39 protein-coding genes (1 of these 39 running past the window's edge) are annotated in these 57,671 nt (G+C 74.1%); 13 read left to right on the plus strand and 26 right to left on the minus strand.

Annotated features, from left to right (window positions below; translation table 11 throughout):
- Nucleotides 1-468: 468 nt before the first annotated feature.
- Nucleotides 469-918, plus strand: a complete 450-nt coding sequence (locus ACFYMO_RS18420; protein ID WP_027760402.1) for a PTS glucose transporter subunit IIA — start codon at nucleotides 469-471, stop codon at nucleotides 916-918.
- A 130-nt stretch (nucleotides 919-1,048) separates the two neighbouring features.
- Complete coding sequence (gene ptsP / locus ACFYMO_RS18425; RefSeq protein WP_388547433.1) at nucleotides 1,049-2,719, plus strand: phosphoenolpyruvate--protein phosphotransferase; 1,671 nt, start codon at nucleotides 1,049-1,051, stop codon at nucleotides 2,717-2,719.
- 132 nt (nucleotides 2,720-2,851) lie between these two features.
- Here the strand turns inward: ptsP and ACFYMO_RS18430 are convergent, their stop codons facing one another.
- The gene (locus ACFYMO_RS18430) at nucleotides 2,852-4,873 is read right to left on the minus strand and encodes an acetoacetate--CoA ligase (protein WP_388547436.1); all 2,022 of its coding nucleotides are present in this window, start codon (nucleotides 4,871-4,873) and stop codon (nucleotides 2,852-2,854) included.
- A 206-nt stretch (nucleotides 4,874-5,079) separates the two neighbouring features.
- On the opposite strand from ACFYMO_RS18430, the gene ACFYMO_RS18435 reads away from it, so the two are divergent.
- Nucleotides 5,080-7,470: a glycoside hydrolase family 31 protein gene (locus ACFYMO_RS18435; protein WP_388547439.1), complete on the plus strand. Its 2,391-nt coding sequence runs from the start codon at nucleotides 5,080-5,082 to the stop codon at nucleotides 7,468-7,470.
- Nucleotides 7,471-7,554: 84 nt separating this feature from the next.
- On the opposite strand, the gene ACFYMO_RS18440 is transcribed toward ACFYMO_RS18435, so the two are convergent.
- Nucleotides 7,555-8,367: an SAM-dependent methyltransferase gene (locus tag ACFYMO_RS18440; protein ID WP_388547442.1), complete on the minus strand. Its 813-nt coding sequence runs from the start codon at nucleotides 8,365-8,367 to the stop codon at nucleotides 7,555-7,557.
- Nucleotides 8,368-8,502: 135 nt separating this feature from the next.
- The gene (locus tag ACFYMO_RS18445) at nucleotides 8,503-9,336 is read right to left on the minus strand and encodes a M15 family metallopeptidase (RefSeq protein ID WP_366774149.1); all 834 of its coding nucleotides are present in this window, start codon (nucleotides 9,334-9,336) and stop codon (nucleotides 8,503-8,505) included.
- Nucleotides 9,337-9,744: 408 nt separating this feature from the next.
- Here ACFYMO_RS18445 and glpK point away from each other — a divergent pair, with 408 nt between their 5' ends.
- Nucleotides 9,745-11,250 (plus strand): glycerol kinase GlpK, encoded by a 1,506-nt coding sequence (gene glpK, locus ACFYMO_RS18450; protein ID WP_366774150.1) that lies wholly within the window; start codon nucleotides 9,745-9,747, stop codon nucleotides 11,248-11,250.
- A gap of 155 nt (nucleotides 11,251-11,405) precedes the next feature.
- Here the strand turns inward: glpK and ACFYMO_RS18455 are convergent, their stop codons facing one another.
- From ACFYMO_RS18455 to ACFYMO_RS18505, 11 genes are all read right to left on the minus strand, one after another.
- On the minus strand, nucleotides 11,406-12,011 hold the full coding sequence (locus tag ACFYMO_RS18455; RefSeq protein ID WP_366774151.1) for an ATP/GTP-binding protein: 606 nt from the start codon (nucleotides 12,009-12,011) through the stop codon (nucleotides 11,406-11,408).
- Complete coding sequence (locus tag ACFYMO_RS18460) at nucleotides 11,992-12,405, minus strand: DUF742 domain-containing protein (RefSeq protein WP_366774152.1); 414 nt, start codon at nucleotides 12,403-12,405, stop codon at nucleotides 11,992-11,994. Before ACFYMO_RS18460 ends, ACFYMO_RS18455 begins: the two co-directional genes overlap by 20 nt.
- Before the next feature lie 56 nt (nucleotides 12,406-12,461).
- On the minus strand, nucleotides 12,462-12,908 hold the full coding sequence (locus ACFYMO_RS18465; protein WP_366774153.1) for a roadblock/LC7 domain-containing protein: 447 nt from the start codon (nucleotides 12,906-12,908) through the stop codon (nucleotides 12,462-12,464).
- Nucleotides 12,905-15,793 carry a nitrate- and nitrite sensing domain-containing protein gene (locus ACFYMO_RS18470; RefSeq protein WP_388547448.1) on the minus strand — a complete coding sequence of 963 codons (2,889 nt, stop codon included), beginning with the start codon at nucleotides 15,791-15,793 and terminating at the stop codon, nucleotides 12,905-12,907. The genes ACFYMO_RS18465 and ACFYMO_RS18470 overlap by 4 nt, the downstream gene beginning before the upstream one ends.
- Before the next feature lie 187 nt (nucleotides 15,794-15,980).
- Nucleotides 15,981-16,349, minus strand: coding sequence for a hypothetical protein (locus tag ACFYMO_RS18475; RefSeq protein WP_366774155.1), 369 nt, complete (start codon nucleotides 16,347-16,349; stop codon nucleotides 15,981-15,983).
- 26 nt (nucleotides 16,350-16,375) lie between these two features.
- Entirely contained in the window at nucleotides 16,376-21,343 is a 4,968-nt protein-coding gene (locus ACFYMO_RS18480; RefSeq protein ID WP_388547452.1) for a hypothetical protein, read from the minus strand.
- A 53-nt stretch (nucleotides 21,344-21,396) separates the two neighbouring features.
- Nucleotides 21,397-22,278, minus strand: a complete 882-nt coding sequence (locus ACFYMO_RS18485) for a hypothetical protein (RefSeq protein ID WP_366774157.1) — start codon at nucleotides 22,276-22,278, stop codon at nucleotides 21,397-21,399.
- Nucleotides 22,279-22,329: 51 nt separating this feature from the next.
- Complete coding sequence (locus tag ACFYMO_RS18490; protein WP_366774158.1) at nucleotides 22,330-23,868, minus strand: hypothetical protein; 1,539 nt, start codon at nucleotides 23,866-23,868, stop codon at nucleotides 22,330-22,332.
- 159 nt (nucleotides 23,869-24,027) lie between these two features.
- On the minus strand, nucleotides 24,028-24,726 hold the full coding sequence (locus ACFYMO_RS18495; RefSeq protein WP_366774159.1) for a GntR family transcriptional regulator: 699 nt from the start codon (nucleotides 24,724-24,726) through the stop codon (nucleotides 24,028-24,030).
- A gap of 85 nt (nucleotides 24,727-24,811) precedes the next feature.
- The gene (locus ACFYMO_RS18500) at nucleotides 24,812-28,408 is read right to left on the minus strand and encodes a hydantoinase B/oxoprolinase family protein (RefSeq protein WP_388547457.1); all 3,597 of its coding nucleotides are present in this window, start codon (nucleotides 28,406-28,408) and stop codon (nucleotides 24,812-24,814) included.
- A gap of 91 nt (nucleotides 28,409-28,499) precedes the next feature.
- A complete protein-coding gene (locus ACFYMO_RS18505) occupies nucleotides 28,500-29,987 on the minus strand; it encodes a HEAT repeat domain-containing protein (RefSeq protein ID WP_388547725.1) in 1,488 nt (495 codons plus the stop codon).
- Nucleotides 29,988-30,311: 324 nt separating this feature from the next.
- On the opposite strand from ACFYMO_RS18505, the gene ACFYMO_RS18510 reads away from it, so the two are divergent.
- Nucleotides 30,312-31,856 (plus strand): PP2C family protein-serine/threonine phosphatase, encoded by a 1,545-nt coding sequence (locus tag ACFYMO_RS18510; protein ID WP_388547459.1) that lies wholly within the window; start codon nucleotides 30,312-30,314, stop codon nucleotides 31,854-31,856.
- A gap of 158 nt (nucleotides 31,857-32,014) precedes the next feature.
- Here the strand turns inward: ACFYMO_RS18510 and ACFYMO_RS18515 are convergent, their stop codons facing one another.
- A complete protein-coding gene (locus ACFYMO_RS18515; protein ID WP_366774162.1) occupies nucleotides 32,015-33,571 on the minus strand; it encodes a hypothetical protein in 1,557 nt (518 codons plus the stop codon).
- 249 nt (nucleotides 33,572-33,820) lie between these two features.
- Between ACFYMO_RS18515 and ACFYMO_RS18520 the strand changes: the two genes are divergently transcribed.
- Nucleotides 33,821-35,023 (plus strand): aminoglycoside phosphotransferase family protein, encoded by a 1,203-nt coding sequence (locus ACFYMO_RS18520; protein ID WP_366774163.1) that lies wholly within the window; start codon nucleotides 33,821-33,823, stop codon nucleotides 35,021-35,023.
- 260 nt (nucleotides 35,024-35,283) lie between these two features.
- Nucleotides 35,284-37,320, plus strand: a complete 2,037-nt coding sequence (locus tag ACFYMO_RS18525; protein ID WP_388547463.1) for an N-acetylmuramoyl-L-alanine amidase — start codon at nucleotides 35,284-35,286, stop codon at nucleotides 37,318-37,320.
- Between the two features lie 174 nt (nucleotides 37,321-37,494).
- Here ACFYMO_RS18525 and ACFYMO_RS18530 read toward each other — a convergent pair whose 3' ends face one another.
- From ACFYMO_RS18530 to ACFYMO_RS18555, 6 genes are all read right to left on the minus strand, one after another.
- Entirely contained in the window at nucleotides 37,495-37,992 is a 498-nt protein-coding gene (locus ACFYMO_RS18530) for a hypothetical protein (protein ID WP_366774164.1), read from the minus strand.
- A gap of 491 nt (nucleotides 37,993-38,483) precedes the next feature.
- On the minus strand, nucleotides 38,484-38,702 hold the full coding sequence (locus ACFYMO_RS18535) for a DUF397 domain-containing protein (RefSeq protein ID WP_019356239.1): 219 nt from the start codon (nucleotides 38,700-38,702) through the stop codon (nucleotides 38,484-38,486).
- A 34-nt stretch (nucleotides 38,703-38,736) separates the two neighbouring features.
- Nucleotides 38,737-39,309: an alpha/beta fold hydrolase gene (locus ACFYMO_RS18540; protein WP_388547468.1), complete on the minus strand. Its 573-nt coding sequence runs from the start codon at nucleotides 39,307-39,309 to the stop codon at nucleotides 38,737-38,739.
- 18 nt (nucleotides 39,310-39,327) lie between these two features.
- A complete protein-coding gene (locus ACFYMO_RS18545; RefSeq protein WP_366774166.1) occupies nucleotides 39,328-40,782 on the minus strand; it encodes an amino acid permease in 1,455 nt (484 codons plus the stop codon).
- A 293-nt stretch (nucleotides 40,783-41,075) separates the two neighbouring features.
- Nucleotides 41,076-42,689, minus strand: coding sequence for a protein kinase (locus ACFYMO_RS18550; RefSeq protein WP_388547472.1), 1,614 nt, complete (start codon nucleotides 42,687-42,689; stop codon nucleotides 41,076-41,078).
- Between the two features lie 441 nt (nucleotides 42,690-43,130).
- Nucleotides 43,131-44,417, minus strand: coding sequence for an amidohydrolase (locus tag ACFYMO_RS18555; RefSeq protein WP_388547475.1), 1,287 nt, complete (start codon nucleotides 44,415-44,417; stop codon nucleotides 43,131-43,133).
- 307 nt (nucleotides 44,418-44,724) lie between these two features.
- On the opposite strand from ACFYMO_RS18555, the gene ACFYMO_RS18560 reads away from it, so the two are divergent.
- Entirely contained in the window at nucleotides 44,725-44,919 is a 195-nt protein-coding gene (locus ACFYMO_RS18560) for a hypothetical protein (RefSeq protein ID WP_019356234.1), read from the plus strand.
- A 147-nt stretch (nucleotides 44,920-45,066) separates the two neighbouring features.
- Nucleotides 45,067-46,728, plus strand: coding sequence for a hypothetical protein (locus tag ACFYMO_RS18565; protein WP_366774168.1), 1,662 nt, complete (start codon nucleotides 45,067-45,069; stop codon nucleotides 46,726-46,728).
- Here the strand turns inward: ACFYMO_RS18565 and ACFYMO_RS18570 are convergent.
- Nucleotides 46,716-48,335 (minus strand): PLP-dependent aminotransferase family protein, encoded by a 1,620-nt coding sequence (locus tag ACFYMO_RS18570; RefSeq protein WP_366774169.1) that lies wholly within the window; start codon nucleotides 48,333-48,335, stop codon nucleotides 46,716-46,718. The two genes, ACFYMO_RS18565 and ACFYMO_RS18570, sit on opposite strands and share 13 nt — an antisense overlap.
- A 47-nt stretch (nucleotides 48,336-48,382) precedes the next feature.
- Here ACFYMO_RS18570 and ACFYMO_RS18575 point away from each other — a divergent pair, with 47 nt between their 5' ends.
- The 4 genes from ACFYMO_RS18575 to ACFYMO_RS18590 all read left to right on the plus strand — a co-directional run bounded on the left by ACFYMO_RS18575 (nucleotide 48,383) and on the right by ACFYMO_RS18590 (nucleotide 52,221).
- A complete protein-coding gene (locus tag ACFYMO_RS18575) occupies nucleotides 48,383-49,117 on the plus strand; it encodes a hypothetical protein (RefSeq protein ID WP_366774170.1) in 735 nt (244 codons plus the stop codon).
- A gap of 41 nt (nucleotides 49,118-49,158) precedes the next feature.
- Nucleotides 49,159-49,950, plus strand: coding sequence for a glycerophosphodiester phosphodiesterase family protein (locus tag ACFYMO_RS18580; RefSeq protein WP_366774171.1), 792 nt, complete (start codon nucleotides 49,159-49,161; stop codon nucleotides 49,948-49,950).
- Between the two features lie 178 nt (nucleotides 49,951-50,128).
- Nucleotides 50,129-51,523 carry an MFS transporter gene (locus ACFYMO_RS18585; protein WP_388547479.1) on the plus strand — a complete coding sequence of 465 codons (1,395 nt, stop codon included), beginning with the start codon at nucleotides 50,129-50,131 and terminating at the stop codon, nucleotides 51,521-51,523.
- Between the two features lie 311 nt (nucleotides 51,524-51,834).
- Complete coding sequence (locus tag ACFYMO_RS18590) at nucleotides 51,835-52,221, plus strand: RNA polymerase-binding protein RbpA (RefSeq protein ID WP_075002979.1); 387 nt, start codon at nucleotides 51,835-51,837, stop codon at nucleotides 52,219-52,221.
- A gap of 248 nt (nucleotides 52,222-52,469) precedes the next feature.
- Here the strand turns inward: ACFYMO_RS18590 and fxsA are convergent, their stop codons facing one another.
- The 4 genes from fxsA to ACFYMO_RS18610 all read right to left on the minus strand — a co-directional run.
- Nucleotides 52,470-53,129, minus strand: coding sequence for an FxsA family membrane protein (gene fxsA / locus ACFYMO_RS18595; RefSeq protein WP_366774173.1), 660 nt, complete (start codon nucleotides 53,127-53,129; stop codon nucleotides 52,470-52,472).
- A 35-nt stretch (nucleotides 53,130-53,164) separates the two neighbouring features.
- A complete protein-coding gene (locus tag ACFYMO_RS18600; protein ID WP_366774174.1) occupies nucleotides 53,165-53,968 on the minus strand; it encodes a polyprenol monophosphomannose synthase in 804 nt (267 codons plus the stop codon).
- Nucleotides 53,965-55,794, minus strand: a complete 1,830-nt coding sequence (gene lnt / locus ACFYMO_RS18605) for an apolipoprotein N-acyltransferase (protein ID WP_366774175.1) — start codon at nucleotides 55,792-55,794, stop codon at nucleotides 53,965-53,967. Before lnt ends, ACFYMO_RS18600 begins: the two co-directional genes overlap by 4 nt.
- A gap of 603 nt (nucleotides 55,795-56,397) precedes the next feature.
- Nucleotides 56,398-57,671: the 3' portion of an amidohydrolase family protein gene (locus ACFYMO_RS18610; protein WP_366774176.1), read on the minus strand. Its footprint extends 364 nt past the window's final position; only the last 1,274 of its 1,638 coding nucleotides appear in the window; its start codon lies beyond the right edge, outside the window — the gene reads right to left on this strand; the stop codon is at nucleotides 56,398-56,400.

The following is a 57,671-nucleotide window of genomic DNA, read 5'->3' on the forward strand; positions in this document are numbered from 1 at the left end:
TCTGGCGTTGACTTTTGGCACGCTGTTGAGTTCTCAAGGAACGGACGCTTCCTTCGAAACCATCTCACTGGTTTCTCCGGACGTTTGCCCTTTCGCTTCTTCCCAAGCCTACCACCGTTATTTCGGTGGTCCGAACCGCTCCGCGTCGATGCGCAACAGCCAACGGGCCGAAATCGAGGAGGATTTGGGAGTGCTGCCGACACCTGGGTGCCGGGCAGGGAGACGACAGTACAGCCGGCCTCATGGCAGAGGCAAATCAGTGCTGCCCGGGGACGCGTGCGCAACCGGCCGGGATCAGTGGCGCACCGGTCCACGACAGGCTGCTGACAAGGCACGACAGGGGGTGACGGGGCGGCCGCGCCTCTTGCGGAATCGGTTGTTCCTATGACTTACGCTTCTGAACGGTACGCCGTCCTGAACAGGTAGCGACGGCGACTGATCGAGTCTCCGCCCTTGGGAGGTCCCCCAATGACCACCGTGTCGTCCCCGCTGACCGGACGCGCCATCGGACTGGCCGCCGTGCCGGATCCGGTGTTCTCCGGAGCGATGGTGGGCCCCGGTACCGCTGTCGACCCCGTACGCGAGCGGACGGAGGCCGTGGCGCCGGTCGACGGCATCGTCGTCTCGCTGCATCCGCACGCGTTCGTGGTGGTGGACTCCGAGGGCCACGGGGTGCTGACGCACCTGGGGATCGACACCGTGCAGCTCAACGGGGAGGGCTTCGAGTTGCTGGCAGCCAAGGGGGACACGGTCACCCGCGGTCAGCCGGTGGTGCGCTGGGACCCGGCGGCCGTGGAGGAGAAGGGCAAGTCGCCGGTCTCCCCGGTCATCGCGCTCGAGGCCACCGCGGAGGCCCTCGGGGACGTGCTGGAGGACGGGGACGTCGAGCGCGGGCAGACGCTCTTCGGCTGGAGCTGACGTACGCGCCCGGCCCCTTCTGTCGTGTCGTACCTCCACGCGTCGTCGGAAGTCTCTTCCCCGCGCGCGTGCGGGCCGGGTGGAAACCACTGCGGCGGCCTCGGGCCGCCGCCGAGCGGAGACGGGTGAGATGGACACAACGCTTCGAGGCGTGGGCGTGAGCCACGGGGTGGCGATCGGCGAGGCGCGGCACATGGGCACGGCCGTGCTGGAGCCCCCGGCAAAGCAGATCGCCGCCGATGAGGCGCCGCGTGAACAGCAGCGCGCACGGCAGGCCGTGGAGGCCGTCGCCGCCGATCTGGTCGCCCGGGGTCATCTCGCCGGCGGTGAGGCGCAGGCCGTGCTGGAAGCGCAGGCCATGATGGCGCAGGACCCCGAGCTGATGTCCGACGTGGAGCGGCGGATCACCGTCGGGAGCACGGCCGAGCGGGCGGTGTACGACGCGTTCGCCGCCTATCGCGCCCTGCTGGCGCAGGCGGGCGACTACCTGGCCGGGCGGGTGGCGGACCTGGACGACGTGCGGAATCGTATCGTCGCCAGGCTGCTGGGCGTTCCCATGCCGGGAGTGCCGGACAGCGACCGTCCCTACGTACTGATCGCACGGGACCTGGCGCCCGCCGACACGGCGCTGCTGGACACCTCGCTGGTGCTGGGCTTCGTCACCGAGGAGGGCGGCCCGACCAGCCACAGCGCGATTCTGGCGCGGGCGCTCGGCGTGCCCGCCGTAGTGGCGCTCCCCGGCGCGGGTGAGCTGGCCGAGGGTACGGTCGTCGCGGTGGACGGCAGCACCGGCGAGGTCGCCGTGAATCCGACCGCAGAGGAGCGGGAGGAGTTGGCGCGGGCCGCCGAGGACCGGAGGGCCGCCGTGGAGGCTGCCACGGGCCCGGGGGCCACCTCGGACGGTCACAAGGTGCCGCTGCTGGCGAACGTGGGCGGCCCCGGTGACGTGCCCGCCGCCGTGAAGGCGGGGGCCGAGGGCGTCGGCCTGTTCCGTACGGAGTTCCTGTTCCTGGACGACAGCGAGCAGGCGCCCGGCGAGGACAAGCAGGTCGAGGCGTACCGGCAGGTGCTGGAGGCGTTCCCGGATGGGCGCGTCGTGGTGCGGGTGCTGGACGCGGGTGCCGACAAACCGCTGAGCTTCCTGACGCCGGCCGACGAGCCGAACCCCGCTCTGGGGGTGCGCGGGCTGCGCACGCTGCTCGACCACCCGGAGGTCCTGCGGGGGCAGCTGCGGGCTCTCGCGAAGGCGGCCGAGGGGCTGCCGGTGTACCTGGAGGTCATGGCGCCGATGGTGGCGGACCGGACGGACGCGCGGGCGTTCGCCGACGCCTGCCGGGAGGCGGGGCTGAGCGCGAAGTTCGGCGCCATGGTCGAGATCCCCTCCGCCGCGCTGCGGGCCCGTTCGGTGCTGCAGGAGGTGGAGTTCCTCTCCCTGGGCACCAACGATCTGGCGCAGTACACCTTCGCGGCCGACCGGCAGGTAGGTGCGGTCTCGCGGCTGCAGGATCCGTGGCAGCCCGCGCTGCTGGACCTGGTGGCCGTCTCGGCCGAGGCGGCGAAGGCGGAGGGCAAGAGCTGCGGCGTCTGCGGCGAGGCCGCTTCGGACCCGCTGCTGGCGTGCGTGCTGACCGGACTCGGGGTGACCAGCCTGTCGATGGGCGCGTCGGCGATTCCGTTCGTGCGGGCGCAGCTCGCCAAGCACACGCTGGCGCAGTGCGAGCGTGCGGCCGCTGCGGCCCGGGCCGCGGACAGCGGTCCGGACGCGCGGGCTGCGGCGCAGGCGGTGCTCTCCGGGGAGTGACCCGGGCGGCCGCCGCGGAACGGGCGGCCGCAGGAGTGTGTGAGGGCCGTCGCGCTGCTGCGGGACGGCCCTCACGGGCGTGTGGTCGGCCCTCTCGTGACCGGCCTTCCGCTGCGGTCCGGGCGCGGTCGGTCAGGCGGTGCGCTCGCGACCGAGCTGCTCGTAGAAGCGGAGCAGTTCGGCGTCGTCGACCGAGCCGGGGTTGACGGCCTTCTCCATGGCGGTGCCCTGGAGGAGCCGTTTGACGGGGACTTCCAGGCGCTTGCCCGTCAGGGTGTGCGGGACGGCGGGGATCTCGATGATCTCGTCGGGCACGTGCCGGGGCGAGAGGCTCTGCCGGATGGTCTGCTTGACGCGGTCGCGCAGTGCTTCGTCGAGTGCGGCGCCCTCCGCGAGGTGGACGAAGAGCGGCATCCAGTAGCCACCGTCGGCCTGTTCGACGCCGATGACGAGGGACTCGCGGATCTCGGGGAGCCGTTCGACGGCCTCGTAGATGTCCGCTGAGCCCATCCGGACGCCCTGGCGGTTGAGGGTGGAGTCGGAGCGGCCGTGGATGACGACCGTGTTGCGGCTGGTGAGGGTGATCCAGTCGCCGTGCCGCCAGACTCCGGGGTACATGTCGAAGTAGCTGTCGTGGTAGCGCGCGCCGTCGGGGTCGTTCCAGAACCGGACGGGCATGGAGGGCATGGGCTGGGTGACGACCAGTTCGCCGACCTCGTCCACCAGCGGCCTGCCCTGCGGGTCCCAGGCGGCCAGATCGGTGGCGAGAGAGGGGGCCTGCAACTCTCCGGTGTGGACGGGGAGCGTGGGGACCGCGCCGGCGAAGCAGCTGCACACATCGGTGCCGCCGCTGACCGAGGCGATCCACATGTCGGCGGCGACCTCGTCGTGGATCCAGCGGAAGCCGTCGGGCGGGAGCGGCGAGCCGGTGGTGGCCACGCACTTGACCCGGGAGAGGTCGAAGTCCCGGCCCGGGTGCACGTCCGCCTTGCGACAGGCCATGATGTAGGCGGCCGAGGTGCCGTAGATCGTCGTCCCGGTGCGCTCGGCGACGCGCCACTGGGCCGCCGTGTCGGGGTAACCGGGGCTGCCGTCGTAGGTGACGACCGTGGCGCCGGTGAGGAGCCCGGAGACCAGCAGGTTCCACATCATCCAGCCGGTGGAGGTGAACCAGAAGAAGCGGTCGCCGGGTCCCATGTCGTTGTGCAGGGTGAGCTGTTTGAGGTGTTCGAGCAGGATGCCGCCCTGGGACTGGACGATGGCCTTGGGCAGTCCCGTGGTGCCGGAGGAGTAGAGGACCCACAGCGGGTGGTCGAAGGGCACCTGCTCGTAGCGGGGTTCGGCGTCGAGGGAGGTGAGGTCCGCCCACTCCAGTGCTCCCTCCGGAGCCGGGGTTCCCAGCAGCGGCACGTGGACGACCGCACGCAGAGTGGGCAGCTCGGAGCGGAGTTCGGCGACCGTCGCACGGCGGTCGTGCTCCTTGCCGCCGTAGCGGTAGCCGTCGACGGTGATCAGCACGACGGGCTCGACCTGCTGGAAGCGGTCCAGGACGCTGCGCGCGCCGAAGTCGGGGGCGCAGGAGGTCCAGACGCCGCCGACCGCGGCGGTGGCCAGCAGGGCGACCGCCGCCTCGGGGATGTTGGGCAGATATCCGCTGATCCGGTCGCCGGGGCGGACACCGAGCCGGCGCAGCTCCTGGGCCAGCGAGGCGACCTGGGAGCGCAGTTGTGCCCAGCTGACCGGAGTGGGCTCGTGTGCCTCGTCGACGTGCAGCAGCGCGGGCCCGGCGGCGCTCTCGGAGTCCTCCGCCGGGCGCAGCGCGTGCTCGGCGTAGTTGAGCGTGGCGCCGGGGAACCAGCGGGCTCCGGGCATGGCGGCGTCGGCGAGGACGGTCTCGTACGGGGTGCTGAAGCGGACGCCGGACCAGTCGGCGAAAGCGCCCCAGAAGGTGGCCAGGTGCTCGGTCGACCAGCGGTGCAGCGCGGCGTACGAGGCGACGGGGTCGCTCGGATCGGGCTCCGGGGCGCCGTGGTGCCGGGCAGCCCACTTCTGGAAGCGGGTGAGGCGGGCCGAGGAGAAGGCACCGGGGTCGGGCCGCCAGAGCGCCTCGGGCTGCGAGGTCCGGGCGGTCCTGTCGCTGTGTGCTGCGGTCATGGCGTGGCGGCTCCCTGACGTCCTGTACGCGTCGTCGCGTCCCTTCGCGCGGGACGATGCCATGTGGTCATCCGTTATGCCAGGGCGGGTGTCACACAGTGCGGCTGTGTGCGGTGTGGGGAGCACACGGCGCGCAGGGTGACCACCGGGTGAACGGCCACTGAACAGCCCTGACGTGGGCGGTTGCCGGTGGCAGGCTGAGCAGCATGGACGGGCGGGGCCTGGAGCGGTCGGTGCGGGTGGTCGGTGCGGGGCAGGGGGCGCGGGCGCTGCGTGCGGCGTGGCGCAGGCGGCGGGCCGACGCGGCGGGGCTGCCGCGGCAGCGCGCGGAGCGGGCACGCACCCCGGGCGAGGCAGCGGGGGCGGAGGCGGGGCCGGGCGGCGGCCGGGTGCGCTTCGCCCGGTCGGTGCTGGAGGTGCGGGTGACGGCGGGCGGTGCGGTGTTCCTCGGCTGGGACGGCGCGGAGCCCGAACCGTCGTACGCGCTGGCGGGAACCTGCCCGGAGGCCGACCCGCGGGCGCGCCTGGAGCCGGACAAGGACGGCGGCTGGCGGGTGGTCTCGGAGCGGACGCTGGTGACGGTGTCGCGCCGCGGGGCGGTGGAGGTGCGCACGCCGGGCGGAGCACTGCTGCGCCGGGACCTTCCGCCCCGCTGGTGGGAGTCGGACGAGGCCGCAGCGGGCGGTCCCCGCTGGATGCAGCGCTCGGAGCTGCCCGCCGACGCGCGCTTCTTCGGGCTGGGCGGCAGGAGCGCGGGCCCGCGGCTGCGGGAGGGCGCGTACCGGCTGTGGAACGGCGGCGCCGACACCCGCGACCGGGGCGCGGGTCCGGTGCCGGTCGCCATGCCGGTGCTGGTGAGTGTGGCCGACGCGGGCACCCTGCTCGTCTTCCACGACAACTCCTGGGACGGCTGGGTGGCGGTACGGGAGGGCGCCGAGGGGCGGGGGTCGGGCCACGATCGGCCGGCGCGCTGCGAGGTGCGGATGGGCGGGGGCCCGATGCGGTACTGGGCGGTGGCGGGTGCCCCGTCCCGGGTGCTGCACGGCTGGGCGGCGCTGACCGGGGCGCCCGCCGTGCCGCCCCGCTGGGCACTGGGCCACCAGCATGTGCATGGGGGCCGGGCCGGGGAGCGCGAGCTGCGGCGGCTCGCGGACGGCCACCGCGCGCACGGGCTGCCGCTGAGCGCGCTGCAGCTGGATTCCGGCGCCGGGTGGGGCGGGCGCACCGCGGGCCCGGACCGCTCGGCGGACGGGGACGCGGCGGCGGGCCGGTCGGCGGCGGCGGCGCGGCTTCGGGAGGACGGAGTGGAGCTGGTGTCGGTGGTGCGGCCGGGGGTGGTGGCCGAGCCGGGCTGCCCGGTGTTCGACAGCGGCACCGCGGCAGATGTGTTCGTCCGGGACGCGGCGGGCCGCACGGTGCTGGGCGGGGCGCGCCGGGGGGATGCGGCCTTCCCCGACTTCACGGACCGGCGGGCGCGCAAGTGGTGGGGCGCGCTGTTCGCGGAACGGGTCGAGCAGGGCTTCACCGCGGTCTGGCACACCGGTGACGAGCCCGCGTCGCTGTGCGCCTTCGGCGAGGCGACGCTGCCCCGCTCGGCCCGGCACGCGCTGGAGGGCCGGGGCGGCGACCACCGGGAGGCGCACAATCTGTACGCGCTGGCGATGGCGAAGGCGGGCTGCGCCGGGATGCGGGAGCTGCGTCCCCAGGAGCGTCCGTTCGTGCTCGCGGGCTCGGGGTGGGCGGGGAGCCAGCGCTACGGCGGTATCGGCACCGCCGCGCCGGAGGCCGGGTGGGAGGGGCTGCGGACCACACTGTCGCTGGTGCTGGGTCTGGGGTTGTGCGGGGTGCCTTTCGCGGGGCCGGACGTCGCGTCCCCGGCCGGGCGCCCCTCCCCCGAGCTGTATCTGCGCCGGCTCCAGTTGGCCGCCTGGCTGCCGCTGCTGCGTACCCGGACGACGGGGCGCGCGACCGGCGCGTCCTGGGAGGCCGCGGCGCCCTGGGGGGTCGGTGCGGAGCTGCTGGGGCCGGTGCGCGCGGCGCTGGCGGAGCGGGAGCGGCTGCTGCCGTATCTGATGACGCTGGCTCAGCTGGCGCACCGTACGGGAACCCCCTATGTGCGGCCTGTCTGGTGGCAGCATCCCCGGGATCGGGCGCTGCGCGACTGCGAGGACGCGTTCCTGCTGGGGGACGCGCTGCTGATCGCACCGGTGCTGGAGCCGGGTGCGCGGTCGCGTGCGGTGCGGTTGCCGCCGGGCCGGTGGTACGACACCCGCACCGGGCGCCGGCACCACGGCCCGGCGACGGTGCGGCTGCCGGCGCCGTTGGCGGGGCTTCCGGTGCTGGCACGGGCGGGATCGGCGATTCCGGTGCGGGGTGCCGGTGGGCGCACGGAGCTGGAGGTGTGGCCGCCGGTTCCGGGACGTACCGGCGGCGGGCTGCTGATCCCCGATCCGGGTGCCGGAGGGGAGCGTCCGGCCGCCGAGAAGTTCACGGTGCGCCGCGGGCAGGACGGGGCCGTCCTGGTGGAGGGGGAGGACGGTGCGGCGGTGGGGTACACCGTGCGGCTGGGCCGGCTGCCCGGCTCGCCGGCCGGGTGAGCCCGGGCCGGCGTGCCGGACGGCCGGCGTACCGGCCCCGGCGGTGGGCCCGGCCGGCGGGCGTGCCGGGCCGGGCCCGTGGGCTCACGGCTTGCGTCCGACTCCGCCGTAGCAGGCGATCCGGGGCGGCTCGCCGAACGGAAGTGCCTCGGGACGCCAGTGCGGGAGGGAGACGATGCCCGGTTCCAGTACTTCCAGCCCCTCGAAGAAGCCCGCCATCTGCTCGGGGGTGCGCGGCGTGTAGGGCACGGCTCCGCTGCCCGCGTTGAAGCGGCGGATGGCCTCGACGTAGGCCGGGTCGGTGGTGCTGCCGTCGTTGTAGCCCAGATAGCTGCCGGGCGGCAGCGCGTCCAGCAGTTCGCGGGTGACGGCCCGTGCTTCGGCCTCGTCCTGGACCAGGCCCAGGACGCCCATCAGCATCAGGCCGACGGGCCGGTCGAGGTCGAGGGTCTCGGCGGCGGCGGCGAGGATGCCGGCGGGGTCGCGCACGTCGGCGTGCAGGTAGTTGGTGGCGCCCTCGCGGGTGCTGGTGAGCAGGGCCTGGGCGTGCGCGAGGACGAGGGGGTCGTTGTCGACGTAGACGATCCGGGACTCCGGTGCCACCCGCTGGGCGATCTCGTGGGTGTTGTCGACGGTGGGCAGGCCGGTGCCTATGTCGAGGAACTGGCGGATGCCCGCCTCTCCGGCGAGGTGGCGTACGACGCGGCCGATGAAGGCCCGCGAGTGCCGGGTGATGTCGACCATCCCGGGGAAGACCTCGCAGACCTTGTCGCCTGCGGCACGGTCGACGGCGTAGTGGTCCTTGCCGCCCAGCAGGTAGTTCCAGATGCGCGCGGAGTGCGGCACCGAGGTGTCGATCTGCGTCGCGGGCCGTTGTGCCTGCGTCCGTTCGGTCATGGTGGGCTCCCCTGCTCGGCTGTGCTGCGGCTGCTGCGGGTCCGGTGTCCGGCTGCCGCCTCAACCTAGCGCCAAAGGTACGGCCACCGGAGCCGTCCGGACGCTTTCGGCTGGGCGGCTCCGGTGGCGGCGGCCTCAGTGGTGCGGGTGGTGCGGGGTCAGCGAGCGGCGGGAGACGGGAAAGTCGAAGTAGGTGTCCGGGAAGGTCTCCGGCTCATGGGTGAAGTGCCACCACTCCTCCGGCAGGTTGGTGAAGCCCTCGTGCTCCAGGGTGCGCTTGAGCAGCAGCCGGTTGGCGCGCTGCTTCCCGGTGACGCGGGGGTCGTCGGTGTGCGCGAGGGTGTCGAAGCAGTCGAAGCCGGTGCCGGTGTCGACGGAGTTGTCGGGGAACCGTTCCTCCTGGGGCGCGTAGCACGGCACGAGGGGTTCGCCGGGGCGGTGGGCGCGGGTGGGCCGGGCGGGCAGTTCGGCGACGGTGATGTCGACGGTGCTGCCGCGGCTGTGTCCGGACTTCTCCGCGATGTAGCCGTCCTCGAAGAGCCGGTTCTTGGCCACGCGCGGATAGAACTCGCGCTTCATCCGCTGGTCGTCCAGGTCCTTGGCCCAGCGCACGAAGTGGTCCACGGCCCGCTGCGGGCGGTAGCAGTCGTAGACCTTGAGCGTGTAGCCGCGCCGCAACAGGGAGCGCTGGGCTCGGGCGAGGGCACGGCCGGTGTCCCGGGTGACCAGGCACATCGGCCGGCGGTAGCCGTCGATGCGCTCGCCGACGAAATTGTGCCGGGTGAAGTAGCGGATGTCCTGGCGGACGGTCGGGGCCACGTCGTGCAGGGCGACGAACTCCTCGGGTGCCTTGGGCTCGTGGCGGTGCCCGGATGCGGCCTGAGCTGCGGGTACGGGGGCGGCCGCGAGGAGGAGGAGCGCGGCGGCTGCGGCGAGATGGGCCCGAGGGGCGGTGCGGTTGCTTCTCATGCCCCTCTCCTCTACCAGGGAACGGGGAGATGCGGAACGGTGGCTCGGGATCACCCCCGTCGGTCCCGTGCCACCGTTCCTGATTTGTCTGGACGCCCGGCCCCCGGAAGCGGTTCACGTGACGGGTGGGACGTGCGGGGACGTGAGGATCTGGTGACACCCTGGTGACAGTCGCGACAGGAGCGTCGCAGACAGGGCGCGCCGAGGCGGTCGTGCGCCCGGCCTTGACTGCCCCTCAGCCGCGCTGAAAACTGCCGTCACGCTCATCGCGGGCACCGCCGTAAGCCGGGTGGAGCCGCCGATCGGCGGGGCCTGCGGGCTCCGCTCGGCGGGGCTGCGGCGTACCGCTCCGCAAGGCCGCATTCTGATCGTGACGTCCGAACGCACCTATCGAGGGGTCGTCAAAACATGACGGACAAGTACGTCGCTGCCATCGACCAGGGCACCACCTCCAGCCGCTGCATCGTCTTCGACCAGCGGGGCGGAATCGTCGCCGTCGACCAGCAGGAGCACCGCCAGATCTTCCCGAAGCCCGGCTGGGTGGAGCACGACGCCGACGAGATCTGGACGAAGGTCCAGGCCGTGGTGGGGGGTGCGTTGGAGCGGGCCGGGCTGCGCGCCGACCAGCTCAGCGCCATCGGCATCACCAACCAACGTGAGACGACGGTGCTGTGGGACCGCGCGACGGGCCGGCCGGTGCACAACGCCATCGTCTGGCAGGACACCCGGACCGCCGGGCTCTGCACGGAGCTGGGCGGCGAGGTGGGCCAGGACCGCTTCCGGGACCGCACGGGGCTGCCGCTGGCCAGCTATTTCGCCGGGCCGAAGGTCGCCTGGCTGCTGGACAACGTACCCGGGCTGCGGCAGCGCGCCGTCGACGGGGAGATCGCGTTCGGCACCATGGACTCCTGGCTGATCTGGAATCTGACCGGTGGTGTCGACGGCGGACGGCATGTCACCGATGTCACCAACGCCTCCCGCACCATGCTGATGAACCTGGAGTCCCTGGAGTGGGACGCCTCGGTGCTGGAGGCGATGGATGTACCCGCCGCCGTGCTGCCGGAGATCAGGTCCTCCTCGGAGGTGTACGGCACCTGCGTCGGGCAGCTGGCCGGGGTGCCGGTGGCCTCGGCGCTCGGCGACCAGCAGGCGGCCGTCTTCGGACAGACGTGCTACGGCGTGGGCGAGGCCAAGAACACCTACGGCACCGGTTCCTTCCTGCTGCTGAACACCGGTAACCGACCGGTGCCCAGCAAGCACGGGCTGCTGACCACGATGGGCTACCGGCTGGGTGACGAGGCGCCGGTCTACTGTCTGGAGGGCTCCATCGCGATCACCGGCGCGCTGGTGCAGTGGTTCCGCGACCAGCTCGGCATCATCGACGACGCGGCGGAGATCGAGACGCTGGCCGCCAGCGTCGAGGACAACGGCGGGGCCTACATCGTGCCCGCGTTCTCGGGCCTGTTCGCGCCGTACTGGCGTTCGGACGCACGCGGTGTCATCGCAGGGCTGACCCGGTACGTCACCAAGGCGCACCTGGCACGAGCCGTGCTGGAGGCCACGAGCTGGCAGACCCGCGAGGTGGTCGACGCGATGTACCAGGACAGCGGTGTGGAGATCACCTCGCTGAAGGTGGACGGCGGGATGACCGCCAACAGCCTGCTGATGCAGCACCAGGCGGATGTGCTGGGAGTACCGGTGATCCGGCCGGTGATCGCCGAGACCACCTGTCTGGGCGCGGCGTACGCGGCGGGGCTGGCGACCGGCGTGTGGTCCGGTCTGGAGGAGCTGCGCGCCCACTGGAAGCGGGACGCCGAGTGGACTCCCTCGATGGGCGAGGAGGAGCGCGAGAAGGAGTACGCGAACTGGCACAAGGCCGTGGAGCGGAGCTTCGGCTGGGAGCAGTCCGGCTGAGACCGGTCTCCCGGGGGGCCGCGGCGGCCCCGCCGCGGCCCCCCGGGAGACGCCACGTGCGGCCCGCGGGATCCGAGGCCGGCGCGCGGGGTCCGACGGAGGCCGCCCGGCCGGGAGAGGAGCCGGGCTGCGGCACAGCGGGCGGAGCTGCGCCCTCAGGCGCCGGCTGTCGTCCGGGTGGCGATGTGCCTGGCGTGCTGGACCACCGAGACGAGGACGTCCCGGGCGGACTCGCGCTGCCGCGCGTCGCACAGCAGCACCGGTATTTCGCCGTCCAGGTCGAGGGCCTCGCGGACGTGCTCGACGGGGTACCGCTCGGCGTCGTCGAAGCAGTTGACCGCGACCGTGAAGGGGATGCCGCGGCGCTCGAAGTAGTCGACGGCCGCGAAGCTGTTCTCCAGCCGCCGGGTGTCGGCGAGCACCACGGCACCCAGCGCACCGCTCGCCAGCTCGTCCCACAGGAACCAGAACCGGTCCTGCCCCGGGGTGCCGAACAGGTACAGCACCAGTTCTTCGTTGATGGTGATCCGGCCGAAGTCCATGGCCACGGTCGTGGTGGTCTTCGCCTCCACACCGCGGGTGCTGTCCACGGGACGGCTGGCCTCGGTCAGCAGTTCCTCGGTGCGCAGCGGTTTGATCTCGCTGACCGCCCCCACCAGTGTGGTCTTGCCGACGCCGAACCCGCCGGCCACCAGGATCTTCAGTGTGACCGGTTCTGCCGGGGCCTTGCTGCCGCGCCGCTCAGAGCGCCCGAAGACCATTGATCACCTCTCTGAGGATGCTCTCGTCCGGCAGTTCCGCCGGAGGAACGGGGCGGGTGACGCGTACCAGTGCGGCCTCCAGCAGATCGCCGATCAGCACGCGCACCACCCCCACGGGAAGGTCGAGCTCCGCCGCCACTTCCGCCACCGACAGCGGCGAGCGGCGGCAGAGCACGACGATGTCGTGGTGCTCGGGGACGAAGGAGTGGTCGGAGAGGAGCGTGTCCTCGGCTGCGGACAGCGCACCCGGCTCCGCCCCGTCCGGGTCGTCGACGATGACGAGGGCGATGAGGTCGAGCTGCGTGTCCGTGCCGCCGCTGCGGGTGCGGCCGCGCGTCATCGCGTACGGCCGCACCACGGGTCCCGCCGCGTCATCGAACCAGTGGTCCGCCATGGCCGGCCCGCCTCCTCCCGCTCCTCGTCACGTCGCCTGTCATCCTCGCCGCGCCGTCACCCGGCTCCGGGCGCGCCGCCGTCGCCCGGGGTGCTGCGCGGTGCGGTGCCCAGATGCGCCCCGACGCGCTTGACGAGGAGCGTCATCTCATAGGCGACCTGGCCGACGTCGGCGTCCTGGTCGGCCAGGACGGCGAGGCAGCTCCCGTCCCCGGCGGCCGTCACGAAGAGGAACGCTTCTTCCAGTTCGACCACGGTCTGCCGTACGCCGCCGACGCCGAAGTGGTGACCCACCCCCTTGGCGAGGCTGTGGAACCCGGAGGCGACAGCCGCCAGGTGTTCGCTGTCCTCGCGGGACAGCCCCTCCGAAGCGCCTCTGGCGAGGCCGTCCCCGGAGAGCACGAGCGCCTTGCGGATACTGGCGACGCGCTGGACCAGCTCGTCGAGGAGCCAGTTGAGTTCACCGCTTCCAGCCTGGTGCGATGCGGTGTCTGGTGCGGTCATCGACCGTCCCTTCCCGGTGTTGTTCCTGGTGCTGACTCCCCCGTCTCGTGCGGCGGTTCGCTCTCGCGTCTGCCGCGTTCCCAGCCGCGCTGGAGGGATGCCATCTTGCTGCGCACTTCGTCGGCGTCGCGGTCGGCGACCTCCGGCGGGCTGGATTCCGGGGACTCCGTCCGCGGCTGCGGCATACGGGTGTTGACCGTCGGCGCGTCCCCTTTGAGCTGCGGTGCGAGGCTGGCCTGCCGCACCCGGCGGGGCAGCCCGCCGGGGCGCCCGGGCTCAGCGCCCGCTCCCCCGGACGGCGTACCCGCCGCGCCGGTGCCGTCCTCGCGTCCGGAGGTGCCGCCGGGGCCGGCCGCCTCCTCCGGGCTGTGCGGCCCGAGGGCGGTGCCGTCGGGCCCGGTGGCCGCCCCCGGACGCGCGGCACTCCCCTGCTCGCCCGCGGAGTCCGTGCGGGAGCCGGCGTCGGACGCCTCCGCCGAGGACGCCTGCCCGGAGGCCGTCCGGTCCTCCGCGGTGCGCGAAGGGGTGCGGGGCTTCTTGCGGCGCGGCAGCGGCGCGGGGCCGCTGCCCGCGGGGCGCTCGGCCTGGTTCTGCCGGTCCGGGTCGACGGTGCGGCCGTTGTCGGAGACCAGGACCGGGGCACCCGGCCGGCGCCGGGGCAGGGGTTTGTGGCCGCCGTCCGTGGCGTCGCCCCCGCCGGTGCGGGAGTCCGCGTCCCCACCGAGGGCCGGGGCGCCCCCGGAACCGCCTCGGGAGTCCGCGCGGGAGACGGGCGCCGCCTCGTCCCGCGCCTGCTGGTGCTGGTCTCCCGCCGGGGCGGCCGCGGGGGCTTCCGGACCGCGGGGCAGCTTGCGCGGCCAGCTCTCCCGGCCCGACCGGCTCCCGTCCTCCAGCGGGGCCTCCAGCTCGACGGGGCCGTCCAGCGGCCGGGCGGTTCCCGCACCGGCCCCCGCGGCACCGCGGTCGCCGCGCGACTCGTCGTCCCGGCCGGGGGTCTCGGTGAGGACCGCGCCGGGGATGAGGACGACCGCGGTGGTTCCGCCGTAGGGCGAGGGCTGCAGCGAGACCCGGACGCCCTGGCGCTGGGCCAGCCGCGAGACCACGAACAGTCCCAGCCGGTCGGTGTCGGACAGTTCGAACTCGGGGGTTTCGGCGAGCCGCAGATTGGCGTCCAGCATCGCCTCGGCCGTCATGCCCAGGCCGCGGTCGTGGATCTCCAGGGTGAAGCCGTTGGCGACGCGCTCCCCCAGCACCTGCACGGCGGTGTGCGGCGGGGAGAAGACCGTGGCGTTCTCCAGCAGTTCGGCGACCAGATGGGTCAGGTCGGCGACCGCGCTGCCGTCCACGGCGAGCCGGGGCAGCCTGCGCACCTCGATCCGCTCGTAGTCCTCGACCTCGGCCACGGCGGCCCGTACCACGTCCATCAGCTGGACGGGCTTGCGCCACTGCCGCGACGGCGTCGCACCGGAGAGGATGACCAGGCCCTCGGCGTGCCGGCGCATCCGGGTGGTCATGTGATCGAGCTTGAAGAGGTCGGCGAGCTCGTCCGCGTCCTCGGTACGACGCTCCATGGTGTCGAGCAGGGTGAGCTGGCGGTGCAGCAGCACCTGGTTGCGGCGGGCGAGGTTGACGAAGACCTCGGAGACGCCGCGCCGCATGTCGGCCTGTTTGACGGCGGCTTCGACCGCGGAACGCTGGAGGGTGTCGAGTGCCTGGCCCACCTGGCCGATCTCGTCCTGCGGGTACTCCAGGCGGGGCGACTCGCTCTCGACGTCCACCCGTTCGCCGGCGGCCAGCCGGCGCATCACGCTCGGCAGCCGCTCACCGGCGGCCTCGGCGGCCTCCTTGCGCAGCGTGTTCAGGTCGCGGACCAGGCCGCGGCCGACGCGGATGGAGATGACGAGCGAGGCGAGCACCGCGAGGAAGCCCAGCACACCGGCGGCCGCCGCCTGGACGAGCACCCGGGTGGCAACCGGATCGACGCGCTCGTGGTAGCGCTGGTCGGTCTGCTTCGCCATCTTCCGGAGGTCGTGCATGACGGTGTTCATGGCGAACCGCCAGCGCTCCTCGCTGACCGGCCCCTCGGTGGTGCGCGGTCCGGCGGCGATGACGGCGTCCTCGTAGCTGCGCAGGGTGCGGCCGTCGCTGCTGTTCCAGTAGTTCTCGAACAACTGCCGGTCCGCGGCGGGCAGCGTGGGAAGGTTGCTCTCGTAGGCGATGTTGCGCTCGGCAACCCGGTCCGAGAGCGCCCGCTGGTCGCCGCGGGTGAACTGCCCGGCCGCGTACGCGGCGGCCATCAGCGCGTCCTCCCGGGAGAGGTACTCACGCGCGCGGTTCACCCCGACCAGGGCCCGGCCCTGCTTCTCCAGGTCGATGTCGTCCACCGCGCTGAGCGAGTTGACCAGCGCGTAGGCGGGGTCGATCAGTTCGTTGTACGCCTGGAAGGCACCGCCGCGCGTGACGGTGTCCTGCTCCACCCGGGTCCGCAGCGTCCGCAGCCCGTCCAGGGCCTCCAGGAAGTCGTCCAACCGGGCCTCGGAGTCGGGGCCGAGCTCGGCGCGCAGGCCGCTGTCCTTTGCGTTCCGGCGCACCGCCGCGACCTCGCGGTCCGTGGTGCGCTGGAGGTCGTGCAGCGTCGACAGCTCCTTGTCGTCACGGGGGTCGGCCACCTGGACCATGACCTGGCGACGCTCCTGCTGGAGGGCGCGAACGGCGTCCTCGGAGGGCTCACCGATCTTGTGGGTCACCTCGTCGAGGCGCAGCAGGCTGTTCGCCTCGGTGGCGGTGATGTAGGTCGCGAAGCCCCAGATGGACAGCAGGGAGACCAGCGGCACCAGCAGCAGCACCACGATCTTCCGGCGGATGGACTTCCCGCGAAAGCGCATGGCCTCCCCTACGTCTTCCCCAGCGCACGGGGGGTGTGTACCGACAGCAAACGGCCTGAGCTTACTACCGGGGCGCCGGCAACTCGTAGGCGTGCGGGAGCGTTCGACCAGGCAGTCCAGGGTGCCTCATCCTGAGTTGTCCGTCGATGCCCCTCTGGACGTTCGAAGTGTGTGGCACAGCCCACGTCTACGGAAGCGTGGGAGGATCAGGGGGTGGTGAAGGGGGAGTGAAAGAGATGTATGCGAAGCCCCGCCTGCCGGATCCGGTCCGGACGGCGGCGGTGCGGGCGGTGATCGTCGCGGCGCTGACGCTGGTGCAGCTCATGGTCGCGTTCTTCTGCTCGATGGCCGCCGTCTGGCTGGCGTTCCCGATGGTGCTGTCGACCATCGGCAGCACGGTCGTGGCCACCTGGGCGGTCCTCGACGTGTGGATCACCCGGCAGGTGTGGGTGCAGCGGCACGGAGTGCTCTCCGAGCCCAGCAGCGCCGCCAGACGGCGGGCGCTGGCCGACCGCCACCGCTCGGCCGGCACCGGGGCGGAGGAGCGGGACGGCACCGGAACTCCGGGCACCGCCCCCGGAGTCACCCGTGCGGGGAGTGTGCCGCATCCGACGCGTCACCCGGCTGCTGAGGCGCGGGCACGTCCGGCCGGGCGTCCGGCTCCTGCGACCGCGCGTGCGGCTCGTCCTGACCGCCGGACGGATCCTGGCCGGGCCGGTGGAACATCCGTGTCGCGGTGATCTCCCCGTGCACCGCGGCCTCGTCCTCCTCGGCCTCCGGCCGGGGCATCCCGGGGCGCAGGTGCTCCTCCACGCTGATGTACTTCAGCCCGGCCCGCAGGTCCGCGTCGTTGCGCAGCCGGATCACCAGCGGGAACTCCGCCAGCGCCGTGGTGTCGAACAGCCCGGTGGTGTACAGGAGCTGGACTCCCAGCGCGTCGGCGACCGCCCGCTGGAGCTCCAGCAGATAGGTGGCGTTGGCCCGTCCGATGGGGTTGTCCAGGAAGAGGGTGCCGGCGTGCCGGTGCTTGTCGTGCCCCCGGTCGTTGCTGCGCAGCGCCGCCATCGTGCAGTACAGGGCGATGGCGGCGGTCAGCAGCTGCCCGCCGGAGAAGACGTCGCCCATCTGCCCGACCGGAACGCGCTCGGCCCGCAGCACGGCGTCCGGCTTGAGGATCTCCACCGCGACACCGCGCGGCTGGAGCGCCGCGTGCACTCCGCGCAGCAGCAGCGTCATGCCGTCCCGGCGCAGATCGGAGTTCTTGCGGACCGCCGCACGGGTGGCCTCGTCGATGACCTCGCCCAGCCGTTCGGTCAGGGTGGCCTGATCGGGATCGTCGAAGCGGATGCGCAGGAACTCCTGGCCGGACCACTCCCCCAGCCCCTCCGGGAGCCGCGAGAGCCGCTGCGCCGAGCGCAGCGTGGTCAGTGACGACTCGACCAGGCCGCGCAGCCGGTCCACGATGCTGTCGCGGTTGCGCTCCAGCTGGGCCAGCTCGTCGGTGAGGACCCGCAGCCGGGGGGCGAACGCCGTCGCCCAGGCGGCCGCGTGGTCGGGCAGCGCGGAGACCGGGAGTTCGCGCACCTGCTGGCGGGCGGGGGTGCGGACCTGCTCGTAGCGGCTGGAGTTGGCGTGCCGCACCAGCGTCTCGCAGGCCTCGCGCACGGACTGCTCGGCCGTGCTGAGGTCGGCGGCGCAGCCGCGCAGCGACCTTCTGGCCTCGGCTGCCGCCTGCCGGGCCTCGGCCGGACCGCCCGCGTACGGCTCGGGGGGCTCCTCGCCGTCGCCGCCGGGGACGGGTGCGGCCGGATCGCGCAGCAGATCGCGGAGGACGGCCGCGGTCTCGTCGAAGCCGCCGGCGGCGTCCTCCGCCGCGGAGTGGTCCCGCTGGAGCGCGGTGTGCGCGGCCCGGGCGGCGTCCAGTTCGTCGCCGCGGGCCGCGAGTTCGGCGTTGGCGGTGCGCAGCATGGTCTGGGCCTGCGCGGCGTCCGCCGGCACCAGTTCGTCCGGCAGTTCGGTGTGGCGCTCGCCCTCGCTGGGCGAGAGCCGCTCGGCTTCGCCTCGGAACCTGCCCAGCTGCTCGCTGATGTCGGAGCCGCGCGCCTCCAGCCGCTGCACGAGCGCTTCGGCCCGGGCCGCCGCGGCCTGCCGGGAGGGGCCGTCGGCGCCGTCCGGGCCTTCGAGCAGCTGCGCCGCGCGGGTGCGCACCTTGTTGCTGAGCCGGTCCAGGGCGGCCTTGGCCGCGGACTCGTCGCCCTCCGCACGGGCCTGTTCGGCGCGCAGGTCGGCGCCGACGCCCACCTTCTCGTAGAGCTGGGAGGCGGAGCGGTAGGCGGCGCGCAGGTCCGGCAGGGACGCCGTGCGCCCGGCCGCCGGGGTGCCGCTCTCCGCCTCCGCGTCCGGCTGCGCGGGATCGTCGGGAACACCGGCGATCTCGGCCCGTTCGGCGCGCAGGGTACGCGCCGTCCGGCGCGCGTCGTCCGCGGCGCGCTGCGCCTCGCGGCGGTCCTCGTCGGCCGCGCGCGCCCGCTCCAGGCACTGTTCGGCGCGCTCCCGGGCGGCGGCCACCTCGTCGGTCAGCTCACGCAACCGGGCCTGCCAGTCGGCGCGCTCCCGCAGCCGGAAGGCGAGCCCCGCGAGCGCGTCGGCGGCACGGCGCGCACGCTGGGCCGCCTCCTGGCGCTCGTCGCGGACCCGGGCGGTCTCGGCGGCCTGTTCGTCGGCCTCCGCGCGGTCCTCGCGGACCTGGGCGAGGTGCTGCTGGGCGGTTTCGGCGGCCTCGCGGGCCCGGGCCGCGGCCTCGGCGAGCTCGACGAGGCGGCCTGCGGGGCAGCTCCCGCGCCAGGAGGCGAGCCGGGCGGCGAGCGCCCGGTCGGCGGAGAGCCGCGCGGCGAGGCCGCGGATCTCCTCGTCCCGGGTGGCGGCGCGCTCCCGCAACCGGCCGCGCTCACCGTCGGCCGCGTCCTCGTCGTGCATCGCCGGGTTGGGCGGTACGAGGAACACCTGCCCGGCGGCGGAACCCTCCCCGCCGCCGTCCGGCGCGGGCGCGGGGGCCAGCAGCGCGGCGGAGGTGCCGACGGCCACCGCGGAGCGGGGCAGCAGCACCGCGCCGGCCAGCACTTCGCGGGCGCGCGCGTGGCTCCCGGGGTCGGTGATGATGACACCGTCGACCAGTTCCGGCCGGGCGGCGAGCACCGCGGCGTGATCGGCCGGATCGACGGCCTGGGCGAGGTAGCGCCAGCCGGGCAGCGCGGGGACGCCGTGCTCGCCCAGGTACTCGACGGTGGCCGTCACATCGGGTCCCGGCGGCAGGAGTCCGCCGTCGCCGAGTGCGCCGAGCATCCTGGAGTCGTCCGCAGCCGCGGTCCGCAGCTCGAACAGCTGCCGCTCGGCCGCGGCCACACCCTCGTCCAGCAGCTCCTGGAGCGTCCGGGCGCTGCGGTCCAGCTCCTCCGCCGAGAGCGGCCCCTGGGCGGCGGGGGTGCCGTGGTCGGGCACCGCGCCGGGAGCGGGCCGTGCGCCCCGTCCCGCTCCGTCCTCCGGGGCGCGGCCCTGGCCCGGTACCGCACCGGTGCTCCGGCCGGCCGCGGGGCCGGTGTCCGCCGCGGACATCTGGGTGCCGGGGGCGCTGCCCGCGTCCCGCTGGCCCGGTACGGAAGGGCGGGAGGGCCCGGCGGCCCCTGTGCTCTCCGCGGCCGCCGGGCGGTCGGGCAGTCCGAGGAGTTCGGCCAGGCGCTCCTCGGAGCCGAGGGATTCGGCCGCCGCGCGCTCGGCGGTGTACGCCCCTTCGGCGGCCTCCGCGGCATCCGCGGCGCGGGCGGCGGCGAGTTCGGCGCTCGCGTGCCGGTCGGCCAGCTCCCGGGCGCGCTCGCTGCTGCGCACCGCCGCGTCCCGGGCGGAGTCGAACGCGGCGACCGCGCTCTTCTCCGCGTCGCCGGCCGCCAGCGCGGCGCGCGCCGGATCGGACTCCGGGTCGCTGTCATCGAGCCAGCCGGCCCGGACCGCCTGCTCCATCTCCGCTTCCACCTCGGCGCGGCGCTGGCGCAGGTGTTCGGCCTCGCTGCGGGCGCGCTCCCCCTCGGTGGCGGCCCCGGTGGCGTCCCGGTGCGCGGCCTCGGCCTCGTGCTGCAGCGCGGCGGAGCGCTCCTCCTGCTCACCGGCGATGCGTTCGCTGTCCCGGGCCGCGGCGTTGAGGGCGCCCACCAGCGCTCCGGCGGCCCGGGCGCGGGCCTCCAGCGCGGGCGCGGCATCCCGTTCGGCCTCCTGGATGGCGGCGGCCACCCGGGCCGAGCGGTCGGCGGCCGTCCGGTGCGCGAGCACGGTCTCCGCTGCCTGCCAGGCGGAGTGCAGGGTGCGGGCCTCGCTCAGTTCGCGCTTGTGCGCCGCCCCCGACTTCTCCGCGGCCGCCAGCGCCAGCGAGGCGTGCCGGTAGGCCAGTTCGGCGGCGATCCGGGAGGCGCGGGTGCGCGCGTCCTCGGCGCCCGTCACCGACTCCTGCGCCTGCTGGAGCTGCTCGGCCAGCTCGGCGGCGCGGCCCCGCTCCCGGGAGCCGCGCGCCGCGAGGCGGCGGGTCAGCTGCCGGGTGCGGCGCTCGGCCCCGGCGTGGATCTCCCGGGCCCTGGCCCGGGCCTCGGCGGCCTCGGTGATGCGGTGCAGATGCTCCAGGGAACCGGCGGTGAAGTCGCGCTCGGCCGTCAGCTCGGCGCGGCGGCCGAGCTTGTGCGCGAAGCCGTGCACGAGGTCGGCGAGTCCGTCGGTGTCCCGGGTGTCGGTGACGGCGCGCAGCAGCAGGTCGGTGAAGTCCGAGTCGTTCTTGACGGCGAACAAGCCGGCGGCCTCGCCCTCGTCGGCGTTCATCTCGCGCTGGTAGCGGAAGAGTTCGGGGTCGAGGCCGAGCGAGGTCAGGTGCTCGTTCCAGCGTTCGTGGATCTCCTCCCAGGCCACGTCCAGGTTCGGGTACGCCTTGCCGGTCTCGGCCAGGACGTCGCGGAAGCCCTTCATGGTGCGCCGCCTGCCGCGTGCCGAGGAGGCGCCCTCGGCGTGCGGCCGCAGCGCCGCCGACTCGGCGACCGGGAGGGAGTCCAGGGACAGGCCGGGGCCCGGCCGGAAGGAGTACCAGGCCTCGGCGAACTTGCGCGGGTCGCCGGAGACCTGGCGGCCGCGCCACTCGCTGACCTTGCCGACGACGACGGTCTCGCCGGTCCTGGTGTGCTGCCACTCCAGCGCGACGTGTCCGCAGTCGTCCGCGAGCAGGAACTTGCGCAGCACGCCCGAGCTGGCGCCGCCCAGGGTGTTGCGGTGGCCGGGCAGCATCACCGAGAAGATCAGCTTGAGCAGGACGGACTTGCCGCCGCCGTTCTCCAGGAAGAGCACCCCGGCGGGGGCGGGGCGGCGCGGCGGGCCCTGCGGCTCCTCCTCGAAGAAGTCCGCCTGCGCCGGTGCGGGGCTGGGCACCGGCTCGCCCACCCCGCGCAGGTCCAGCACGGTGTCGGCGTAGCGCGCACCGGCGGGCCCGATCGAGTAGAGGCGGATCCGGGACAGCTCGTACATGGCGGCGGGGCTCTCGTTGGTGGGGCGGGCGGTGCCCGAACGGGCGGGGCGGGTCAGGAGTGGAAGGGCAGTCCGGCGTCCGGAACCAGGTCCGGATCGTCGTCCTGGGGCGGCAGCAGGCTGGCCGTGCCGTCCGAGACGGGTACGACGCCCAGTTCCAGCAGTTCGGCCATGGCGGCGCTGCCCGCCATGTCGCGGACCTGCAGCTGGTAGCGCGCGGTGGTGCGGTAGGTGCCGCCCGCGTCGTCCCCGGTGCGCTGGAGGAACCCGGAGTCGGCGAGGAAGGCGACGGCCTTGGCGATGATGCCGGTGGTGGAACCGGCGAGCCGCCGCGCGTCCTTGGTGGCGCCGGTCGCGCTGCGCCGGGCGTAGACCCGCCAGGCGGCCTCCAGCCCGGGCGCGTCGGTCGCCGGGTCGGTGTTCTCGCCGTCGGCCTCGGCGCGCTCCTCCAACCTGCGGCACGCCTGCCGCACGAAGGAGTCCACGCCGTTGACGCTGATCCGGCCGATGTATCCGTCGTCGGCCAGGTCCTCCGGACGCGGGAAGGCCATCGCGGCGCAGGCCAGATGGGCGAGGCCGTGCAGGAAGCGGTCCGCCGAGTCGGCGCCGGCCCGGCGCGCGTAGTCGCCCATGCGGACCGCGAAGACGGAGTCCTCGGCGGCGGCCAGCGCCATGCCGGCCCGGGTGGAGACCTCCAGCACGACCAGACCCAGTCCGGTGGCGACGGCGTCGGCCAGCCGCGCGAAGGGCGGCTCGTCGCGGTAGCGGCGCAGGAGTTCGGTGTACTCGGCATCCCGGGCGGGCACCAGCTTCGGTTGCAGGCCGAAGGAGACCAGGCGGGCCGCGTCGGCCGCGTCCGCGGGGGTCACCCGCGGCGTCGGGGCGGTGTCCGGGCGCCCCTCGTCGTGCTCGGGCTCCGGCGCGGGGTCAGTCATGGTCGCTCCAGTTCACAGGGGTGCCGGGCCGGGCCGCGGCGGGCAGCGGGCTCACGCGGCCTCCGTCCGGTCCGCGGCCATGCCCGCCGCGTCCAGCAGGGCCGTGCCCACGATCAGGTCGGCTCCGCCGAACTCGGGGTCGTCGAGCTGCACTCCGTCATCGACGGCGAACAGCAGCCGCTGTTCGCCCTGCCGGTAGGCCGTGCCCACCGGTGGGCTCGCGGCGTGGATGGCGAGGAGGGCGATCAGGTACGGCAGCTCCGGATCGCGTCGCCGGGCGTCGGCCAGCAGGCCGGACAGCCGCCGGGGCGCGTCCGGCGGCAGCTCCAGCAGCTCGGTGGCCGCCGCGAACTGCTCCTCGCTGAAGCGGCTGTCGTCGGGGGTGGCGACCAGGTCGGGCTCGGGCATCTCGGCGCCGAGGTGCTCGCGCGGCGCCGGCGGGGTCAGCAGCAGGTCGGTGAGGTCGCCCAGCCGCACCGTGCCGGGCGTGCGCAGCCCGGCCCCGCGGGCGAAGAAGGCGTCGGTCACCCGGCCCGCTTCCGACAGCGCCAGTGGCAGCACGGGCGCCAGGAGCTGGCCGTGCAGGTCGAGTCCGGAGCGGGCCGCGGGCGGCGCGAAGGACTGCCGGTCCTGTTCGGCGCGGAAGAGCGGGCCTGCCTCCAGCAGCCGGGACTGCAGCTGGGTGTGGCGGCGGATGCAGTCCTTGACGATGTCGACCAGTTCGGCGGCGCGGCGTTTGTGGTCCGGTCCCCGTTCGGCGGCGGCCTCGTCCCGGGCCTTGCGGATGTTGGTGAGGATGGCGTTCTCGTGGCGGTAGCGGTCGGCGACGTGGTCGAGGGCTTCGTTGATCATGTCGGGGACGGCGCTGAGCCAGTCGACGGCCCGCACGTCGCGCCGGGTGGCCTCCAGGGTGCGGCGCAGGGTCTCCGCGTACTGGACCGTGCGGTAGCGGGCCTGTTCCGCGGCGAGCTGGGCGTCGGCGAGCCGGCCGCGGCTGACGAGGACCTCCAGCTTGACCTCGGCGGCGATCTGGGCGCTGGTGACGTCCGTGTCCAGGGCGCCGACCAGGACGTTGACAGCCTCGTCGGTGGTGCGCAGATACACGCTGCCGCCGGGGCCCGGCACCTCTTCGACGAGCTTGAAGTCGTAGTCCCGGCGCACGTAGCTGCCGTCCGGGCCGAACGTGCCGTAGACGGCGCGGAACCCGCGGTCCACACTGCCGACATTGATCATGTTCTCCAGCACCCAGCGGGCCACGCGTTCGTGCTCGGCGGTGGCGCGCCCGGGCGCCTGCGCCGCTACCCGCGGCAGCAGCTTGGCGACGACCTGGTCGTGGTCGGCGCCGGTGTCGAAGTCCATCTGGAGCGTGACCAGGTCGATGGCGGCCAGCGCCAGCTCGGCCATCTCGTAGGCGCGGTACTCGCCCGCGAGATTGGCCTTGCGGGTGTCGAGGTCGTGCAGCGGCGCGGTGCAGGCGAGCGCGCGCAGGCGGCGGGCCAGGCCCTCGTCGGCCGCGGGGCCCGGAGCCGGGGAAGGTGCGGCCGCACCGGTCCGTACCGGGGTGCTCGTCGTGGTGGCGCTCTCAGTCACGACGCACACATTATGCGGTCCCCCCGACAGGATCCGAAACGGCACGGTTGTCACGGTCCGGGCGGTTGCCGCACGCCGCGCTGCGGCCCGGCCCGGACGGCCGCTCCGGTGCCGCGCGGCGGCACCGGCACCGGCACCGGCACCGGCACCGGCACCGGGTCAGCCCAGCCGGCGGGTGTACGCCTCCGCGAGCTGCCGGCGGGAGTCGTCGAGGTAGTCGGCGAGCAGCAGTTCCGCGCCCGGCCCGTCGCCGTCGCGGAGGGTACGCAGGATCTGCTCGTTGCGCGGCAGGTAGGGCTCGTGGAAGCGGCGGGGGTCGTCCATCACCTGGAAGACCAGCCGCAGTTCGGCCAGCACCCCGCGCATCATCTCATCTGTCCGCGGACTGCCGGCGAGCTGCACGAGGCCCTGGTGGAAGCGCATGTTGGCGGTCCCCAGATCGCGCCACCGGTGCGCGGCCGCCGCGTCCCGCCCGGCCGCGACCGCTGCCTCCATCGCCGCCACGGCCTCCTGCGGGCAGGGCGGCCCGGCCGGTTCGCGCAGCGCGGCGCACTCCAGGAGGCGGCGCACCCGGTACAGGTCCGCCAGGTCCTCGACGGTGAGCTTGCGCACGAACATGCCCCGGTTGAGCTCGTGCACCAGCAGCCGCTCGTGGGTGAGCAGCCGGAAGGCCTCGCGCAGGGTGTTGCGGGACACCCCGAGGGCGCCGCCGATGTCCTCCTCGGCGAGCCGCATGCCCGGCAGGAAGCCGCCCTCGATGATCCGGGCGCGCAGGATGCCCGCGACCCGCTCCGCCGTGCTGGTGCGCTCCAACAGCTCTCGCTCGCCGCGGAGTTGGTCCAGCACGTGATCGCTCATGGGAAAAGTGAACCGCACCGGCCGAAAGGGGACAACACGGGGGGCGTACCGGTCGGTTGCGCGACCGGCCGGCGGGCGCCGCGGGTCAGCCCGGCGGCGGGGTGCCGTAGCCTCCGCCACCGGGGGTGCGCAGCACCAGCACGTCCCCCGCCGCGAGTTCCGCCACGTCGCGCCCGGCCAGCTGGGTGCGGGTGCCGTCGGCGTGCTCCACCGCATTGTCCCCGAGCGCACCAGGCGAGCCGCCCGCCATCCCGTAGGGCGGCACCCGGCGGTGGCTGGTCAGCAGGGCCACGGTGACCGGTTCGAGGAAGCGCAGCCGCCGCACCACGCCGTCCCCGCCGTGCCGGCGCCCGGCGCCTCCGCTGCCGCGGCGGATGCGGAAGTCCTCCACCCGCACCGGGTAGCAGGACTCCAGCACCTCGGGATCGGTGAGCCGCGAGTTGGTCATGTGCGTCTGGACCGCGTCGGCGCCGTCGAACCCCTCCCCCGCGCCCGCACCACTGGCGACGGTCTCGTAGTACTGGACGCGCGCGTTCCCGAAGGTGAGGTTGTTCATCGTCCCCGAGCCCTCGGCCTGCACGGCCAGCGCCGCGTAGAGCGCGCCGGTGACGGCCTGCGACGTCTCCACGTTGCCCGCGACGGTGGCCGCGGGGCGGACGGGTGCGAGCATCGACCCCGCCGGGATGCGCACCTCCAGCGGTGCCAGGCAGCCGCTGTTGAGCGGGATGTCCTCGGCCAGCAGCGTCCGCAGGACGTAGAGCACAGCGGCCCGCACCACGGAGCTGGGCGCGTTGAGGTTGTCCTCGCGCTGCGCCGAGGTGCCGGTGAAGTCGAGCAGTGCGGAGCGGCCGGCCCGGTCCACGGTGACGGCCAGCCGGATCACGGCACCGCTGTCGGTCTCGTAGGCGCACGCGCCGTCGGGCAGTCCGGTGACGAGCCGGCGCACGGATTCCTCCGCGTTGTCACGCACATGCCGCATGTACGCCTGCACCACGTCGAGGCCGTACTGTCCGATCGTCGCGCGCAGCTCCGCGATGCCCTTCTCGTTCGCCGCGATCTGGGCGCGCAGGTCGGCGAGGTTGGCGTCCGGGTCCCGGGAGGGGTAGCGGGCGCCGGTGAGCAGCGCACGGGTCTCCTCCGTGCGCAGCCGCCCGTCCCGCACCAGCAGCCAGGTGTCGAACAGCACGCCCTCCTCCTCGACGGTGCGGCTGAAGGCGGGCATCGACCCGGGCGTCAGGCCGCCGATCTCGGCGTGGTGGCCACGCGAGGCCACCAGGAAGAGCAGCCGGTCGCCGTCCTGCTCGAAGACGGGGGTCACCACCGTGATGTCCGGCAGATGGGTGCCCCCGTGGTACGGGTCGTTGACGGCGTGGACGTCCCCCGGGCGCATCTCGCCGGCCGTGCGCCGCAGCACCTCCTTGACGGTGTCACCCATGGAGCCCAGGTGCACCGGAATGTGCGGCGCGTTGGCGACGAGGTTGCCCCGCGGGTCGAAGAGCGCGCACGAGAAGTCGAGCCGCTCCTTGATGTTGACGGAGTGCGCCGTCTTCTCCAGGCGGGCGCCCATCTGTTCGGCGATCGCCATGAAGAGGTTGTTGAAGACCTCGAGCCGGACCGGGTCGACCCCGGTGCCCACCGCCGGCCCGGCCACCCTGGCCCGCACCCGGGTCAGCACCAGGTGCCCGTGCGGATCGGCCGCGGCCGCCCAGCCCGGATCCACCACGGTGGTGGCGTCGGGCTCCACCACGACGGCCGGCCCGGACACCCGCTGCCCGGGACGCAGTTCCTCGCGCCGGTGGAGCGGAACGTCCCGCCAGCGCCCCTCCGCGAACATCCGCACCACGTCGTGCGGCTGCGCGGCACCGCTGGCGGGTCGGGACACGGGCGCGGGCGCGGCGACCCGCCCGGCCCTGCCGGTCGCTTCCACCACCGCGGTGGCGACCACCAGCGGCTTGTCCATGGTGAATCCGTAGCGCGACCGGTGCTCGGCCGCGAAGTCGCGGGCCATCCGCTCCGCGCCGTCCAGCGGGACGGTCAGCGCGGCGTCCGTTCCGGCGTACCGCAACTGCAGCCGCGCGGTGGTGCTGATGGCCTCGTCGGGGATGCCGTCGTCGCGCAGCTCCTCCCGCGTCTGCCGCTCCAGGCGTGCGCACAGGTCGCGGACCCGGGCGAGCCGCTCCGCGCCGAGCTCTTCCTCGACGGACTGCTCCCGCAGCACGGTGGCGTCCGCCACGCCGATCCCGTACGCGGACAGCACTCCGGCCATCGGGGGCACCACCACCGTGCCGATACCCAGTTCGTCGGCGACCGCGCAGGCGTGCTGCCCGCCCGCGCCGCCGAAGCCGGCCAGCGCGTAGCGGGTGACGTCGTGGCCGCGCTGCACGGAGATCTTCTTGACCGCGTTGGCCATGTTGAGGACGGCGATCTCCAGGAATCCGGCCGCGACCTGCTCGGGGGTGCGGCCGTCGCCGGTCTGCGCGGCGAGTCGCCCGAAGCCCTCGCGGACCTCCGCCACGTCCGGCGGAAGGTCGCCCTCCGGGCCGAGGACGGCGGGGAAGTACGCGGGCTGGATGCGGCCCAGCATCACCTGCGCGTCGGTGACGGTCAGCGGACCGCCGCGGCGGTAGCAGGCGGGGCCGGGGACCGCGCCCGCCGAGTCGGGGCCGACACGGTAGCGCGCGCCGTCGAAGCGCAGCACCGAGCCACCGCCGGCCGCCACCGTGTGGATGTCCATCATGGGCGCCCGCATCCGCACCCCGGCCACCTGCGTACCGAACACCCGCTCGAGCGCGCCCGCGTAGTGCGACACGTCGGTGGAGGTGCCGCCCATGTCGAAGCCGATGACCCGGCCCTGCCCGATCTCCGCGCAGCTGCGGGCCATGCCCACGACACCTCCGGCCGGGCCGGAGAGCACGGCGTCCTTGCCCCGGAAGTGCCGCGCCTCCCGCAGCCCGCCGTTCGACTGCATGAACATCAGCCGCACACCGGGCAGTTCGTCCGCCACGTCCGCCACGTAGCGGCTCAGCACGGGCGAGAGGTAGGCGTCGGCGACGGTGGTGTCGCCGCGCGGCACCAGTTTGATCAGCGGGCTGACCTCGTGCGAACAGCTCACCTGGGAGAAGCCCGCCGCGCGGGCGAGACGGGCGACCGCACGCTCGTGCGCGGGATACCGGTAGGCGTGCAGCAGGACGACGGCGGCGCTGCGGAATCCCGCCTCGTGCGCCTCCCGGAGGGCGCGGTCCGCCGCTTCACGGTCCAGCGGCAGCACCACGGTGCCGTCCGCGCCCAGCCGCTCCGGGATCTCCACGACGCGGTCGTGCAGTGCCTCGGGCAGCACGATGCGGCGGTCGAAGAGGCGGGGCCGGTTCTGGTAGGCGATGGTGAGGGCGTCCCGGAATCCCCGGGTGGTGACCAGGACCGTCGGCTCGCCCGTGCGTTCCAGCAGCGCGTTGGTGGCGACCGTGGTGCCCATCTTGACGACGTCGATCCGATCCGCCGGGACCGGCTCGTGCGGCGGCACCTCCAGCAGCGCGCGGATGCCGGCCACCGCGGCGTCCCGGCCGGGCCGTGCCGGGTCGTGGGACAGCACCTTGCGGCTCACGAGCGTGCCGTCGGGCCGTCGGCCGATCACGTCCGTGAACGTTCCGCCCCTGTCCACCCAGAACTCCCAGCGGCCGCCCACCCCATCCATGGTGCCCGCGGCCCGCCCGGCCGCAAGGCGGAGAGGCCCGGCCGCCGCCCGCCCAGCCGGGCGGTGCCGAGGGGCGCCCGGGTCAGGCGGGCGGGGTGAGGCGGCCGCGCACGGCGGTCTGGACGCCCGCCTCCTCGGCCGGATCGGCGGCCAGCCTGCGCAGCCGCTCCACGACCCGCGCGTCTCCGGTGGCGGCGTGCTCGGCGGCGACCTCCCGGGTGGACTCCTCGCAGTCCCACAGGCACTCGATGGCGAACCCGGCGGGGAAGGAGGGGTCGGTGGCGGCGAGGGAGCGGGCGGTGCGCCCGCGCAGTTGGGAGGAGGCGGTCTCCCGGTAGATGTGCCGCAGCACCGGTGCCGCGCAACCGATGGACAGCCGGCCGGCGCCGTCCACCAGCGGCCACAGCGCCGGGCTGTCGGGTCCTTCCAGGCGGATGGTGCGGCGCAGCGCCGCGAGGACGGGCTCGGCGTCCTGCTCGCCGCCCCGGCAGGCCAGCATCTCGGCGGCGACGGTGGCGAGCCCGGGCGGCAGGGCGCCCTCGGGCGCGGCGGCCCACCGGCGGGCGCGCTCCAGCGCGGCCAGGGACCGCATACGGGCGAAGGCCGAGGTGGCGGCGTCGGCGACGGTCTCGACCGGGTCGGCGGCGGCCTCCTCGACCAGGTCGAGGATGTCGGGGTCGTTGCGGTCGGCCAGGTACCGCAGTGCGGCGGCCCGCGCGGCCTCGTGGGGTCCGCGTGCCGCGGCCAGCAGCAGCGGGCGGTCCTCGGGCCCGGCCACGGCGGACAGGCAGCGGGCGGCGGGGGCCTCGCGGTGCTGGCGGGGGTGCTGGTCGTGGCCGTCCTGCGCCCAGTCCAGGATCTCCCGCACGTTCCAGCCGGGGCGTGGTCCCGGGCTGCGGAGCTGGCGCTGCCAGCGGTCGAAGGAGCGGCACTCCCGGGCCCGGCTCAGCCGCTCGGCCTGCCCGGGATGCGCGGGGTCCTCCGCCCACAGCCGCCAGGGGCGGGGTTCGAAGGCGTCCCGCGCGGCCTCGGCGAGCTCGGCGTCGCCCTCCGGGGTGCGGGGGAAGCGGGCCAGCACGGCCGGCCCCAGGGGGCGCAGTCCGGCGTCGGTGTCCCGTACGGCGAGTTCGTCCAGCGCCCACTGCCAGTTGGCGCCGGTGGTGGCATAGCGGCGCAGCAGCCGCACGGGAGCGTTGTCCTGCTGGTTCCCGCGGTTCCCGCCCCGGGCCGCCGCGTAGGAGGCGAGGTGGCCGAGGACGGAGAGGGCGAGCCCGGTGCGGCTCTCGGCCTCTTCGGGGGTGCAGAGCAGGTCCGCGGGGTCGAAGAGGTGCGCGGCGATGTCGTCGAGCCCGGCCTCCAGCTCGCTGTGCAGCCGGGCGTAGTACAGGGAGCGGTGCTCGACCTGCCAGTCCCGCCTGGGGTCGTGCAGCACACAGTGCCGTAGCGCGCCGAGCGCCTCGGCGCGCGGTGCGGCGAGCGCGTGCAGCGTTCCGTCGCCGCGGCCCCTCTGGAGGAGGCCGAGCAGCGTACCGCTGGGCGCTATGTCTGAATCGACGGAATCGACGAACATAAGAGTCAGCATCCGGTGCGGGGTATTCGACTGGCAACGGGATTTCCGTTGCCGGGCATTCTTGCCGGTGACCGCGGTTCTACTCCTGGGTTTCACCTTTCGGAGCCAGGACACCCGGCCGGCAGCCGGAGCTTACCCGGAGTGACGCATTCCGCCGAGCCCGGCCGCCCGCGGCACCCGGACCGGACCGCCCACCCGGGCCCCGGGCCGTCCACCGGGACATATGACGGCAGCACCACCGCATCGAGTGTGGCCGAATCCCTTACGGGGAGTCGCGAGCTGTGTCACAGTCGTAATCGACTCTCCCCCGTATCGGAGTTCTCCATGGCCTCCTACCTCCATGCGGACCGCTCGGCACCGCAGCCTCCGGACCGCGGCACGCTGGACGCTCTGATCACCCAGGCACGCACCCTGCGGGGACGCCTCGACGCCGTGCGCCGGGACGCTGACGAGGAGGGCGAACCGGACCCGGAGGCCGCCGGAGCGGATCCGCGCACGCGGTGGCGGCGCGCACTGTGCGAGCTGGCCGTGCACCAGCTCGACGACCTGGGCAGCCAGCTCGACCAGTTACGGGAGGGCATGCCCCCCGACACGCCCCGGGCCTGGCCGTCCGCCGACCAGCCGCCCGGAGAGGCCGCGGCGGACACCCCCGGCGCCGCCTACCCCGCGGCACGGCCCTCCGGAGAGCCCGCGCCCTCCCGGCGCGACCGGGTGGGCAGCGCCGAGTGGAACCTGCTGACCGACGAGGTGTCCTGGTCGCCGGAGCTGTACGGGATCTTCGGCAGGACCGGGCGGGACGGTCCGCTCTCGCTGGACGAACTGCCCTCCTGGGTGGACCCCGAGGACCAGCCCGCGCTCGCCGCCGCGTTCACCGACTGCCTGGTGGACGGCAGGGCCATCGACCAGGAGTTCCGGCTGGTACGGCCGGACGGCTCCGTGGGCACGGTCCACATGGTCGGCGAGCCGGTGCTCGACGGCGACGGGAGCACCGCGTCCATGTGGGCGGTGGTGCGGGACGTCAGCGCACTGCGCCGCAGCGAGCACACGGTGCGGCAGACCCGGGACTCGCTCCAGCGCGAGCGGCACCTCGCCCGGACCGAGCACAAGCTGGCCGTCGAACTCCAGGAGGCCGTGCTGCCGCCCTGGCGCGGCTCGCTGCGCTTCCCGCAGGGCGACGAACGGACCACCGGCGCGCTCGATCTGGCCGCGCACTACCTGCCCTCCGCGTCCAGCTCGCTGATCGGCGGCGACTGGTACGACGCGATGGAACTGCCCGGCGGAGCGACGCTGCTGACGGCCGGCGACCTGACGGGGCACGGTGTCACCGCGACCTCGGGCATGGCCATGCTGCTGGGTGCCGTACGCGGAATGGCGCTGGCCGGTGTCGGGCCGGGGGCGCTGATGGGGCATCTGAACCAGCTCCTGGACTCGACCGCCCAGCCGTCCCTGGGCAGTGCCCTGTGCTGCCGGTACGAGCCGCGGGCCCGCACCCTCACCTGGGCGCAGGCCGGCCACCCGGAGCCGCTGCTGTTCCGGGGCGGGGTGGGCAGTGTGCTGCCGCGCCCGGAGGGCGTGCTGCTGGGCGTCACCTCGGGTGCCGCCTATGGGCAGCACACGGTGGAACTGCAACCGGGCGATCTGCTGGTGCTGCACACCGACGGGCTGGCACCCGACGACGCCCTCCGGCCCTCCGGCCCCGGGCCCCGGTCGGCCGCCCCGCACGCGGGCGGCGCCCGCCTCCTGTCCCTCGCCGACCGGTTCACCGCGGCCCGCTCCGCACAGGAGTGCGTCCGGACCGTCGCCGAGGCGTTCGCCGACCGGGAGCGCGAGGACGACGCGTGCGTGCTGGTGGCCCGTGTGACGTCCTGACGAGCGGCGCCCCTCCCGGCAGCCACATCCGGGAGGGGGCCGCCTCGCTCCGGAACGGCCCCGGTGGGCCCGGCGCCCCTCGGCCGGTGACCGCGGGGCGCCGGTGGTCCGGGCGGGTGCCTGCGGGCTGCCGCCCGGGCATGGCCCGGTCCTCCGTCTCACACCGTCTCGGCCCCCTTCGCTCCGCGTACTCTGCGGATGTCGCCGGGGGCCCGCCGCAACTCCCCCGCGTCCTTGAGACTTCTGCCGGTCCGTGACGGCTTCGGCGCCCGGGGAAGCGCCTCCTCGATCTCCGCGCGCAGCTCCTGGACCTTTCCGTGGCCGGCGTACTGCCCCGTGAGGCGGTACATCTCGCGCAACCGGTCCCAGGTGCGGTGCGAGGAGTTCTCGCTGATGGACAGCAGGGCGAGGCGGGCGTAGCGGTCCGCCTGCTCCGGATCGTCGGAGATGAAGCAGGCCGAGGCCACCGAGAGGTAGTCGAAGATCTGGGAGCGCCGGCGCCCCTCGTCGCGGAGCGCAATCGCCCGCTTGGCGTGGTGTTCGGCGGTCCTGGCGGCGGCGGGTTCGTGGTCGGCGAGGGTGCGGAAGGCCAACGCCTCCATGCCGTACAGATCGGCCTCGTCGAACATCTGCATCCAGCCGGGGGGTGCGACGTCGCCCCGGTCCGAGGCGAACAGCTCCTCGGCCTGGCCCAGGGTGCGCCGCATCTCCTGCCCGCGGCCCATGGATGCCTGCGCCCAGGCCTCGATCGTGCGGAACATGGCGCGGGTGCGGGGCAGGGCCTCGTCGCCGGACCCGGACCGGGCCAGCTTGACCAGGTCGAGTGCGTCGTCGGGGCGGCCCAGATGCACCATCTGGCGCGCGGCGCGGGAGAGCGCTTCGCCGGCCCGCGGCCGGTCGCCGCCCTCGCGCGCCGCGTGCGCGGCGATGACGAAGTACTTCTGAGCCGTGGGCTCCAGGCCGACGTCGTGCGACATCCAGCCGGCGAGCACCGCGAGGTTGGCGGCGACGCCCCACAGCCGCTGCTGCAGCTGCTGCGGGTGATGGTAGGAGAGCATCCCGCCCACCTCGTTGAGCTGGCCCACCACGGCCTTGCGCTGGAGGCCGCCGCCGCGTTCGGCGTCCCAGGCGCGGAAGACCTCCACGGAGTGCTCCAGCGCCTCGACCTCCTGCCGCCCGACCGGAGCGGCCTCGTAGCGGTCGTGGGTCGAGTGGCCCGCGGGGACCGCGTGGGCCGCCCCTCCGGTGCCCTGCGCGCGGGACGTCACCGGGTCGCTGCCGAGCCAGTTGTGCATGGCACTGCTGAGTGCCGATCCTGCGGCGAGCGCGGCGCCCGCGCCCACCATGCCGCGTCGGTTGAGCATGAGGTCCATTCCCGTGAATTCGGTGAGGACCGCGGCGACCTGGCCGGACGGCAGGGGCAGCCCGTCGACGGGCTCCGCCTGAGCTGTCTGTCCCGGCCCGGTGAACCCGAGGTCCTCGATGGTCACGACACGGCCGAGTCGCTCGGTGAACAGGGACGCCAGCACCTTGGGCACCGGATCACGCGGAGTCTCCCCGGTGTCGATCCAGCGCCGCACCCGGGAGGTGTCCGTCGCCAACTGCGCGTACCCCATCGCTGCCGCCTGCCGGTTGACCAGTCGGGCGAGCTCGCCCTTCGACCATCCGGCGAGTGCGAAGAGGTCCGCGAGGCGCGCGTTGGGTCCCTTTGTCACGTCAAGCCCCCAGGTTCTCGGCTGAGTTGACAGTAGCTCCCGTACGCACGAGTAGGCCGGGCCCGAGAACATTCGCCAGGGTTCGCCAGGGTCCGCCAGATGGTGTGCCACCCGCGACCGGGTGTCGTGTAGGAACGCGCCACCCCGGTCGTTCCGCCCGGCCCCCGCATTCCCCAGGGTGCTCGGGTCCGGACGGGCAGCCGGGGAGGCGCGGAAACCCGTCGGCACACGAAGGGATCTCGCGCGCCCATGTATTCAGCACCATCCCCCGTGTCCGTGCAGCGTCGGCCGCGTGCGGCCCCGGTGCCCCCGCCCCGCGGAAGGGGGCCGGCGGTGCTGGCCCCCGATCCGGCACGCGATCCCGCGCGGGCGCCGGGTCCGGCCGTCCCGCACCCCGGCACCCGCATGGATCTCCGCGCACCCAGCACCGTGTCCCCACCCGTCAGCGGGAGGCTGGACTTGTCCGGCCCGCAAGGTACCCGGCTTCGTGCCGCCATCTCCTCGATCCACCGGATCTGCCCGGAGTTCACCCCTGTCCAACTGCTCCGCAGGCGCGGGCGCTCGGTGCTGCTGGCCGGTACCGCCGGCCGGAACACCGTCGTCGCCAAGTGCCTGCTGGACCACTCCTCCGCCTGGGCGGAGCGCTTCCGGCACGAAATAGCGGCCTACCGCGCCTTCGTACGGCACCGTCCACCGGTGCGGACCCCGCGGCTGATCGCCGCCGATCCGGAGGCCTGCACCTTGGTGATCGAGCGGGTTCCGGGGCGGGTGGCGGCGGCCCAGCGGCACCCGGTCGAGGCCCCGCCCCGGGCGGATCTGCGGGCGGTGATCGGCTCCTTCCGCCGGCTGAACGAGTGGGAGCCGCCCCCGTCTGCGTTCGAGCGCCCGCTCGACTACCCGGCGCGGCTGACCCGCTTCCACGAGCAGGGCCTGCTGACCGACCGCGATCTGGGCGATCTGCAGAAGCTGCTGCACGGACTGGTGCAGCACCGCGGGCCGGGCGGCCGACGCGGGGTGCCCTGGCAGTTCTGCCACGGGGACGCGCTGCTGACCAACGTCATGCTGGGCCCGGCCGGGCCGTCGCTGGTCGACTGGGAGCACGCGGGCTGGTATCTGCCCGGCTACGATCTGGCCTCCCTGTGGGCCGCGCTGGGGGACGCGCCACTGGCGCGCCGTCAGATCAGCCAGCTCGCCCAGGCGGCCGGTCCGGCGGCACGGGACGCCTTCCTGGTGAATCTGATGCTGATCCTCACCCGGGAGATCCGCACCTACGAGGCGGCCGTGCAGCGGACCATGCGGGATCCCTCGCCGCAGGTCGCGGCGGAGGCGGCCGCGGCGGTCCGCGCGGGCGGCATCCCGACGGGCGAGGAGCAGCGGCTGTTGCTGCGCAGGCTGCACGACGACTGCGCCACGGCGCGGCGGGCGGTACGCGCGGCGGTCGGCACCCGCTGACCCGGGCGCCGGAGGCCGTTCGGGTCATCCGTCCGGAGCGGCGCCGGGACGCGTGGGCCCCCGGGGCTTCACCGGTCTGCACCGGTGACACCCCGGGCGCGCACACTCCACCGGACCCGTGACGAGGTGCGAGGACGGGTTCGGTGGTGTGGCGGCGAACTGACAGCCGCGCGGAATGATTGACGGATCGTCGGCCAATGGGTACGTCTGAGGACTGCTCGCGTCCGTGACCTCACGGCGCACTGTCCGAGGAGGCGGCATTGCCACGATCCTTCCGTGACCCAGACAGCGCACCCGCCGACGGCAGCAGTGCCGGACGCGGCCGCAGCGGCGAGAGACGCACCGGCCGACGCGGCTCCCGCTCCGCGGTCGTCGCCGCGGCGGCCGCCGCGCTGGTCGTCCCGCTGCTGACGGCGGGCAGCCCGGCGACGGCGGACCAGCCCGACGGCGGCACACTCCAGCAGCAGTTCGCCGCTGCCGCGGACCGCTACCACGTGCCCGAGAAGGTCCTGCTCGGCGTCTCCTACCTGCAGTCGCGCTGGAACGCGCACCAGGGGTCGCCCAGTGTCTCCGGCGGGTACGGGCCGATGCACCTCACCGACGCGCGTGCAGCCCTGGCCTCCTCCCGGACGCAGGGCCGCACCACCGCCGAGGACGCCCGCGGCGACAGCGCCCGTCCGCTCCGCACCACCGCGCGGCCCGCTCGTCCGCAGCCGACGGGAGAGCTCCCGGCGCGGCTGCGGACACTGGCGCGTGCCGCCGAGCTGACCGGGCTCGACGCGGCCCGGCTGCGCTCCTCCACGGAAGCCAATCTGCGCGGCGGCGCCGCCCTCCTCGCGGACGCGCAGCGGCGGCTCGGCCACCCGCTGAGCGCCGATCCGGCGGACTGGTACGAGGCCGTGGCCGCCTATCCGGGCGGCGGGCGCGGCGAGCCGAGCGCCACGGCGTTCGCCGACGACGTGTTCGACGTGCTGCGCACGGGTGAGCGCCGGACCACCGACACCGGCGCCGCCGTCACCCTCCGGGCCACCCCCCGGCTGCGCTCCCCGCAGGCGTCCGATCGGGCAGACCGGTCCCGGGGCAGGGTGGAGTGCCCGCGGAGCGTGGACTGCGAGTGGTATCCGGCGGCGTACGAGAAGTGGACGGACGATTCCGGCACCGAGGACTACGGCAACCACGACAAGACGCGGCGCCCCCGGTCGCAGAAGATCGACTACATCGTCGTCCACGACACCGAGGGGACGTACGAGACGACACTGGGCCTGGTGACCAACCCGAAGTACGTGTCCTGGAACTACACACTCAGGTCGTCCGACGGGCACGTGGCGCAGCATGTGCGGGCCAAGGACGCCGCCTGGCACGCGGGCAACTGGTATGTGAACTCCAAGTCCGTCGGCCTGGAGCACGAGGGCTTCCTGACCGACCCGGACGCCTGGTACACCGAGGCGATGTACCGCAGCTCGGCGCGGCTGGTGAAGTACCTCGCCAAGCGGTACGACATCCCGCTGGACCGCCAGCACATCCTCGGCCACGACAACGTGCCCGGTCCGACCGCCTCCAGCGTCCCCGGCATGCACACCGACCCCGGTCCCTACTGGGACTGGCAGCACTACTTCACGCTGCTGGGCAAGCCCTTCACGCCCAAGGCCGGCCCGCGGTCGGGCGTGGTGACGATCCGGCCCGACTATGACGAGCACAAGCCGCTGTACACCGGCTGCGAGGGCGCGGGCAAGCCCTGCCCCGAGCACGGTTCGTCCGCCGTCCGGCTGCACCAGGCGCCGGACGCGTCCTCGCCGCTGGTCGAGGACATCGGGCTGCGGCCCGACGGCTCCCCGTCGACCACCGGAGTCAACGACACCGGTGCCCGGGCCACCACCGGCCAGCAGTACGCGGTCGCCGACCGGAAGGGCGACTGGACGGCCGTCTGGTACCTCGGCCAGAAGGCGTGGTTCCACAACCCCGCCGACCGGCGCACCGCCGTGCCCGGCCGGGGCACGGTGCTCACACCCCGCGAGGGGCGCGCGGAGATCCCCGTGTACGGGCGTGCCTACCCCGAGGCGGACGCCTACCCGCGGGGCGTACCGGTGCAGGCTCTCTCGCCGCTGCCGTACAAGGTCGCCGCGGGTCAGCGCTACGTCGCGGGGCTGAAGACGTCGGGCGAGTATCTGTACGCCGTCACCTACGACCCCGATGCGGAGAACTTCCAGGTGGTCCGGGGCGAGCAGCGGTACTACCAGATCCAGCTCGGCCACCGGGTCGCGTTCGTGAAGGCGGCGGACGTGCGCGTGGTCCGCTGAGCCGGCCGTTCAGGCTGAGCCGGCCGTTCAGGAAGGCGGCACCGTCTCCGGCCCGGAGGCGGTGCCTGCCCGTCGGCCGTCGGGCCGGTGCCCGGGGCTGCTGGGGAGCGTCTTCGCAGGAGCGTCGTCCTCCCGGGGGGCGCCGCCGGGCAGCCGGGGCTTCGAAGACCCGACCTACTGCTGGAACATCTCCGCGGGCAGCGGCTTGAGGAGCGCGTAGAGGTCGTTGGTGATGGGGCGGTCCCAGCTGGCGATGGTGACCAGCACCCCGTCGCTGCGGTCGAACTGGACGCAGGAGATCCGGCCTTCGGAGAGCTTGACCCGGCGGACGATCAGCAGGTTGTCCTCGTGCATGACCGGGTCGTCCTCGGTGCTGACGACCTCGACGTGCTCGTCGTTCTCCAGCGCGGCCAGCAGTTGCACCACCTCGAAGGGCGCCTCGTCGTCGGCGACCTCGCGCGCCGGGGAGCCCTCCGGGAGATTTCCGATGATCATCGCCGGGCCGCGGCCGCCGAACAGGTCGTACCGCAGGAAGACGCCCTGGCAGGTGCCGTCCGGGGCGGGCAGCAGTCCCGCGCCGAGATTCCCCGGCCAGTCGGACGGGTCCATGGCCAGGACATCGAAGTCCGGGCCCGCGGGCACGGCGGCGCTGCGGCGGCGGAGGAACGACATGCCGCAATAGTACGTGCCCCTCGATGGTCGCCCTCGGTCAGTGCCCCGCCACCCGCACGGCGACGGTCTTCCCCTTATCGGGACGTCCGCACCGGGGGCCGCGCGGGGCAGCTGGCCGGACGGCCGCCTCCCGGAGCCGGACGGCACGGGCCCGGGGTGCGGATCGGCGCCGGATGTTCACGCTGCGCACTCGCGCTCCGCGGCGCCCTGCGCCAGCAGCCGCCGGACGTCCGCTCCGGCGCCGTGCCGCGGTCCGGCCGCCGGCGGATGGGCGGGCCCGCGGCCGGGGGCGGGCGCGCGGACCGGCGAGCTGGACGGCGCCGGGGCCCCGCCGCCTCCGGACAGCGTCTGCTCCCGGCCCGTCGGCGCAGGCGGGGCCCGGCGCGACGGCACGCACGGTCCTGTCGGGCCCCGCCGCTCCGCTGCGGGCGCGGTGGCCGGGAACGGGGGCCGCACGGCGCTCGGAGGAGCGGAACGCGGCGGCCCGGACCTCAGGTCAGGTCGAACTCGCCCTCGCGTGCCCCGCGGACGAAGGCGCGCCACTCCCCCGGGTCGAAGATGAGCGCGGGCTTGTCGGGCTGGCGGCCGTGCCGCATCGCCACGAACCCCTCGACGAAGGCGATCTCGACATCGCCGGTGCCCCGGCTGCTCGACTGCCACTGCGCCCGGCTGAGGTCGAGTTCGGGCTGCCCGATGGTGCTGTCGGCCACGCTGGTGCTCCTCCCGGTCGTCGTACCGCCGGCGTCACCCTAACCAGCGGCGCGGTCGCCGGGACAGGGCGCGGCAGCGGGAAATCGAGGGGGCGGGCGGCTCCTCCCGCGCCGGGGCGGCGGCCGCCCGTGCGCCGCCCGGGCACGGCCCGCGCCCGCACCCGGCTCGCGGGCTGCAAGGTGCCCCGCAGTGTGGTGCCCGCCGCGCACCTCCAGCGGTCGCCCAGCGGAAAGGCGGACTACCGCTGGGCCCGTCCACCCGGGTGGGGTGCTCCTGCGCGAACAGGGAGGCGACGACGGAGCCGAAGGAGTGGCCGACGAGGACGGCCCTGTCGATGCCCAGCGCGTCCAGGAACCCGCGCAGGTCGCCGACGAAGTCGTCCAAGGCGTAGCTGCCGGGCCGGGCGCGCTCTCCGTGGCCGCGCAGGTCGAGCGCGTGGACCGGATGCCCGTCGGCCAGCCCCGGGATGAGCGGGCCGCGCCAGTCCTCGCCGTCCTCACCGAGGCAGTGCAGCAGCACGACGGGGACGCCCTTCCCGCCGCCCCGGGAGCGGTAGCCGAGCCGGACTCCCCCGGTGCGCACCGTCCGCGTTCCGTTTTCGCTCATACGGGGGACCGTATTCCGTCACTCGTCCCGATTCCCGAAGGAGCCTGGCCGGGTGTCGCCGGGCCGTACGGCCAGCTCGGACTTCCGGTAGGAGTAGCCGAAGTAGACGATCAGGCCGATGAGGAACCACACCACGAAGCGCACCCACGTCTGCCAGTCGAGGTAGGTGGTCAGCCAGATCGAGAAGATGACGCCGAGCGCCGGTGTGACGGGCATGCCGGGGGCCCGGAAGGTGCGCGGCAGGTCCGGGCGCCGGTAGCGCAGCACGATGACCGCGACGCAGACCACGACGAAGGCCAGCAGGATGCCGATGTTGGTCAGCTCGGCGGCCTCCTGGATCGGCAGCAGGCCCGCGATGACGGCGGAGACGACGCCCACGATCCAGGTGACGCGGACCGGCACGTGGTGGACGGCGTCGGTCTTGGCGAACCACTTGGGCAGCAGGCCGTCCCGGCTCATGGAGAACCACACCCGGGTGACGCCGAGCATGAAGGTGAACATGACGGTCAGGATGCCGATGATGGCGCCGACGGCGATGACGTCGGCGATGCCGCTCAGCCCGACGGACTTGAACGCGGTGGAGAATCCACTGTCGGGGTCGATGTCCCGGTAGTTCTGCATACCGGTCAGCACCAGGCTGACGGCCACGTACAGCACCATCGAAATGGCCAGCGAGTAGATGATCGCCTTGGGCATGTGCTTCTGGGCGTCCACCGACTCCTCGGCGGCCGTGCTCATCGCGTCGTAGCCGAAGACGGCGAAGAAGACCGTCGCCGCACCGGTGAAGGCTCCCGAGACGCCGAAGGGGAAGAACGGGTGCCAGTTGCCGGTCTTGACGTGGAAGACGCCGACGACGATCACCAGCAGGACCACCGCCACCTTGAGGCCCACGACGATCAGCTCGAAGCGGGCCGCGTTCTTGATGCCCCGGGTGAGCAGATAGGCGATCAGCAGGCAGAGCACCGCGGCGAACAGGTCGACGCGGTGCCCGGCGCCGGTTCCGGGCGCCCCCAGCATCCACGCCGGCAGGTCGAGGCCGGTCTCGCCGAGCAGGAACGAGAAGTACCCGGAGATGCCGATCGCCACCACCGCGACGATGGCCGTGTACTCCAGCAGCAGGTCCCAGCCGATGAACCAGCCGCCGAGTTCGCCCAGCACCGCGTAGCCGTAGGTGTAGGCGGAGCCCGCCTTCGGGATGAGCCCGGCGAACTCGGCGTAGGAGAGGGCCGCACACGCACTGGCCAGCCCGGCCACCAGGAACGAGATCAGTACGGCGGGACCCGCCTTGCCGTTGGCGACCGTACCCGCGAGGCTGAAGACACCGGCCCCGATGATGCCGCCGACGCCGATCGCGGTCAGGTGCCGCAGACCCAGGGTGCGGGAGAGCTGCTGTCCGGCTCCGCCCTCGGTCTCCTCGATGTGCTCGATCGGTTTGCGGCGCAGTACGCCTTCGCCGCTCCAGAGCCCGGCCATGGGTCCTCCTGCCATCGGTGCGTGTGACGGCGATGCCGCGGGCGCTGCCCACGACGCCCCGTCAGCATCATGGCCGTGCCGGGAAGAGGGGAAAAGTGGCCACGAGGCCCGCGCAGGCCATCGCCCCCAGACGTACCCGTCTGGCCCTGCGCGGCGGCCGACAGTCCGATCGGATGCGTGAAGGCGACGTCGAGCACGGCACCGAGCACGCCGAAGCCGCCCGTCCCTCGGCCCGTCCGTCCCACGCGACCCCTTCGACACCGTCACCGGTCGGCGTACGGCCGCGCCTGCGGTCAGCGTCCGCGCGCCAGTTCACGGTAGACCTCGTCCGCCTCGGAGCGGCGGCCCAGCCGCTCCAGGCACTGCGCCTCCTCGTTCCGGCTGGCCACCGTCGCCGGGGCGGCGGAGCCGAGCGTCTGTGCGCGCACGGAGGCGAGCCGGCGGTGCACCACCAGCGCCTCCTCCCAGCGACCGAGCCGGCCCAGCGCGCGTCCGAGCTCGTGCCGGGCGGCGAGCGTGTCCGGGTGGTGCGGCCCGAGCAGCAACTCCCGCTCGGCGGCGACCGCGCGGTGCACCTCGTACGCCTCCTCCCAACGGTCGGCCCGGCCCAGCCGCAGCCCCGCGTCGCGCCGGTCCGCCAGGAGGGCGAGCCGTTCCCGCGGCAGGGCGCCCTGCGCGGGGACACGCGCCGGGGCCGCGTGTGCGGCCGCGTGGGTGGTGTCCGCGGCCCCGGACGGGGCGGAGACCTGCGCGGCGCCCCACGACGCCACCGGGCCGCGGCGGACGGACTCTGCATGAACGTGCGGTTGCCCGAGGGACGCCCGGGACCGCCGCCCGGGACTTGCGCTCCACCACGCGGCGAGCCCACCGGCACCGGCCGGCGCCCCGGCCGGCGGCGTGCCCGCCGGACGCCCGCCGCCGGCCGGCAGTCCGGCGTCCATCCCGCGCGTCCACAGCGGCATCCACAGCGGCGCGATCCCGGCGGCCGCGGCCGGTGCGACCGGAGCGCCGGGAGAGGCCGTGGTGCCCCACGCGCCCGGCCCCGCACCGGACAGCTGGGCGCGGGCGGCGGCGAGTTCGCCCGCCAGCCCGGCCGCCGCGCCCGGCCGGTCGTCCGGCGCCTTGGCCAGCAGCCGCAGGATCGCGGCCGCCAGCGGCGGCGGCAGGTCGGGGCGGTGGATGCGCGGCGGTACGGGCGGGGTGTCCCGGTGGCCGACGAGCACCGCCCAGGGGTCGGCGCCCTCGAACGGGGGTGAGCCGGTGGCGATCTCGTAGAGGACGCAGCCGAACGAGTAGAGGTCGCTGCGGTGGTCGACGGCGGAGTCCGCGATCTGCTCGGGTGACATGTAGTGCGGGGTGCCCATGGCCGTACCGCCGCCGGAGATCCGGGCGGTGAAGCCGATGTCGTGTGCCAGCCGGGCGATGCCGAAGTCGCAGATCTTCACGGCCCCGTCCTCGGACCGCATGACGTTGGCCGGTTTCAGGTCCCGGTGCACGACACCCTGGGCGTGGGTGTAGGCGAGGGCCGCCGCGACCTGTTCGGCCACGTCGAGGACCTCTGCCAGGGGGAGCGGCTGTCCTTTGTTGTCGGCCAGCAGCTGGCTGAGGTTGCGGCCCTCCAGCAGCTCCATGACGAGGTAGAGCAGCCCGTCGTCGTCCCCGAAGTCGTGCACGACCGTCACGCCGCGGTGCTGGAGCGAGGCGGCGACCCGCGCCTCCCGCCGGAAGCGTTCCCGCAGGACGCGGAGGAATCCCGCGTCCTCGCGCCGCCCCGGCGGCTTCAGACATTTGACGGCCACGCGTCTGCCCAGCGACTCGTCGCGCGCCCGCCACACTTCGCCCATGCCGCCACGACCCACAAGATCGAGCAGCCGGTACCGGCCATGGATCAGGGTGCTCTGCGCCATCCCCGTCTCTCGCCCCCGTCGTTGCCGCGTTCTTCCCTCCCCTGTCTGCCCAGTATGGCTGCCTCGTTCCTGCGCGTGTATGCCAACCGGTGGCGAGGTGTACGCGTTTGACTGGTTCGATGAGTTACTGACATATACAGACGTTTTCGGTGTCGCGGGTGGGTCGGAAGTTTCCGCCGGAGGCGGACTTCCGACCCGGTCGGACACCGGGGTGCGAGCTCAGCGCCGCACGCGCGGACGAGTCCGTCCGGCCGGTGAAGCACTCCCGCAACCGCGTGCGCATTTCCTGCCGTTCGGAGGCAGTCCCCGGCTGCAGTCGAGATACACGGCCCCTCCGCTCCACGACGGCGTGCCGACGGCGGCGCACAGCATAGAACGTGTTCCATCAGAGGGGAAACGCCCGCCGTCGCCGTGCGGGGCACCGGCTCGGGCGCGCGGTGGTCAGTCGGACTTCGGGCGCGGCGCCAGCCAGGCCAGGGCGGCGGTCACCAGGGCCCGTACGCCGGTGTCGAGGGTGGGCTGGACCACGGGCGCGAAGCGCGGACTGTGGTTGCCGGGGAGGTCCTGGTCGACGGTTCCGGCGCGCTCCGCCTTCCGGTAGGCGGCCGGGTCGGAACCGCCCAGCCCCCAGTAGGTGGCGGGGCAGCCGAGGCCGGCGGGCAGCTCACCGAAGTCCTCGCCGGCCGGCAGCGGGCCGGTGGTCCGTGCACGCTCCCCGAAGTAGGCCCCGAAGGCGTTCGCGACCCGCTCGGTGGCCTCCGCGTCGTTCTCGGTCACGGAGAACGCACCGATCGTCTCGAACTCCGCGGCGTCCGCACCCGAGGCAGCGCACTCGCCCGCGACGATCCGGCGCACCGCGGCCAGCACCCGGGCGCGGGTCTCCTCGCCGAACGTGCGGATGTTGAGCTGGATCTCGGCGCGGTCGGGAATGATGTTCGGACCGCTGCCCGCGTGGATCGCCCCGACGGTCACCACCGCGGGCGTGGTCGCAGCGGTCTCCCGGGCGACGACCGTCTGCAGCCGGACCACCGTCGAGGCGGCCAGCAGCACGGGATCCACAGCCCGTTCGGGCATGGAACCGTGTGCGCCCCGCCCGTGGAAGGTGACCCGCAGGCTGTCGGAGGCCGCCATCATGACGCCGGCCCGGGTCAGCAGCGTCCCCGCCGGCGCGGGAAGCACATGCTGTCCCAGGGCGACGTCCGGACGGGGAATGCGCCGGGCGAGACCGTCGTCGATCATCGCCCGCGCTCCGGAGCCGTTCTCCTCGTTGGGCTGGAAGAGGACGACCAGAGTGCCGCGCCACGCGTCGGTCCCGGCCGCCATCAGACGCGCGGCACCCAGCAGGCAGATGACATGGACGTCGTGGCCGCAGGCGTGCATCACCGGCTGCTCCGCGCCGTCCGGCCCGCGGGCGGTGTCGGTCGAGGCGTAGGGCAGTCCGGTCTGCTCGCGCACGGGCAACGCGTCCATGTCGGCACGGAGCAGGACGGTGGGGCCCGCCCCGTTGTGCAGCACGCCGACGACGCCGGTCCCGCCGACCCCTTCGGTGACCTCGTAGTCGCACTCGTTCAGGGCCTGGGCCACGTGGCCGGCCGTGCGGCGCTCCTGGAATCCGAGTTCGGGGTGCTGATGGAGGTCCTTGTAGCGGAATTCGAGGCTGTCGCGGATGTCGGGCAGCCCGGTGAGCACCGCGTCCGCGGCGACGGTCGTGGGATCCTTCTCGGTCATACGGTCCTGGTCCTCCGGCGGTGCGGGCGGCGGTTCGGGGCGCGGGGCTTCCGCGTCGGGGCACCGGCCCGGGGCGGGCTGCGCGCCGGCCCGCGGGCGGGGAGGCGACGCTCCCGCGCCCGACGAGCCGCGATGTCCGACGAGGCGGCTGTGTCACCAGTGGGCGCTTCCACCGGGAGCAGGCCGGCAACACGACCCGTTCAGGGGCGTTATTACACGAATCACCCACTTGCCAGCTTCATACGATACGTCCTTTCTGTGAAGCTGGTGAGGCTCATGGTGATCGTCCCCTACATCAGGAGTACTGGTGATTCTCTCGATCTCGGGCGTCGTACTGCTTGGCCTGATCGTCTTCCTGTTCTTCCGCAAGGACAATCTCAAGGTCTCCCACGCGCTGGTGTGCGCGCTCTTCGGCTTCTACCTGGCGGGCACCGCCATGGCACCCAGCATCAAGGCGGGAGGCGAGAGCCTGGCCGGCCTGCTGGGCGGCCTCAAGTTCTAGCCGCCCCGCCGTCAGCCGTCCCGCCATCAGCCGCACGGCGGCCGGCCGGACGACGGCCGACCGGGCGGCGGAAAACCGGGCGCAGGGCCGACGGGCCGCGAGGCCGACCGGCCTGAGCATCAGTCAGCAGGCCGGGAGGAGCCGGGTGTGGGGCGGTGGGCGGTACCGTCAAGGCGGCACGCACGCGAGGCCGTGCGTGCCGGTGCCGACGGGGCGCTCGACGTGCTGCATCCGCTGCTCGTGCTCGGCAGGGGGGCCTGCCGGCTGGCCGCGAAGGGCCGGAACTGGTGGCTGGGCGCCCCCCGGGAACGGCGGGGTCCCACGCTGTTCGCCCTCGCCGCGTGCGGGGTGCTCCTCTGGCTGCTGCCCTACGGGCCGGTACTGGCCGGGTTCGCGCTGCTGGGCTCGACCGCCTGGTACGGGAGGCGGCAGGCCGGACCCGCCCCGCGGGGTACGGCTCCCACGGACACGCAGCGGGCACGACTGCAGGCGCTGTACGAGGCGCTGGTGCCGTACTTCGCGCCGCCGGGCGGCGCGCCCGGGGAACCGCTGTACGCATCGGACGGCGGCTGGGAGCGCGCGTTCGAGGAGTTCGCCTTCCGGGACGGGCGGATCAGCGGCCTGCTGCTGCGCTATCCGACCTCGTTCCGCGACAGCGAACCCGCCGAGCGGCTGCGGCTCGAACACCTGCTGGCGGCCAAGACGGGCCGCGGTCGCGAGTACCGCTTCTGCTGGGACGAGGAGTGCAACCTGCTGGAGATGACGGCGCTGGAACCGCTGCCCCGCGGAATCCGTGCCCAGCCGTTCGACACGGCACCCGACGAGGTGGTCCTCGGCTTCACGGACGGCGACGGGACCGGCAGGACGGTGCCCGTGCGCTTCCCGGGGGAGAAGCGGGACGACGACGTACCGGCGGTGGTCTGGAACACCGGCCCGCGCTCGACCGAGCCGCACCTGCTGGCCGTCGGCACACCCGGGGCAGGCACCAGCACCCTGCTGCGCTCACTCGCCCTCCAGGCCCTCGGCCGCGGCGAGGTGCTGCTGGTGGACGGCGACGGGGGCGGCGAGTTCGCCGCCTTCGCGGCGCGACGCGGGGTGCTGGGAGTGGAGTCCGCCCTGCCGGGGGCACTCGCCGCGCTGGAGTGGGCGGCGCGCGAGACGGAACGGCGGCTGCTGGCCGCGAGCCGCTCGCGGCAGCGCGGTGCGCGCTCCGCGGGGGAGGCACCCCGGCCGCTGTGCGTGCTGGTGGACCGGCCCGCCGTCCTGAGTCATCTCGCCCGCTCCCGGGGCCTGGCCGACCCGCAGGAGCTGCTGCGGACCCCGCTGCGCCACGGCCGCGCCGCGGGGGTGGCGGTGGCGATCGCCGAGCAGTTCGACGGCCTGGACGAGCTGGCCGGAACAGTCCTCGCCCGCACCCGCGCCCGGGTGGTGCTCGGTGCCGTCACCCGCGGGCAGGCGGGCGGCGTGCTGGGCCGGGCGCCGCAGACGGGACCGGCCGACGAGGTGCCGCGGGGCAGGGGCTTCGCCCGGCTCGGCGACGGCCCGGTGCTGCGGCTCCAGGTGCCCGCGACCCCCGACCCGCGGGACGAGACCGCGGACGAGGCCGAACGGACCGCCGTCCAGTACCTGCTCCCGGCGTCGGTGCGTACCCCCGTGCGGGAACCGGCGGCCGGGCCCGCGGCGGCCGAGGCGGCGGCCGCCGCGTACGACGAGCCGCGGGCGCCCGGCGGCGCGGTGCCGCTCCCGCCCGCCGGCCCCCTCCCGCAGGACGGGAGGGCCGGTCCGCCGAGAGGCCGTCAGGCCACGTAGGAGCGCGGTACGTCGGAGGGGGTGGGCGCCCCGGAGCGGACCAGTTCGGCGGCGGCGGCCAGCCGCGAGGCCGCCTCCCGGGCCAGCGGTTCGGCGATGGTGAAGGGCAGCCGCACGAACCCCTCGAAGGCGCCGTCCACCCCGAACCGCGGCCCGGAGGGCACCCGCACTCCGAGGCGTTCACCGGCCTCGGCGATCCGGGACCCGGAGAGGCCGCCGGTACGCACCCACAGGGTGAGGCCGCCGTGCGGGACGGCGAACTCCCAGTCGGGCAGGTGGTCGCGCAGCGCGGCCGTCAGCGACTCGCGGTTCTCCCGGGCCCGGGCCCGGCGCTCGGTGACGGCCTGCTCCCAGCCCGTTCCGTTCAGCAGTTCGGCCACGGCGAGCTGTTCGAGCACGGGGCTGCCCAGATCGACGTAGGCGCGCGCGGCGGTGAGGCTGCGGATCACCTCGGGTGCGGCCCGGATCCAGCCGATCCGCATCCCGGCCCAGATGGACTTGCTCACGGAGCCGACCGTGATGACGGCCGAACCGCCCGGGTCGAAGGCGGCCATCGGCCGCGGCATCTCCAGCCCCGGGGAGCCGGTGCTCGGCGTCCCGGTGGCGCCGGGCGGACCCAGCGGCAGGTCGGCCATGGTCTCGTCGGCGATCAGCACCGTCCCCGAGGCGCGGGCCGCCGCGACCAGTTCGCGGCGCTGCTCGGTGCCGGCCAGCGCTCCGGTGGGGTTGTGGAAGTCGGCGACGACGTACGCGAGCCGGGGTGCGGACTCCCGCAGTGTGCGGTGCCAGGAGGGCAGGTCCCAGCCCGCCAGGTCGTCGGCCATGGGGACCGGGACGAGGCGGCCGCCGGTCTCGCGCAGGAGCTGCAGGACGTTGGCGTACGAGGGGTGTTCGACGGCGATGCGCTCGCCGCGCGGCACCAGCATCCGGGTGAGGGCGCCGACACCGCCCAGCGCGCCGGTGGTGACCATGATCTGCTGCGGCATCGTGGGCACGCCGAGTGCGGTGTACCGCTCGGCGAGGGCCTCGCGGAGCACGGGCAGCCCGGCCGGGTAGTCGCCGTGGGTGTGCGCGTACGGCGGGAGTGCCTCCAGGGCGCTGCCGAACGCCTCGTTCATCACCGGCTGGGCGGGCAGCGCGGCACAGCCCAGGTCGATGACGGTGCCCTCGTTCTCCGGCGGCAGCGGGTGGAGGCCACGGGTGGGCAGCGGGTTGCCCGCGGGTACGGTCGTCCAGCTCCCCGAGCCGCGGCGGGACTCCAGGAACCCGTCCGAGCGCAGTGCCTCGAAGGCGGCGGCCACGGTGGTGCGGCTGACCGAGAGGGCCGCGGCCAGTTCCCGCTCGGCGGGCAGCCGGGTGGCGACGGGGATGCGCCCCTCCAGGACGAGCATCCGCAGCCCCTCGGCCAGGGAACGGTAGGCGGGCAGCTTCCTGACTGCAGGTGCCGGATGCCCATTGCCTCCCCCGGCGGCTCCGACGGTGGCTGCCGGGTCCGCCGCGGCCGGGTGCGGCCGGGCCGCTCCGGGGCTCTCCTCCCGCACGCTGTGCTGCGAACCGAGGAGCCGCGCGAGCTGAGCGGCCCCCACGGCGGAGTTCCAGTGCGCCATATTGCAGTCCACCTTTCCTGGATTGGCCGTTCAAATGGCCTACTTCCATGCCACAGAGTGCCACGAGACAGTCCAATAACACGAGAAGGGGTAGATCTTTGTCCCATTCGAGGGGTTCTGACAGGCATCTGGTCCGCCGGCTCACCCAGCTGTACGTGGGCCTGGTGCTGTACGGGGCGAGTGCGGCGCTGATGGTGCGCGCTGGGCTGGGGCTGGACCCCTGGGACGTCCTCCACCAGGGCGTCGCCGAGCACACCGGACTGTCCATCGGCACCGTGGCGATCATCGCCGGGGCCGCGGTGCTGCTGCTGTGGTGGCCGCTGCGCGAGCGCCCTGGCCTGGGCACCGTCTCCAACGTCTTCCTGGTGGGCCTGTCCATGGACGCCACCCTGTGGCTGCTCCCGCACCCGGAGGCGCTGGCCTACCGGATCCCGCTCCTGGTGGGCGGCGTGGTGCTGAACGGCGCCGCGACCGGGCTCTACATCTCGGCCCGGTTCGGGCCGGGACCGCGCGACGGCCTGATGACCGGGCTGCACAAGGTGACCGGCCGCTCGATCCGGCTGGCGCGGACGGCGATCGAGATCGTGGTCCTGGTCGTCGGCATCCTGCTGGGCGGCTCGGCGGGGGCGGGCACCGTGCTGTACGCGCTGGCGATCGGCCCCCTCGCGCAGTTCTTCCTGCGCCTCTTCGCCGTGCCGGGCGGCGCCGGGGACTCGCACGTGGTGGCCGGGGGCGGCCGGAAGGAAGCACGCGGCGGCGCGCCGGCGAACCGGAGGCGGTGAGCGGGCGGCGGACCGGCGTCGACTGCGGCGATACTGCCGCGGTGACGAGAGCGAGAGATCCCCGCGGCCGGCCCGGCCACCCCTTCCTTGACTCAGCCGTACCGCTGGCCTTCGCACACCGCGGCGGCGCGGCGGCCGGTCTGGAGAACACCCACGCAGCCTTCGCCCGCGCGGCGGAGCTGGGCTACCGCTACCTGGAGACGGATGTGCACAGCACGGCGGACGGCGCCCTGGTGGCCTTCCACGACACCACCCTGGACCGCACCACCGGCAGCGGCGGCCACCTCGCCGAGCTCAGCTGGGCCGAGGTGAGCCGGGCGCGCGTGGCCGGGCGCGAGCCGGTCCCGCTCTTCGCCGACCTGCTGCGCTCGTTCCCCGGCGCGCGCTGGAACATCGACGTGAAGTCCGAGGGCGCGCTGGTCCCGCTGCTGGAGCTGCTGGCGGCCGAGAACGCCTGGGACCGGGTGTGCGTGGGCGCATTCGCCGAGGCGCGGGTCGCCCGGGCGCGGGCGCTGGCGGGGCCGCGGCTGCTGACCTCGCTGGGCACCCGCGGAGTGCTGGCGCTGCGGCTGCGCTCCCGCCGGCTGCCCTGGCGGCTGCCGTCCGGCGCCGGATGCGCACAGGTACCCGAACGGCACGGACCGGTCCGCGTGGTGGACCGCGCCTTCGTACGGGCGGCGCACGCGCGGGGGCTGCGGGTGCACGTCTGGACGGTGAACGATCCCGTCCGCGCCGCGGCGCTGCTGGACCTGGGCGTGGACGGGATCATGACCGACGAACTGGAGATGCTGCGCGAGGTGCTGGACGCACGGGGCGCCTGGCCTCCGGACTGAACCGCCGCCCCGGACGGCACCGATCCGCACTCCGCCCCCGGCCCGCACCCCGTCCCCCCGGCGGCACACACCGGGCCACCGACTGCGGACTGTAGTCTCCCGGCACCGGCCGTGCGGGCGTTCGACTCGCGCGCGGCCGGTCAGGAACCGCACAGCGGGCCGACGGGGAGGAACGGGGATGGGAACGGTCGCACCGGACGCGCCGCAGGCGCCGCAGGAGGGCACGGGATCCGGGGACCGGACCCCGCTTCGGGAGCGCCGCCGCGAACAGCGCGGCTGGTACTTCTACGACTGGGCGAACTCCGTCTTCTCCACGAGTGTGCTGACCGTCTTCCTCGGCCCGTATCTGACCTCGGTCACCGAGGCCGCCGCGGACGCGGACGGCTATGTGCATCCACTGGGCATCCCGGTGCGGGCGGGCGCCTTCTTCCCCTATGCGGTCTCGGCCTCCGTACTGCTTTCGGTGCTGGTGATGCCGCTGGCGGCGGCCTTCGCCGACCGCACGGGGCGCAAGAAGCCGCTGCTGGGCGCCGCGGCCTATCTGGGGGCCGGTGCGACCACCGGGATGTACTTCCTGGACGGCGACCGGTATCTGCTGGGCGGCGTGCTGCTGGTGGTGGCGAACGTCGGCTACGCGGTCTCCATCGTGCTCTACCACGCCTTCTTGCCGCAGATAGCCCCACCCGAGGAGCGCGACGCGGTCTCCTCCCGCGGCTGGGCCTTCGGCTACGGGTCGGGTGCGCTGGTCCTGGTCGCGAACCTCGGGCTGTTCCTGGGGCACGAGTCGCTGGGCGTCGCGGAGTCGACGGCAGTGCGGATCTGCCTGTCCTCGGCCGGGGTGTGGTGGGCCGTCTTCACGGTCGTACCGCTGTTGCGGCTGCGGGAGCGCCCGGCGGCGCAGCCGGCGGCGGGATCCGCGCGCACCGGTCCCGGGCAGGGGTTCCGCCAGTTGGCCGGAACGTTCCGCCAGTTGCGCCGCTATCCGCTCACGCTGCTGTTCCTGCTGGCCTACCTGCTCTACAACGACGGCATCCAGACCGTGATCACCCAGGCGTCGGTCTACGGCTCGGAGGCGCTGGGCCTGGACCAGACGACGCTGATCGGCGCCATCCTGCTGGTGCAGGTCCTGGCGGTGGCGGGCGCGCTGCTGCTGGGCCGGCTCGCCGCCCGCTACGGAGCCAAGCGCACGATCCTGGGGTCACTGGTGGCGTGGACCGCGACCGTGGGCGGGGGGTACTTCCTGCCGCGGGAGGATCCGCTGTGGTTCTACGCGCTGGCGGTGGGCATCGGCCTGGTGCTGGGCGGCAGCCAGGCGCTGTCCCGCTCGCTCTTCTCGCATCTCGTGCCGGCCGGCAAGGAGGCGGAGTACTTCGCGCTGTACGAGATCAGCGACCGCGGCACCAGTTGGCTGGGGCCGCTGGTGTTCGGGCTGGCCTACCAGCTCTCGGGGGACTATCGGAACGCGATCCTGTCGCTGGTGGTCTTCTTCGCGCTCGGTTTCGTGCTGCTGCTGCGGGTACCCGTACAGCGAGCGGCGGCGGCAGTGGGCAACGTCGCTCCGGACCGGATTTAGACGTGCGGGTGCCGGACCGGTAGTGTACGCCTTTGGCCCACCGGGATGGACCGTTACTGCGCGCCGAAGAGATGCGAACAGTGGGTGACATCTTCTGCCAATTGTGACAAACCGGTCACCGGCGGGTACCGCAGATCAACGAAGCGGCGGCACGAAGCAGCAGCTGCGCGCAGCCTTCCGTCAGGTTGGAGGTGCGTGAAGGGTGGGTGATCTCCCGATTGCGGGAATCTTCACCGGCAGCCGGACGTTGACCGGATGACGACGACAGCGACACCTGTCCTGTGGGCGACCAGCCCGGGAGGCACGAATTCATGAGTGAGCGAGCTCTCCGCGGCACGCGACTCGTGGTGACCAGCTACGAGACCGACCGCGGCATCGACCTGGCCCCGCGCCAGGCCGTGGAGTACGCATGCCAGAACGGACATCGTTTCGAGATGCCGTTCTCGGTAGAGGCCGAGATTCCGTCCGAGTGGGAGTGCAAGGTGTGCGGCGCACAGGCGCTCCTGGTGGACGGCGAGGGGCCGGAGGAGAAGAAGGGCAAGCCCGCGCGCACGCACTGGGACATGCTCATGGAGCGGCGTACCCGTGAGGAGCTCGAGGAAGTCCTCGCCGAGCGGCTCGCCGTACTGCGCTCCGGCACCATGAACCTCGCGGTGCACCCCCGCGACGACGGCGGGAACAAGCGCAAGTCCGCCTGACGATCCTGCGCTCCCGATAGTTCCGGAGCGCAGCAGGAGGGCCCCGGTCACGCACTTCACAGCGTGACCGGGGCCCTCTTGCGCGTTCACCACGGAGCCCTCTTGCCCCTTCACCGGGAGCCTCCGGGACGGCCGGGGGCCTTCTCGGGCGCCCGAACCTCTTCCTGCACTCCCCGCGGCTCCTGCGCGCTCTCGCGGGCCGCGCAAGCACCGGCACGTGTCTCGCGGAAGGGGCGCGCGAGCGGCGCTCAGCTTCCGCTCTGCCCGCTTTCGCGCTCCTGTGGCTCGTCGTCGCGGACGACCTCGCCCTGGACGACCTTCCCGTCCGGGCGGCGCATCCGCACCTGCTGCTCGGCCGTGCGCGCCTGCTGGTAGGCGTCGCCGAGGGTGCCCGGCGCAAAGCCGCTGCGGCGGTCCAGGGAGCGCTGCACCGCGCCGCGCAGCAGCTTCCCCGTCGGCGGGAGAACCAGCAGCAGTCCGACCGCGTCCGAGAGCAGCCCGGGGATCATCAGCAGCAGCCCGCCCAGCATGGCCGTCCCGTTGCCGCCGCGGCTCTCCGCGGCGTCCTCGCCGGAGGGCCCGGCTCCGGTGCGGGCCTGCTCCTGGGCGCGCTGGACCGTCTGGGCGAGGTTGCGCCAGGCACGGCGCCCGGCTCGCTTGATCACCGCGGCGCCGAGCACGAAGCCGCCGGCCAGCACCAGGAAGACCGTGAACCCGCCGGCGGCCTGGCCGAGCAGGGTCAGCAGCCAGATCTCCAGAACCGCCCACAGCGCGACCGCCAACGGCAGCAGCGTGCGGCTCCTCGGCCGGTTCCGCCGGGGCTGGGAGCCTTCCTCGGAGCGCGTCCCGGCACCCGGGCCGCCCGGTTCCTGCGGAAGTCCGTGGGGGAAGGGTGCACGCGTCGTCATGCCTCCAGTGTGCCTGCTACCGCGTAGGCCCGGGATCAATTCGGCGGGCGGCCGTCCCCACCGCAGTCCTTGCGGTGCTCCGCGCGGCCGAGGACCTTCTTGACCCGTCCCTCGACCCCCCAGGCGGCGATCCGCCAGAGCGCCTCGGCCATGATGTCCCGGCTCATCTTGGAGTCACCGCGCTCGCGCTCGACGAAGGTGATCGGGACCTCCACCACGTGGTAGCCGGCGTGCACCGTGCGGCGGGTGAGGTCGACCTGGAAGCAGTAGCCCTGGGAGGCGATGGAGTCCAGGCCGATGCCCTCCAGGGTCTCCTTGCGGAAGGCCCGGAAGCCCGCCGTCACATCCCGTACGTCGACGTCCAGGAGCAGCCGCGAGTAGGTGCTGGCGCCGCGGGAGAGGAATTCCCGGGACTTGGGCCAGTTGACGATCCGCCCGCCGGGCACCCAGCGCGAGCCGATCACCAGGTCGGCGCCGCCCAGCGCGGTCAGCAGCCGGGGCAGCTCCTCGGGCGGGTGGGAGCCGTCCGCGTCCATCTCGATCAGGACGCCGTAGCCGTTGTCGATGCCCCAGCGGAAGCCCGCCAGATAGGCCGCGCCGAGCCCTTCCTTGCCCTTGCGGTGCAGGACGTGGACGTGGCCGTCCTCGGCCGCCAGCTCGTCGGCGATCTTCCCGGTGCCGTCGGGGCTGTTGTCGTCCGCGACGAGGACGTGCGCCTCGGGCACCGCCTCGCGCACCCGGGAGACGACGGGCCGGATGTTGTCGGCCTCGTCGTAGGTCGGGATGATGACCAGGGCCGTTCCCAGCGGGCCGTACCGCCGTTGTCCGCCGTCCGTCACTGGTGCTGCCCCTCCGCTTGAGCCTGTCGGTCCTGCCTGTCGGTGCCGTCCCCGGCACCGGCCGCGTCCGGCGCGGTACGGGTACGGGCACCGGTGCCGCTCCGTCTGCGGCCCAGGAGCCACGCCCCGGCGCAGGCGAGCACGCCCACGATAGCGATCACCCATTCGGGAGCGGCACCGACGCGGTCGGCGAGAGTGATCTCGTCGCGCAGCGGAAGCTCCCCGGTGAGCACGTCCCGGGTGAACTCCTCCGTACGCTGCTGGACGGTGCCGTCGGGCGCGACGATGGCGCTGATGCCGCTGGTCGCCGCGGTGACCACGGCACGGCCGTGCTCGACGGCACGCAGCCTGGACATCGCCAGCTGCTGCTCGGGCTGCCCGGTCCGGCCGTAGGTGGCGTTGTTGGTCTGGACGACGAGCGCACGGGCCCCGTCCTTGACGGTGTCCCTGGGGATCTCGTCGTAGGCGACCTCGAAGCAGATCACGTCGCCGAGGCGCGCGGGACCGGTCTGCAGGACACCGGTGTGGTCGCCCGGGTAGAAGTCGCGCGGCACCTGCTGGAGGCGGGTGATGACCTTGCTCAGCTGGTCGCGGAAGGGCACGTACTCGCCGAACGGGACCGGGTGCTGCTTGGTGTAGGACGCGCCGGGCCCCTTCTCCGGGTCCCAGACGATGCCCTGGTTCTCGACGTAGCCCTCCTTGGTCGGGTGGTCGACCAGGGCACCGACCAGCACGGGGACGCCGACGGCCTTGACCGCCCGGTCGATGCGGTCGCCCGCCTCCGGGTACTTGTAGGGGTCCAGGTCGGAGGAGTTCTCCGGCCAGATCACCAGGTCGGGCCGGGGCTCCTTGCCCTGCTCGATCCGCTTCGCCAGGTCGAGGGTGGCCTCGGCGTGGTTGTTGAGGATCTGCATCGGGCGGCCCAGGAAGTGCATGCCGGGCTGCTGCACGTTCCCCTGCACGACGGCGACCCGCACGGTGTCGGCCGCCTTCGTCGGCACCGGTACCGCGAGACCGGCGACGGTGGCGGCGCCGGCGAGCGCGAGCGCGCCGGCGCAGGTGGCGTAGGCGCGGCCGGTACGGGCCGCGGCGGACCGCAGTCCCAGGCCCCGCAGCGCGACGGCGGCCAGCAGGGTGCCGGTGAGGGCCACCGCGAAGGACACCAGCGGGGCTCCGCCGAGCGCGGCCAGCGGGGTGTAGGGCGAGTCGGTGTTGGCGAAGGCCAGCCGCCCCCAGGAGAAGCCGCCGAACGGCAGCCGGTCGCGCAGGAATTCCTCGGTCAGCCACAGGCAGGCGCCCCACAGGGGCCACAGCGGCAGCCGCGCGGTGAGCGCCAGCCCCGCTCCGAGCCCGAGGACGAACAGGCTCTGCAGAAAGGCGAGTCCGATGACCGCGTCCCAGCCTACGACGTGCAGCCATTTGAGCAGCACGATGAAGAAGGGCCAGCCGAACGCGAATCCGAGCCAGGCGCCCTGGCGGCCGGTCCGGCCGCGGGTGAGCAGGCTGAGCGCGGCGACGGCCGACAGCGAGAGCGGCCAGATCCCGTAGGGCGGGAAGGCGAACGCCAGGGCGACACCGCCGAGTGCGGCCAGCGCGGACCGGCCGGCCTCGCGCCGGGCGAGCGCGGCCAGCCGGCGCATCCGGCCCGGGCGGGCGGCCCGGGCCTCCGGGGGCGCGGAGACGTCGGGCGGAACGTCACTGCCCGTGTCTGCGCTGCTCGCGCGCGTCGGCCCCTCCGGGGCGCCGGGCTGCGCGGCGGGTGCCGCCTTCCGCTCCCGGGAGCCGTCCGGGGCGGAGGCGGAGGTGGTGTCGGGGCCCGATGCCAAGGTCGCGGCCTTCCTAGCAGGTCGTGCGGTGGTGTGTGGTGACGGTACAACGCGCGGGGGGCTGCGCGGGCCGCGGGACCGTAAAGCGGCGGAAAAGCAGGAGCACGCGGCTGCGGGCGGCCAGGAAGAGCACGGGACGGTATCCGCCGCGTCGCGGAGCGTCACCGGCGGGCGGGCGCGCCCCGGTTCGGGGCGCTGTCTGCGGATCGGGGCCCGGTGCCCTTCGGGCCGACCTGGGACCCGCTGGCTGCGGATCGTCCGAAAGCCGTTGTCTACTGAGCGTCCGGGCCCCGTCCCGGGTCACACCCGCCGACCGGCGGAAACCATCTGTCCCCGTGCCGCGGGCGCTGGACCTGGCTCGCAGTGGTGGTGCGCCGGTGCGGTACACCACCCCGTGGCCCAGCGGCGTTCGACGACAGCGCGGAAGCTCCCCGGTCGGACGTCCTGTGGTGGACGCCGCCGAACCTACCGGGCTCCGGGCAATCATTGTCAACAGCCGAGTTACCTGGGGTGTTTCGGTGAAATCCCAGGTCAGTGCGGAGACAACGGCGTCCCGGTGACCGGCGGAGGGGGTCTCGTTCGGCCGTATCGCCCTCTCCTATGTCACTCGTCCGGCCGTGCGTAGACCTCGCGTCCACCCACCACCGTCCGCAGGCAGACGGGGACTTGACCGCCCGGCGTCAGGTCGGGCAGCCCCGGCGTACCGGAGCGCGGGTCGGTGGACCAGTTCGCGACGCGGGTGTCGGGTGCCTGGACGACGAGCGGACCGGTGCGCCAGAGCGCGTAGTCCGCGGGGGCGCCGGGGACGAGCACACCGGCGTCGTCCGTGCCGAGCGCACGCCAGCCGCCGCGGGTGTGCGCGGTGAAGGCGCCGCGTACGGAGATCCGGTGGTCGTGGGTGCGGTGGAAGGCCGCGGCGCGGACGGCCTCCCAGGGCCCGAGCGGGGTGACCGGGCTGTCGGAGCCGAGCGCGAGCGGGACCCCGGCCCGCAACAGCGCCGCGTAGGGGTTGAGCGTGGCGGCGCGCTCGGCCCCCAGGCGGCGCGCGTACATTCCGTCCGCGCCGCCCCAGGCCGCGTCGAACCCGGGCTGCACCGAGGCGGTGAGCGCGAGGTCCGCGAAGTCCGCGACGGTGCGGGCGGTGAGCATCTCGGCGTGCTCGACGCGGTGTCGGGCCGCGCGGACCCGGGCGATGCCGACCTGCTCGGCGGCCTGCCGCACCCCGTCGGTGACGGCCTGGACGGCGGCGTCCCCGATGGCGTGGAACCCGGCCTGGATCCCCGCCTCGGTGCAGGCGGCGACGTGGACCGCCACCGCCTCGGCGTCCAGCAGGGCGCTGCCGCGGGTGTCCGCGTCCGCGTAGGGGGCGCACAGGTGCGCCGTGTGCGAGCCCAGGGACCCGTCGGCGAACAGGTCGCCCGCGGCGCCGATCGCGCCGAGCTCCCGGACGCGGGCCGCCTCATTTGCCGAAGTGACGAGTTCGGCCCAGTACCCGTGTACGCGGGGGCCGGGCTCCTCGGCGGCCAGCGCGAGCAGCCCGCGCAGATCCTCCTCGCCGGAGATGTCCGGGCCCGCGCACTCGTGCAGCGAGCCGATGCCGAGGGACGCGGCGCGGGCGCGGGCCGCGCGCTGGGCCTCGGTGCGCTGCCGGGCGGTGAGCGTGCCGTGCGCCGCCTCCCGCACGGCATGGTGCGCGGCACCGGTGAGCGGGGCGTCGGGCCGGTAGCCCTCGCGGGTGGTGATTCCGGGGACCAGGTCCAGCATGGCCGTGCTGGCGAGTGCCGAGTGCACGTCGACCCGGGTCAGGTACAGCGGACGCCCGCCGCTCGCCTCGTCGAGCTCGGCGCGGCCCGGGTGGCGCTGCTCGGGCCAGGCGT

Origin of the sequence: Streptomyces sp. NPDC007025 (assembly GCF_042869455.1) — a bacterium.
Classification (GTDB): Bacteria; Actinomycetota; Actinomycetes; order Streptomycetales; family Streptomycetaceae; genus Streptomyces.

What these genes read in the sequence shown, in the direction of transcription:
- ACFYMO_RS18420 (WP_027760402.1), top strand. Translation starts at nt 469, where the DNA reads ATGACCACCGTGTCGTCCCCGCTGACCGGACGCGCCATCGGACTGGCC.
- ptsP (WP_388547433.1), top strand. Translation starts at nt 1,049, where the DNA reads ATGGACACAACGCTTCGAGGCGTGGGCGTGAGCCACGGGGTGGCGATC.
- ACFYMO_RS18430 (WP_388547436.1), bottom strand. Translation starts at nt 4,873, where the DNA reads ATGACCGCAGCACACAGCGACAGGACCGCCCGGACCTCGCAGCCCGAG.
- ACFYMO_RS18435 (WP_388547439.1), top strand. Translation starts at nt 5,080, where the DNA reads ATGGACGGGCGGGGCCTGGAGCGGTCGGTGCGGGTGGTCGGTGCGGGG.
- ACFYMO_RS18440 (WP_388547442.1), bottom strand. Translation starts at nt 8,367, where the DNA reads ATGACCGAACGGACGCAGGCACAACGGCCCGCGACGCAGATCGACACC.
- ACFYMO_RS18445 (WP_366774149.1), bottom strand. Translation starts at nt 9,336, where the DNA reads ATGAGAAGCAACCGCACCGCCCCTCGGGCCCATCTCGCCGCAGCCGCC.
- glpK (WP_366774150.1), top strand. Translation starts at nt 9,745, where the DNA reads ATGACGGACAAGTACGTCGCTGCCATCGACCAGGGCACCACCTCCAGC.
- ACFYMO_RS18455 (WP_366774151.1), bottom strand. Translation starts at nt 12,011, where the DNA reads ATGGTCTTCGGGCGCTCTGAGCGGCGCGGCAGCAAGGCCCCGGCAGAA.
- ACFYMO_RS18460 (WP_366774152.1), bottom strand. Translation starts at nt 12,405, where the DNA reads ATGGCGGACCACTGGTTCGATGACGCGGCGGGACCCGTGGTGCGGCCG.
- ACFYMO_RS18465 (WP_366774153.1), bottom strand. Translation starts at nt 12,908, where the DNA reads ATGACCGCACCAGACACCGCATCGCACCAGGCTGGAAGCGGTGAACTC.
- ACFYMO_RS18470 (WP_388547448.1), bottom strand. Translation starts at nt 15,793, where the DNA reads ATGCGCTTTCGCGGGAAGTCCATCCGCCGGAAGATCGTGGTGCTGCTG.
- ACFYMO_RS18480 (WP_388547452.1), bottom strand. Translation starts at nt 21,343, where the DNA reads ATGTACGAGCTGTCCCGGATCCGCCTCTACTCGATCGGGCCCGCCGGT.
- ACFYMO_RS18485 (WP_366774157.1), bottom strand. Translation starts at nt 22,278, where the DNA reads ATGACTGACCCCGCGCCGGAGCCCGAGCACGACGAGGGGCGCCCGGAC.
- ACFYMO_RS18495 (WP_366774159.1), bottom strand. Translation starts at nt 24,726, where the DNA reads ATGAGCGATCACGTGCTGGACCAACTCCGCGGCGAGCGAGAGCTGTTG.
- ACFYMO_RS18505 (WP_388547725.1), bottom strand. Translation starts at nt 29,987, where the DNA reads ATGTTCGTCGATTCCGTCGATTCAGACATAGCGCCCAGCGGTACGCTG.
- ACFYMO_RS18510 (WP_388547459.1), top strand. Translation starts at nt 30,312, where the DNA reads ATGGCCTCCTACCTCCATGCGGACCGCTCGGCACCGCAGCCTCCGGAC.
- ACFYMO_RS18520 (WP_366774163.1), top strand. Translation starts at nt 33,821, where the DNA reads ATGTATTCAGCACCATCCCCCGTGTCCGTGCAGCGTCGGCCGCGTGCG.
- ACFYMO_RS18530 (WP_366774164.1), bottom strand. Translation starts at nt 37,992, where the DNA reads ATGTCGTTCCTCCGCCGCCGCAGCGCCGCCGTGCCCGCGGGCCCGGAC.
- ACFYMO_RS18540 (WP_388547468.1), bottom strand. Translation starts at nt 39,309, where the DNA reads ATGAGCGAAAACGGAACGCGGACGGTGCGCACCGGGGGAGTCCGGCTC.
- ACFYMO_RS18545 (WP_366774166.1), bottom strand. Translation starts at nt 40,782, where the DNA reads ATGGCCGGGCTCTGGAGCGGCGAAGGCGTACTGCGCCGCAAACCGATC.
- ACFYMO_RS18550 (WP_388547472.1), bottom strand. Translation starts at nt 42,689, where the DNA reads ATGGCGCAGAGCACCCTGATCCATGGCCGGTACCGGCTGCTCGATCTT.
- ACFYMO_RS18555 (WP_388547475.1), bottom strand. Translation starts at nt 44,417, where the DNA reads ATGACCGAGAAGGATCCCACGACCGTCGCCGCGGACGCGGTGCTCACC.
- ACFYMO_RS18570 (WP_366774169.1), bottom strand. Translation starts at nt 48,335, where the DNA reads ATGGCGCACTGGAACTCCGCCGTGGGGGCCGCTCAGCTCGCGCGGCTC.
- ACFYMO_RS18575 (WP_366774170.1), top strand. Translation starts at nt 48,383, where the DNA reads ATGCCACAGAGTGCCACGAGACAGTCCAATAACACGAGAAGGGGTAGA.
- ACFYMO_RS18585 (WP_388547479.1), top strand. Translation starts at nt 50,129, where the DNA reads ATGGGAACGGTCGCACCGGACGCGCCGCAGGCGCCGCAGGAGGGCACG.
- ACFYMO_RS18590 (WP_075002979.1), top strand. Translation starts at nt 51,835, where the DNA reads ATGAGTGAGCGAGCTCTCCGCGGCACGCGACTCGTGGTGACCAGCTAC.
- fxsA (WP_366774173.1), bottom strand. Translation starts at nt 53,129, where the DNA reads ATGACGACGCGTGCACCCTTCCCCCACGGACTTCCGCAGGAACCGGGC.